46 protein-coding genes and 1 pseudogene (2 of these 47 only partly in view) are annotated in these 57,671 nt (G+C 71.6%); 26 read left to right on the top strand and 21 right to left on the bottom strand.

Annotation, left to right across the window (positions count from 1 at the left end; genetic code table 11):
* A protein-coding gene (locus tag AC0AIB_RS01900; protein ID WP_465095866.1) for a UvrD-helicase domain-containing protein crosses the window boundary here: on the top strand, positions 1-1,452 show its end. Its footprint begins 1,743 nt before the window's first position; only the last 1,452 of its 3,195 coding nucleotides appear in the window; its start codon lies off the left edge, out of view; its stop codon occupies positions 1,450-1,452.
* 17 nt (positions 1,453-1,469) lie between these two features.
* On the opposite strand, the gene AC0AIB_RS01895 is transcribed toward AC0AIB_RS01900, so the two are convergent.
* Both AC0AIB_RS01895 and AC0AIB_RS01890 read right to left on the bottom strand, forming a co-directional pair.
* Positions 1,470-2,117, bottom strand: coding sequence for a prepilin peptidase (locus AC0AIB_RS01895; RefSeq protein ID WP_465095865.1), 648 nt, complete (start codon positions 2,115-2,117; stop codon positions 1,470-1,472).
* 2 nt (positions 2,118-2,119) lie between these two features.
* Positions 2,120-3,061, bottom strand: a complete 942-nt coding sequence (locus tag AC0AIB_RS01890; protein WP_328341784.1) for an EamA family transporter — start codon at positions 3,059-3,061, stop codon at positions 2,120-2,122.
* Between the two features lie 309 nt (positions 3,062-3,370).
* Here AC0AIB_RS01890 and AC0AIB_RS01885 point away from each other — a divergent pair, with 309 nt between their 5' ends.
* The 3 genes from AC0AIB_RS01885 (at position 3,371) to AC0AIB_RS01875 (ending at position 6,781) form a co-directional block, all read left to right on the top strand.
* Positions 3,371-3,844, top strand: a complete 474-nt coding sequence (locus AC0AIB_RS01885) for an LppU/SCO3897 family protein (RefSeq protein WP_328341782.1) — start codon at positions 3,371-3,373, stop codon at positions 3,842-3,844.
* A gap of 1,100 nt (positions 3,845-4,944) precedes the next feature.
* Entirely contained in the window at positions 4,945-5,388 is a 444-nt protein-coding gene (locus tag AC0AIB_RS01880; RefSeq protein WP_465095916.1) for an LppU/SCO3897 family protein, read from the top strand.
* Between the two features lie 148 nt (positions 5,389-5,536).
* Positions 5,537-6,781 carry an ATP-binding protein gene (locus AC0AIB_RS01875; protein WP_328341778.1) on the top strand — a complete coding sequence of 415 codons (1,245 nt, stop codon included), beginning with the start codon at positions 5,537-5,539 and terminating at the stop codon, positions 6,779-6,781.
* Between the two features lie 77 nt (positions 6,782-6,858).
* Here AC0AIB_RS01875 and AC0AIB_RS01870 read toward each other — a convergent pair whose 3' ends face one another.
* Complete coding sequence (locus tag AC0AIB_RS01870; RefSeq protein WP_328341776.1) at positions 6,859-7,404, bottom strand: GNAT family N-acetyltransferase; 546 nt, start codon at positions 7,402-7,404, stop codon at positions 6,859-6,861.
* A gap of 252 nt (positions 7,405-7,656) precedes the next feature.
* Here AC0AIB_RS01870 and AC0AIB_RS01865 point away from each other — a divergent pair, with 252 nt between their 5' ends.
* Positions 7,657-8,202, top strand: coding sequence for a DoxX family protein (locus AC0AIB_RS01865; protein ID WP_328341774.1), 546 nt, complete (start codon positions 7,657-7,659; stop codon positions 8,200-8,202).
* Between the two features lie 204 nt (positions 8,203-8,406).
* Positions 8,407-9,849: a glycosyltransferase 87 family protein gene (locus AC0AIB_RS01860; RefSeq protein ID WP_328341772.1), complete on the top strand. Its 1,443-nt coding sequence runs from the start codon at positions 8,407-8,409 to the stop codon at positions 9,847-9,849.
* Here the strand turns inward: AC0AIB_RS01860 and AC0AIB_RS01855 are convergent.
* From AC0AIB_RS01855 to moaC, 4 genes are all read right to left on the bottom strand, one after another.
* The gene (locus AC0AIB_RS01855; RefSeq protein WP_328348992.1) at positions 9,836-10,267 is read right to left on the bottom strand and encodes a molybdenum cofactor biosynthesis protein MoaE; all 432 of its coding nucleotides are present in this window, start codon (positions 10,265-10,267) and stop codon (positions 9,836-9,838) included. The genes AC0AIB_RS01860 and AC0AIB_RS01855 overlap by 14 nt on opposite strands.
* Positions 10,264-11,520, bottom strand: a complete 1,257-nt coding sequence (locus AC0AIB_RS01850; protein WP_328341770.1) for a molybdopterin molybdotransferase MoeA — start codon at positions 11,518-11,520, stop codon at positions 10,264-10,266. Before AC0AIB_RS01850 ends, AC0AIB_RS01855 begins: the two co-directional genes overlap by 4 nt.
* A gap of 79 nt (positions 11,521-11,599) precedes the next feature.
* On the bottom strand, positions 11,600-12,070 hold the full coding sequence (locus AC0AIB_RS01845) for a MogA/MoaB family molybdenum cofactor biosynthesis protein (protein ID WP_328341768.1): 471 nt from the start codon (positions 12,068-12,070) through the stop codon (positions 11,600-11,602).
* Positions 12,067-12,558 (bottom strand): cyclic pyranopterin monophosphate synthase MoaC, encoded by a 492-nt coding sequence (gene moaC, locus AC0AIB_RS01840; protein WP_328341765.1) that lies wholly within the window; start codon positions 12,556-12,558, stop codon positions 12,067-12,069. The genes AC0AIB_RS01845 and moaC overlap by 4 nt, the downstream gene beginning before the upstream one ends.
* 710 nt (positions 12,559-13,268) lie before the next feature.
* On the opposite strand from moaC, the gene AC0AIB_RS01835 reads away from it, so the two are divergent.
* The 4 genes and pseudogenes from AC0AIB_RS01835 (at position 13,269) to AC0AIB_RS01820 (ending at position 18,195) form a co-directional block, all read left to right on the top strand.
* Entirely contained in the window at positions 13,269-15,797 is a 2,529-nt protein-coding gene (locus tag AC0AIB_RS01835; RefSeq protein ID WP_328341763.1) for a putative bifunctional diguanylate cyclase/phosphodiesterase, read from the top strand.
* A pseudogene (locus tag AC0AIB_RS01830) lies at positions 15,794-17,041 on the top strand (glycosyltransferase 87 family protein); the annotation flags it as partial. The gene AC0AIB_RS01835 and the pseudogene AC0AIB_RS01830, both read left to right, overlap by 4 nt.
* 66 nt (positions 17,042-17,107) lie before the next feature.
* The gene (locus AC0AIB_RS01825) at positions 17,108-17,740 is read left to right on the top strand and encodes a phosphoribosyltransferase (protein WP_328348991.1); all 633 of its coding nucleotides are present in this window, start codon (positions 17,108-17,110) and stop codon (positions 17,738-17,740) included.
* Between the two features lie 29 nt (positions 17,741-17,769).
* Positions 17,770-18,195: a TFIIB-type zinc ribbon-containing protein gene (locus AC0AIB_RS01820; protein WP_465095864.1), complete on the top strand. Its 426-nt coding sequence runs from the start codon at positions 17,770-17,772 to the stop codon at positions 18,193-18,195.
* A 150-nt stretch (positions 18,196-18,345) separates the two neighbouring features.
* On the opposite strand, the gene dnaB is transcribed toward AC0AIB_RS01820, so the two are convergent.
* The gene (gene dnaB / locus AC0AIB_RS01815) at positions 18,346-20,694 is read right to left on the bottom strand and encodes a replicative DNA helicase (RefSeq protein ID WP_465095863.1); all 2,349 of its coding nucleotides are present in this window, start codon (positions 20,692-20,694) and stop codon (positions 18,346-18,348) included.
* Positions 20,695-21,093: 399 nt separating this feature from the next.
* Between dnaB and AC0AIB_RS01810 the strand changes: the two genes are divergently transcribed.
* On the top strand, positions 21,094-22,758 hold the full coding sequence (locus tag AC0AIB_RS01810) for a hypothetical protein (protein WP_465095862.1): 1,665 nt from the start codon (positions 21,094-21,096) through the stop codon (positions 22,756-22,758).
* Positions 22,759-22,963: 205 nt separating this feature from the next.
* On the opposite strand, the gene rplI is transcribed toward AC0AIB_RS01810, so the two are convergent.
* From rplI to rpsF, 4 genes are all read right to left on the bottom strand, one after another.
* Positions 22,964-23,410: a 50S ribosomal protein L9 gene (gene rplI / locus AC0AIB_RS01805; protein ID WP_328341757.1), complete on the bottom strand. Its 447-nt coding sequence runs from the start codon at positions 23,408-23,410 to the stop codon at positions 22,964-22,966.
* Positions 23,411-23,424: 14 nt separating this feature from the next.
* Positions 23,425-23,706 carry a 30S ribosomal protein S18 gene (gene rpsR, locus AC0AIB_RS01800; protein ID WP_328341755.1) on the bottom strand — a complete coding sequence of 94 codons (282 nt, stop codon included), beginning with the start codon at positions 23,704-23,706 and terminating at the stop codon, positions 23,425-23,427.
* Positions 23,706-24,242 (bottom strand): single-stranded DNA-binding protein, encoded by a 537-nt coding sequence (locus tag AC0AIB_RS01795; RefSeq protein ID WP_176739072.1) that lies wholly within the window; start codon positions 24,240-24,242, stop codon positions 23,706-23,708. The genes rpsR and AC0AIB_RS01795 overlap by 1 nt, the downstream gene beginning before the upstream one ends.
* A gap of 79 nt (positions 24,243-24,321) precedes the next feature.
* The gene (gene rpsF, locus AC0AIB_RS01790) at positions 24,322-24,612 is read right to left on the bottom strand and encodes a 30S ribosomal protein S6 (protein ID WP_067301247.1); all 291 of its coding nucleotides are present in this window, start codon (positions 24,610-24,612) and stop codon (positions 24,322-24,324) included.
* A 629-nt stretch (positions 24,613-25,241) separates the two neighbouring features.
* Between rpsF and AC0AIB_RS01785 the strand changes: the two genes are divergently transcribed.
* On the top strand, positions 25,242-26,024 hold the full coding sequence (locus AC0AIB_RS01785) for a deoxyribonuclease IV (RefSeq protein ID WP_465095861.1): 783 nt from the start codon (positions 25,242-25,244) through the stop codon (positions 26,022-26,024).
* 6 nt (positions 26,025-26,030) lie between these two features.
* On the top strand, positions 26,031-28,271 hold the full coding sequence (locus AC0AIB_RS01780) for an ICP22 family protein (protein WP_465095860.1): 2,241 nt from the start codon (positions 26,031-26,033) through the stop codon (positions 28,269-28,271).
* 196 nt (positions 28,272-28,467) lie between these two features.
* Here AC0AIB_RS01780 and AC0AIB_RS01775 read toward each other — a convergent pair whose 3' ends face one another.
* From AC0AIB_RS01775 to AC0AIB_RS01765, 3 genes are all read right to left on the bottom strand, one after another.
* Complete coding sequence (locus tag AC0AIB_RS01775; RefSeq protein WP_328341744.1) at positions 28,468-29,976, bottom strand: glycosyltransferase family 87 protein; 1,509 nt, start codon at positions 29,974-29,976, stop codon at positions 28,468-28,470.
* 178 nt (positions 29,977-30,154) lie between these two features.
* Positions 30,155-33,109, bottom strand: coding sequence for a transglycosylase domain-containing protein (locus AC0AIB_RS01770; protein WP_328341742.1), 2,955 nt, complete (start codon positions 33,107-33,109; stop codon positions 30,155-30,157).
* Between the two features lie 197 nt (positions 33,110-33,306).
* Positions 33,307-33,753, bottom strand: coding sequence for a DUF5318 domain-containing protein (locus AC0AIB_RS01765; protein ID WP_328341740.1), 447 nt, complete (start codon positions 33,751-33,753; stop codon positions 33,307-33,309).
* Positions 33,754-33,928: 175 nt separating this feature from the next.
* Between AC0AIB_RS01765 and AC0AIB_RS01760 the strand changes: the two genes are divergently transcribed.
* Entirely contained in the window at positions 33,929-34,567 is a 639-nt protein-coding gene (locus tag AC0AIB_RS01760) for a PadR family transcriptional regulator (RefSeq protein ID WP_328341738.1), read from the top strand.
* A gap of 23 nt (positions 34,568-34,590) precedes the next feature.
* The gene (locus AC0AIB_RS01755; RefSeq protein ID WP_465095859.1) at positions 34,591-35,670 is read left to right on the top strand and encodes an inositol-3-phosphate synthase; all 1,080 of its coding nucleotides are present in this window, start codon (positions 34,591-34,593) and stop codon (positions 35,668-35,670) included.
* A gap of 532 nt (positions 35,671-36,202) precedes the next feature.
* Here the strand turns inward: AC0AIB_RS01755 and AC0AIB_RS01750 are convergent.
* Positions 36,203-36,682: a methylated-DNA--[protein]-cysteine S-methyltransferase gene (locus AC0AIB_RS01750; RefSeq protein WP_328341734.1), complete on the bottom strand. Its 480-nt coding sequence runs from the start codon at positions 36,680-36,682 to the stop codon at positions 36,203-36,205.
* Positions 36,683-36,914: 232 nt separating this feature from the next.
* On the opposite strand from AC0AIB_RS01750, the gene AC0AIB_RS01745 reads away from it, so the two are divergent.
* Together AC0AIB_RS01745 and AC0AIB_RS01740 are read left to right on the top strand one after the other, a co-directional pair.
* The gene (locus AC0AIB_RS01745) at positions 36,915-37,436 is read left to right on the top strand and encodes a hypothetical protein (protein ID WP_328341732.1); all 522 of its coding nucleotides are present in this window, start codon (positions 36,915-36,917) and stop codon (positions 37,434-37,436) included.
* Positions 37,437-37,463: 27 nt separating this feature from the next.
* A complete protein-coding gene (locus tag AC0AIB_RS01740; RefSeq protein WP_328341730.1) occupies positions 37,464-38,984 on the top strand; it encodes a flotillin family protein in 1,521 nt (506 codons plus the stop codon).
* Between the two features lie 49 nt (positions 38,985-39,033).
* Here the strand turns inward: AC0AIB_RS01740 and AC0AIB_RS01735 are convergent, their stop codons facing one another.
* Positions 39,034-40,491 (bottom strand): CCA tRNA nucleotidyltransferase, encoded by a 1,458-nt coding sequence (locus AC0AIB_RS01735; RefSeq protein WP_328341728.1) that lies wholly within the window; start codon positions 40,489-40,491, stop codon positions 39,034-39,036.
* Positions 40,492-40,618: 127 nt separating this feature from the next.
* On the opposite strand from AC0AIB_RS01735, the gene murJ reads away from it, so the two are divergent.
* The 7 genes from murJ (at position 40,619) to AC0AIB_RS01700 (ending at position 49,119) form a co-directional block, all read left to right on the top strand.
* On the top strand, positions 40,619-42,370 hold the full coding sequence (murJ, locus tag AC0AIB_RS01730; protein WP_328348989.1) for a murein biosynthesis integral membrane protein MurJ: 1,752 nt from the start codon (positions 40,619-40,621) through the stop codon (positions 42,368-42,370).
* 449 nt (positions 42,371-42,819) lie between these two features.
* Complete coding sequence (locus AC0AIB_RS01725; protein WP_328341726.1) at positions 42,820-44,415, top strand: protein kinase family protein; 1,596 nt, start codon at positions 42,820-42,822, stop codon at positions 44,413-44,415.
* Between the two features lie 43 nt (positions 44,416-44,458).
* Positions 44,459-45,262, top strand: coding sequence for an RNA polymerase sigma factor SigM (gene sigM, locus AC0AIB_RS01720; protein ID WP_465095915.1), 804 nt, complete (start codon positions 44,459-44,461; stop codon positions 45,260-45,262).
* Positions 45,259-46,284 carry a hypothetical protein gene (locus tag AC0AIB_RS01715; protein WP_465095858.1) on the top strand — a complete coding sequence of 342 codons (1,026 nt, stop codon included), beginning with the start codon at positions 45,259-45,261 and terminating at the stop codon, positions 46,282-46,284. The genes sigM and AC0AIB_RS01715 overlap by 4 nt, the downstream gene beginning before the upstream one ends.
* Before the next feature lie 177 nt (positions 46,285-46,461).
* Complete coding sequence (gene trxB / locus AC0AIB_RS01710; RefSeq protein ID WP_328341721.1) at positions 46,462-47,412, top strand: thioredoxin-disulfide reductase; 951 nt, start codon at positions 46,462-46,464, stop codon at positions 47,410-47,412.
* Positions 47,413-47,449: 37 nt separating this feature from the next.
* Entirely contained in the window at positions 47,450-47,773 is a 324-nt protein-coding gene (gene trxA, locus AC0AIB_RS01705; protein WP_088643651.1) for a thioredoxin, read from the top strand.
* A 188-nt stretch (positions 47,774-47,961) separates the two neighbouring features.
* Positions 47,962-49,119 carry an N-acetylmuramoyl-L-alanine amidase gene (locus AC0AIB_RS01700; RefSeq protein ID WP_328341718.1) on the top strand — a complete coding sequence of 386 codons (1,158 nt, stop codon included), beginning with the start codon at positions 47,962-47,964 and terminating at the stop codon, positions 49,117-49,119.
* Between the two features lie 95 nt (positions 49,120-49,214).
* Here AC0AIB_RS01700 and AC0AIB_RS01695 read toward each other — a convergent pair whose 3' ends face one another.
* Complete coding sequence (locus AC0AIB_RS01695; protein ID WP_328341716.1) at positions 49,215-49,883, bottom strand: GNAT family N-acetyltransferase; 669 nt, start codon at positions 49,881-49,883, stop codon at positions 49,215-49,217.
* Between the two features lie 319 nt (positions 49,884-50,202).
* Here AC0AIB_RS01695 and AC0AIB_RS01690 point away from each other — a divergent pair, with 319 nt between their 5' ends.
* Together AC0AIB_RS01690 and AC0AIB_RS01685 are read left to right on the top strand one after the other, a co-directional pair.
* Positions 50,203-51,510: an aminotransferase-like domain-containing protein gene (locus AC0AIB_RS01690; protein WP_465095857.1), complete on the top strand. Its 1,308-nt coding sequence runs from the start codon at positions 50,203-50,205 to the stop codon at positions 51,508-51,510.
* Positions 51,511-51,517: 7 nt separating this feature from the next.
* Complete coding sequence (locus AC0AIB_RS01685; protein WP_328341712.1) at positions 51,518-52,513, top strand: D-alanine--D-alanine ligase family protein; 996 nt, start codon at positions 51,518-51,520, stop codon at positions 52,511-52,513.
* A gap of 52 nt (positions 52,514-52,565) precedes the next feature.
* Here AC0AIB_RS01685 and AC0AIB_RS01680 read toward each other — a convergent pair whose 3' ends face one another.
* The 3 genes from AC0AIB_RS01680 to AC0AIB_RS01670 all read right to left on the bottom strand — a co-directional run.
* Positions 52,566-53,690 (bottom strand): hypothetical protein, encoded by a 1,125-nt coding sequence (locus AC0AIB_RS01680; protein ID WP_442930595.1) that lies wholly within the window; start codon positions 53,688-53,690, stop codon positions 52,566-52,568.
* Positions 53,691-55,711: 2,021 nt separating this feature from the next.
* Positions 55,712-56,776, bottom strand: coding sequence for a ParB/RepB/Spo0J family partition protein (locus AC0AIB_RS01675; RefSeq protein ID WP_328341710.1), 1,065 nt, complete (start codon positions 56,774-56,776; stop codon positions 55,712-55,714).
* A gap of 27 nt (positions 56,777-56,803) precedes the next feature.
* A protein-coding gene (locus AC0AIB_RS01670; RefSeq protein ID WP_442930855.1) for a ParA family protein crosses the window boundary here: on the bottom strand, positions 56,804-57,671 show its 3' portion. The gene runs 320 nt beyond the window's last position; only the last 868 of its 1,188 coding nucleotides appear in the window; its start codon lies off the right edge, out of view — the gene reads right to left on this strand; the stop codon is at positions 56,804-56,806.

The raw sequence follows: 57,671 nt of genomic DNA, 5'->3' as shown, positions 1-57,671 counted from the left end.
CTGCTCGGCCCGGTCGCCGAGGACGTCACCGTCGGCACCTTCCACTCGCTGGGGCTGAGCATCCTGCGGGAGAACGCCGGCGCGGCCGGGCTACCCGAGGGCTTCCGGATCGCCGACGACACCGAGCGGGCCACGGCGCGGGCGGAGGCCGGCGACGATCCGGCCCGCTACACCGCGCTGCTGCGCAAGCAGGACCTGGTCGACCTGGACGAGCTGCTGACCCTGCCGGTCGCGCTGCTCAAGGGCGACAAGAAGCTGGTCCGGGAGTACCGGGAACGTTGGCGGTGGATCTTCGTCGACGAGTACCAGGACGTCGACCCGGTGCAGTACGACCTGCTGCGGCTGCTCAGCCCCGCCGACGGCAACCTCTGCGCGATCGGCGACCCGGACCAGGCGATCTACTCGTTCCGGGGCGCGGACGTCGGCTACTTCCTGCGCTTCTCCGAGGACTTCACCGACGCCCGGCTGGTCCGGCTCAACCGCAACTACCGCTCGTCCGCGCCGATCCTGGCCGCCGCCGTCCAGGCCATCGCGCCGTCGTCGCTGGTCCGGGGCCGCCGGCTCGACCCGGCCCGGCTCGACCCGGAGGCCCCGCTGGTCGGCCGCTACCCGGCGGCGTCCGTCGCCGACGAGGCCGACTTCGTGGTACGCACCGTCGACGACCTGGTCGGCGGCCTCTCCCACCGGTCGCTGGACTCCGGCCGCATCGACGGTCGGGCCACCAGCCTGTCCTTCTCCGACATCGCGGTGCTCTACCGCACCGACGCGCAGGCCGCCCCGATCGTGGACGCCCTGGCCAGGGCCAACATCCCGGTGCAGAAGCGGTCCCACGACCGGCTCCGGGACCGGCCCGGTGTGCTCGCGATCGCCCGCGAACTGCGGCACGCCGACGGTCTCACCGGTGGGCTACCCGACCGGGTCCGGGCCGTCGGCCAGGTGCTCGCCGAGCGGTTCGCCGCCCCCACCCTGGACGCCGCCGGCACGGTACGCCCCGAAGACGTCCGCACGGCGGTCGACCTGCTCACCCCGCTGGCCCGACGCTGCGGCGACGACCTGGAACTCTTCCTCTCCCAACTCGCCACCGGGGCCGAGGTGGACGCGTTGGACCCGCGCGCCGAGGCGGTCACCCTGCTCACCCTGCACGCGGCGAAGGGGCTGGAGTTCCCGGTGGTCTTCCTGGTCGGCGTCGAGGACGGCCTGCTGCCGCTGCGCTGGCCCGGCTCGACGCCGGACGACGACGCGATCGCCGAGGAGCGCCGGCTCTTCTTCGTCGGGCTCACCCGCGCCCAGGACCGCCTCTACGTCAGCCACGCCGCCCGCCGGGTGCGGCACGGCTCGGAACGCGACTGTCGACCGTCGCCGTTCCTGGACGTCGTCGACCCGGGACTGTTCGAACGGTTCGGCGAGGCAGAGCCGCGCCGCCCCAAGGATCGCCAACTCCGCCTGATCTGACGGTCGGGCTGGCCCGATCAGGCGAGCAGGGTGGCCAGCCAGGTGCCGGTGAGCAGGGCGGGGCCGAAGGGCAGGGCGGTGTCCCGGCGTACCCGCCCGGCGGTCAGCAGCGCCAGCACCAGCACCCCGTTGAGCAGGTGCGGCAGGAACAGGCCGAGCCAGAGGGTGGGCCAGCCCAGCCAGCCCAGCGGCAGGCCGAGCGCCGCCGCCAGCTTCACGTCGCCGAAGCCGAGCCGGGACCGGGGCAGCAGCGCCAGCACCACGTACAGGAGGAAGGAGAGCGCGGAACCGGCCAGCGCGAGGGGCAGGCGGCCCGGAGTGCCGGCGGCGACGGCCGCACCGGTCAGGGCGGTGCCGCCGCCGAGGGCCGCCGCGCCGACCAGCGGGTCGGGCAGCCGCAGGCTGGTCAGGTCCACCACCACCAGCACCAGCCCCACGGCCGCCACCAGGAGCAACGCGGGTAACGCCGGATCCGGCCCCCGCGCGGCGGCCAACCCGCCGAAGACCACCGCCCCCACCACCGCGACCCCGACCGGCCCGGCGGAGAGCGGTGCACCGGTGGCAGGTGGGGTGGTAGGCGGGAAGGCGCGGGCGACCCGGGGCGCGGCGAGGCCGACCAGGGCACCGAGCACCGCCGCCGCAGTCACCAGACCGACGGGCGTCACGGCTACGGTCCCCGCCGGGGCCGCTCGGTGGTCACCACCAACGCCACGCCGGCCACGATCACCGCACCACCGAGCAGCACCTGGCCGGTGATCGGTTCGGCGACCAGCAGCGCGCCGAGGGCCACCGCCACCACCGGGTTGACATAGGCGTAGGTGGAGGCCAGCGAGATGGGAGCGTGGGCCAGCAGCCAGACGTACGCGGTGAAGGCGACAAGCGACCCGGCCACCATGAGATAGGTCAGGGCGAGCCAGGAACGGGTCGTCACCTGTGCCAAGGTGAACCCGCGCAGCTCGCCCCGGGCCAGGGACAGCACGACGAGCGCCGCAGCCCCGGCGACCATCTCGTAGACGGTGGCGACGAACGGGTCGGCGGGCATCCGCAGCCGGTTGGACAGGAACGACCCCACCGACCAGCAGGTGGCCGCCGCGACCACGGTGAGCGCCCCGACCAACGGCACCACCCCGGACCCGCCCCGGGGGAGCACCAGCAGCACCAGCCCGAGAAAGCCCACGGTCACCCCGGCGAACGTCCACCCCGGCGGCCGGTCCCCGGTGACCGTACGGAGCAGCACCACCAGCAGCGGGACGGTGGCCACCAGCAGCGCGGCGATCCCCGACGGCACCGCCACACCGGACGGGCCGGACTCGGCGAGCACCACCAGACCGTTGCCGCCGGCGAGCAGCAGCACCCCGACCAGCGCGGCCGAGCCGAGCTGCCGCCGATCGACCCGCAGCGCGCCCGCACCCCGCCGCAGCCGCAGGACGGCCGCGAGCACCAGCGCCGCGCCACCGAAGCGGACGGCCGCCGAGCCGAGCGGCGGCATCGACTCCACCACGACCCGGATACCGAGGTACGTGGAGCCCCACAGCACGTAGACCAGGATCAGCGCGGTCCAGATCAGGGCTGGGCGGGCGGGTGTCGCGGCCGAGGAAGGTGAGGTCATCGCAGGACCACGCTACGGTGACCACGTCGGTGGTGTCCTTCCCGGACGACCGGCATCTCGGCACGCGGGAGGACGGGCATGGCGAACTACGGACCACCGGGCGGTTCCCCGGAACCGTGGGGTGGGCGACGCCCGGACGACCGCTGGGGCCAGCCCGCCCCGGACCAGCCCCGATCCCCGACCGTGCCGGCTCAGCCAGCGGGTGGGCAGCCCCACCACCCGTCGTACGACCAGCTCCCGCCGGAGCCCCACGGGCCGACGGAGCGGTATCCGGTATCCGGGTCCGCAACGTCCCTGCCGGGGGCGTACGTGGGTAACCCGACGTCGGGGCGCGGTCGTGGTCCGCTGATCGCGGTGCTGGTCGTGCTCGCGGTGCTGGTCGTCGGCGGTGGCACCCTGTGGTACCTGCTGGGCGACGACGACGCAACACCGACCAGGACCGGTGCCGCGCTGCCGACGGCACCGGTCGAGCCGGACGCGGCCACTGCCGACCCGGCCGGGCCGACAGCCACCACCCCCGCTCCCGCCTCGTCAGCCGACCCTCGCTTCGTCAAGGCGGGGCAGTGCGTCCGCAACGAGGGCCCGGCCGGCGGCAAGCCCAAGCTGCTGGTCACCGCCTGCGCCCCGAGGACGTACGAGGTGCTACGTCGTTTCGACGGGGCGACCAGTGGTGAAAGTGACGCCGAGGCGAAGTGCGGCAAGGTGGAGGGCTACACCAACTGGTACTTCTTCGACAGCGAGCTGGACACCCTCGACTTCGTCCTCTGCCTGAAGCAGCGCTGAGCCCACCCCTGGGGGAGAGATTGTCAACCTTCGGCCCACCCGACTCCGGCCGCCCCGACGAGGAACACCGGCCCCCGAACCCCGACCCCGAGCCACCCACGGCACCCCTCGGGCGCCCCGACCCGGAGCCGGCGACGAAGCCCATCGTCCGCGCCGAGCCGGAGCCACCCACCGTGGGAATCCCGTCCGACGCGGAACCACCGACGGCACAGCTCCCGCGCGGGTCGGACGACCAACCGACCGCCCCCATCTCCGCCCGGCCGGCCGAACCAGCCACCGAACCCATCCGGTCGGAAGAGGCCGAGCCAGCGACCGCACCGATCAGGTCGGAGGAGTTCGAGCCACCGACCGCACCGCTCTCGGCAGCACCGCCGGAACCACCGACCGCACCGATCCGGGCGGTCCCGGCCGAACCACCGACCGCACCGATCCGGGCGGCCCCGACCGAACCGCCGACGGCACCGATCCGGGCCGCCCCGACCGAACCACCGACGGCACCCTTCGCAGCCGGCGCACCGACCGCCCCGATCTCCACGCCACCGGAGCCTCCGACCACCCGGCTGCCGGTGTCGGGAGCCGGGCAGCCAGCCACCACCCAGCTGCCCGCGTCGGGAGGCGGCTACTCCCCGACCACCCAGATGCCCGCGACGGGGGCCGACCACCTCCCACCGTCCTCGGGGGCGGGCTATCCGCCGCCGTCGTCCGGAGCGGGTTATCCACCGCCGGACACCTACCTCCCGCCGACCGGCCAGCCGGTGTCGTCCTCGGGGGCCGGCTACCCACCGCCGGGTCCCTTCCCGCCCGCCGGGCCGACCGCCGCACCGGCAGCCGGCGCGTTCGGCGCACCTGCGTCACCGCCACCGACCGGCTACCCCGGCCAGTCCACGCCGCCCCCGGCAGCCGGCTACCTGGGCCAGGCGGCACCGTCGTCCGGCTTCCCGGGGCAGCCTGCGCCGCCACCCGGCTATCCGGGCCAGGCCGCACCCTCGGCCGGCTTCCCGGGGCAGCCCGCGCCGCCGCCGGGATATCCAGGGCAGCCCACGCCGGGTTTCCCGCCCCCGGGAGCGCCACCGGCAAAGGGCCGGGGTGGCCGGATCGCGCTGATCCTCGGACTGGTGGTGATCCTGCTGCTCTGCTCATGCCTCGGGGTGGCCGGCTGGTTCGTCCTGGCATCGGATGACGGCGACGACCCGGCACCCGTGACCAGCGTGTCCGCCACGCCGACCGAGAACGGGCCGACCGAGAACGGGCCGACTGAGAACGAGCCGACCGTCGAGCCGACGACGGCCGAGCCGACCTCGACGCCGACCCGGGGGGAGCAGATCGTCAAGGGTGACTGCGTGGTCAACGACGGCACGGCCAGCGATGCCGACCTGCGCAAGGTGCCGTGCGGTCCGAACACCTACGAGGTGCTGTTGCGGATTCCGGCCTCCACCAACGGGGACCGGTGCAAGTCGTTGGCACCGCAGTCGAACGCCAACTACGTGCACGACAACTCGGTGGACCTCTTCGACTACGTGCTCTGCCTGCGTAAACGCAGCTGAACAGGCAAATATGGGGCTGTCTAGCGTGGATGCTAGACAGCCCCATACTCGCATCGAGAGCCGCAGCCGGGTCGGGCCGGCAACACGCCGGTAGCCCCGTCTACGCATCTCTAGTCCGCAGGCTAGAGCGCCCGATATTGTGCGAGGCGTGGATCCGGTCCGCAACCCGTACGCCCCGGGCGCCGGTCAGCGCCCGCCCGAACTCGCCGGGCGGGGGCGGGAGCTGGACGTCTTCGACGTGGTGCTGGAACGGATCGCCCGGGGCCGCCCGGAACGCAGCCTGATGCTCACCGGATTGCGTGGCGTCGGCAAGACCGTCCTGTTGAACACGCTGCGCTCACAGGCGATCAACCAACTCTGGGGCACCGGCAAGATCGAGGCCCGGCCGGACCAGTCGCTGCGCCGACCGATCGCCGCCGCGCTGCACATGGCGGTCCGCGAGCTGGCCCCCCGGCACCGCGCCCCGGACCGGATCGACGCCTTCCTCGGCGTACTCAAGGCGTTCGCGCAGCGCAGTGCGCCGACGACCGGGCGGGCCGGTGCGGCCCCCCGGCTGCGCGACCGCTGGCAGCCCGGCATCGACGTGCCGGCCAGCAGCGGCCGGGCCGACTCCGGTGACATCGAGATCGACCTGGTGGAGTTGCTCACCGATGCCGCGGCGATCGCCGGGGACGTGGGCACCGGCATCGCCGTCTTCATCGACGAGATGCAGGATCTCGGCGCGGAGGACGTCTCGGCGCTCTGCGCCGCCTGCCACGAGCTGTCCCAGTTGGGGGCACCGCTGATCGTGGTCGGCGCGGGTCTGCCGCACCTGCCGGCGGTGCTCAGCGCCGCCAAGTCGTACTCCGAGCGGCTGTTCCGTTATCTGCGGATCGACCGGCTGGACCGGATCGCCGCCGACCGGGCACTGTGCGCGCCGGCCGAGCGGGAGCAGGTCGAGTACGAGCAGAAGGCCCTCGACCTGCTCTACGAGGCCTCCGGCGGCTATCCGTACTTCGTCCAGGCGTACGGGAAGGCGACCTGGGACCATGCTCCCCGGTCACCTGTCACCGACGCGGACGTCCGGGTCGCCGCGCCCGAGGCGGAGGCGGAACTGGCGGTCGGCTTCTTCGGTTCCCGGTTCGAACGGGCCACTCCGGCCGAACGCGAGTACATGCGGGCGATGGCGACCCTCTCCCAGGTGGCGGGGGAGGCCGACGGCGGTGGTCGGGACGACATGGACGCCGCGGTGCCGACCGCTGAGATCGCCCGCGCGCTGGGGCGCAAGCCGGCGAGCCTCTCCCCGGCCCGGGACGCGCTTATCAAGAAGGGGCTGATCTACTCCGGGGAACGCGGCACGGTCGCCTTCACCGTCCCGCACTTCGGCCGCTATCTGCGCACCCAGCCAGCCTGACCGCCCAGGGTGGGCTGACGCCGGTCGGGTGGGCTGACGCCGGTCGACCGCCGGTCCGAACCACCGGTCAGGTCGGGTCAGACCCGGGACCAGGGTGGAGGGAAGACCACCTCGCCGCGCGGGGGCGGTGGCGCGTCGCTGGTCTCCGGCGGCAGGACCAGCGCCTGCCACGGCTCCCCCAACCCGGACCAGGGGCTGACCAACCCCATCCGGTCCGCCCGGGCAAAGCCGAAACGCCTGTAGTACGCCGGGTCGCCGAGCACCACCACCAGCCGTTCGCCCAGCTCGGTGGCAGCTTCCAGGGCGGCCTGCACCACCGCCGTGCCGTGTCCGACCCGCTGCCGGTGCGGGGCCACCGCCACCGGGCCGAGCACCAACGCCGGAACGCGGGCCCGGTCGGCCTCGACCCGGACCCGGGTGAGCAGCGCGTAGCCGACCACCTCGCCGCCGTACTCGGCGACCATCGCCAGCTCCGGCAGCCAGGCAGGGCCGCCGCGCAGCTCGTCCACGAGTGCGACCTCACCGGGGGTGGTGCGGTCGGGACGGGCGAAGGCGGCAGCCAGCACCCGACGCACCTGACCGGCGTCGGCCGGGCCCTCGGGACGCAACCGCAGGGTCGTCATCCGCGCGACGTTACCGGTCGTGACCGGTCCATCCGCGACTGTCGCTCCGTTCGGCGTGGCGTGGCGCGACGCCCACGTCCGCCGCTCCGCGCCGGAGGGGCGGCCGGCTCGGGGCCGGGCGACACGGACCGGACCCGGCGACGCGGGCCGGTAGGACCATCGACACGCCGACCGGCCGGACATCGACACGCGGGCCGGGCCGGATCGGCCGTTGCCCGGATAGTGGCGCATCAAACGGGGTATGACTGATCCATGAAACCCGTGCGCTCCCTCGCCCGTGTCATGTTGAGCGGCATCTTCGTGGTCAGCGGCGCCCGCAACTTCCAACACCCCGAGCGGCTCGTGCCGGCGGCCAAGCCGGTCACCGACCGGGTCGCCCCGCTGATCCAGCGGGCCGCGCCGCAGCTTCCGACCGACACCGAGACGCTGATCCGGGCCAACGCCGCCGTGCAGCTCGCCGCCGGCCTGATGCTGGCCACCGGAAAGTTCACCCGGCCGGCCGCGTTGGTCCTCGCCGGCACGCTGGTGCCCACCACCGCCGCCGGCCACTCGTTCTGGGACGACGACGACCCGGCGACGCGGAACAACAACCAGGTCCACTTCCTGAAGAACCTCGGGCTCTTCGGTGGCCTGTTGCTCGCCGCCGCCGACACCGAGGGGAAGCCGGGCCTGCGGTGGCGGACCGGTCACCGGATCGGCCACTCACGACGCTCGGTCGGTCGTGCGGTGCGTACCGCCCGGCGGGAGGCCCGGATCGCCGTCCGGTCCGCCGCCGCAGCCCGCCGACTTCCTGGCTGACCTGCATCGATTCGGCCACCACCCCCCGTAAGGCCGCGAATTACCTGAACCACCCGACACCCGTTAACGCGGTGGAAATGTCAAAAACTGGTGTGGGATCGGACACGGTCGGATAACGCGGGAGGCAGCAACGTGAGGCGCCGTTCTAGGCTCCCTACCGGACCTGGACGGGTAGGACGACCTTGGTATGGGGGTGGCCACGCCATGCCGACGACCGTCGGTAGACGTGCGGACCGCCTCGCCCCAGTCCGTCGCGCAACGCGTGGGATCGATCGTAGGACAGTCGTACGGACCGGCATCGTGGCCGCCGTCGCCTATGCCGCATGGCTCGCCATCGGTGCTTTCGGGCGGCCGTACAACTTCTTCGACATGAAGATCTACCACGGCGCGGTGGTGTGGTGGGCGAGCGGGCACGAGTTGTACGAGTTCATCGCGCCCACCACCACGCTGGGCTTCACCTACCCGCCCTTCGCCGCGCTGGCCATGCTGCCGATGGCCCGCCTGCCGATCGAGGCGGCCGGGTGGATCAACGCGGCCGGCAGCATCGCCGCCCTGGCCGTGATCCTGGCCGCGTTGCTACGACCGATCGTCGACCGGCTCCGCTGGCCCCTGTGGTACACGGTCGCCATCGCCACGCCGATGGCCGCGGCCATCGAGCCGGTCCGGGAAACCCTGGGGTACGGGCAGGTCAACCTGCTCCTGTTCGCATTGATCATGGCCGACCTGGTGGGTCTGCGCTGGCGCTCCCGGCGGGGCACCCACGGGCGAGCCAGCGACGGCCCGTTCCTGCGACTGCTCTACAGCGGGTCCTGGGCGGGCGTGGGCATCGGCCTGGCCACCGCCGTCAAGCTCACCCCGGCGCTGTTCATCGCCTACCTGCTGATCACCCGGCAGTGGCGGGTCGCCGCCACCGCCGTCGGCACCACCATCGGCGTCACCCTGGGCAGCTTCGCCCTGGTCGGCACCGAGTCGCGGGCCTACTTCGGCGGGGTGCTGTGGCAGACCGAGCGGGTCGGGGCCGCCGACATGACGCCCAACCAGTCTTTGGCCGGCCTGCTGGCCCGGCTCTACGACTCGATCGAGACGCCCGGCCTGCTCTGGCTGGCGTTCTCGGTGCTGATCCTGGCCCTCGGGCTGTCCCGGGCCGCCAACGCCCGCGCCGACGGCGACGAGTTGACCGCGTTCACCCTGGTCGGGCTGACCGCCAACGTGATCAGCCCGATCTCCTGGTCGCACCACCTGGTCTGGGTCATCCCGGCGATCATCGTGCTCGCCGACGCCGCCGTACGCCGCCGCGAGGCGAGCCGGGGGCTGTCGGTGCGTACCGGCCAGCAGACGTTCGGCGGGCCGCCCGGGGTGAGTGGGCTGCGCCCGCCGATCTGGTACCCGACGCTGACCGGGTTCCGGCACGGGGTCGCGGCGCTCGGGTTGTACCTGCTCTTCCTCATCTCGCCGATCTGGCCGTACGAGCACAAGCTCCCCGAGGTGTCCCACTACCAGGACGGCCTCTTCGGCGCCCTGATGGAGAACTCGCTCGCGCTGGCGCTGATCGTGCTGGTCGCCGCCCTGCCGTGGCGGCCCGGCGCCGAGCCCGCCTTCTATTCCGACCGGCTGACCCGCGCCACCGCCTCGGTCAGGGGCAGTTGACCCACTCCTCGGTGCCGTCGGCGAAGACCTGCCGCTTCCAGATCGGCAGTCGGGCCTTCACCTCGTCGACCAGCCGGGCGCAGGCCGCGAACGCCGCCGCCCGGTGCGCCGTGCTGACCGCCGCCACCAGCGCCACGTCACCGATGTCGAGCCGGCCGACCCGGTGCGACACGGCCACCGCGTAGACGTCCGGGTCGGCGGCGATCTCTGCGGCCACCGCGCGCAGCGTCTCGACGGCGCTCGGGTGCCCCTCGTACTCCAGCAGGACGACCGGTCTGCCGTGATCGTGGTCGCGCACCACGCCCTGGAAGGAGACCACCGCACCGGCCCGCCGGTCGGCGACCGCCGCCTCGTGCGCGGCCAGGTCCAGCGGCTGGTCGGTGACGGTGAGCAACGCCGTCGTCGGGCCGGCCGTCACCACGTACGTTCCCCGGGCAGCAACGGCAGCGGCACCACCGGCACCCGGGCTCCGACCTCGCCGGAGGTGCCGGGCCGGATCACCGCGAACCCGTCCGCGCCAGCCAGCCCGCGCAGCATCGCCGACCCGACGTGCCGGACCGGGTGGGCGGTCCCGGCGGCCCGGTCCAGCCGGACCAGGGCCAGATGGGTGTGGTCGCCCCGGCCGGGTACCGGCTCGGCGAGGGTGGCCTGCGGCAGCGCCGGCAGCGCCCGGCCCTGCAGGCCGGCGAGCAGCGGCGCGACGAGCGACACCAGCGCGACGATCGCGGACTGCGGGTTGCCGGGCAGCCCGGCGACGAAACGCACCCGCCCGTCGGCGTCGACCAGCCGGGCCAGCAGCATCGGAAAGCCGGGTCGGACGGCGACCGTGTTGACCACGTGGTCGGCGCCGAGCGCCTCCAACGCGGGGTGCAGGTGGTCGACCGGGCCGTGCATGGTGCCGCCCGTGGTGCAGACCAGGTCGGCCCCGGCCAGCGCCCCGCGCAGAGCGGCCACGTGGGCGGGCAGGGTGTCCGCCACCGGGCCGACCACGTCGGAGGGGCGCACCTGGCAGCCGTAACGGCGCAGCCAGGACGGCACGGCGGGACCGAGCGCGTCGCGGACCCGGCCCGACCCGGGCGGGCCGGCGGTGAGCAACTCGTCGCCGAAGACCAGGAGCGCGGCCCGGGGCTGGCGGCGTACCCGCAGGTGGTCTTGCCCGCAGGAGGCGGCCAGCCCGAGCAACGCCGGATCGACAGGGGTGCCGGCCGGCAGCAGCTCCTCACCGGCCACCGCCTCCTCACCCGGCTCGCGCCACTCCGGGTGGGGGCGGGGGGTACCCGTCACCCGTCCGTCCGGGGTACGGCTCGAATCCTCGATCCGCAGGATGGCGGTCGCCCCGGCAGGCACCATGGCCCCGGTGGCGATCTCGACGGTGGTGCCGTCGGCGGTCAACGCGCCCGGGACGTGCCCCGCCAGCACCCGCCCCACGACGTCCCACGGGCCGGCCCCACGCACCGCCCAACCGTCGACGCTGGAGGTGGGGAAGGCGGGCAGGTCGGTCCGGGTGGTCAACGGCTCGGCCAGGGTGTGCCCGTCGGCGTCGGCCAGTGCCCGGTTGACAGTGGGCAGGGCGGCGGCCAGGCCGACCGCGTACACCCGGGAGCGGGCCTCTTCCCAGCCGGCCGGCGGTGGCGTGGCGACCTGCGCCGCGGCGGCGGTTTCCGTGCTCACCGGTCGGCCTCCGTTCGGACGGGACGCGGGGGTACGCGTCCACCGCTGCGAGCCTATCGCCGCCGCGATGGCCACGCGGTCAGTGGTCGCCGCCGCGCAACTGGTCGACGGCGTGGACGAGGATCGGCCCGAGCACGGCCAGCCCGTCCTTCGCGCCGCCCCGCGAGCCGGGCAGGTTGACCACCAGCATCCGGCCCAGCACGCCGGCCAGCCCCCGGGACAGCGCCGACGTGGGCACCCGGTCCCGGCTGTAGGCGCGGATCGCCTCGGCGATGCCGGGAATCTCGTGGTCGAGCAGCGCCCGGGTCACCTCCGGCGTCCGGTCGGTGGGGGTGATGCCGGTGCCGCCGCTGGTCAGCACCACGTCGACCCGGTCGGCGTGGGCGGCGCGCAGCGCCTCGGCGACCGGCTCGCCGTCGGGCACCACCACCGGTTCGTCTACCTGACAGCCCAGCTCGCGCAGGCCGGCGACGAGCAGCGGGCCGCTGGTGTCGGCGTACACCCCGGCGGCGGCCCGGTTGGAGGCCACGACCACCCGGGCCCGGATCACGGCCGGTCCTGCGGGCGGACCCACTCACCGGTCTTGCCACCGGACTTACGCAGCACCCGGACCGCGTCCACGGCGGCGGCCGGGTCGACCGCCTTCACCATGTCGACCAGGGCCAGCCCGGCGACGGCCACCGCGGTCAGCGCCTCCATCTCCACCCCGGTCCGGTCGGCGGTGCGTGCGGTGGCGGTGATCTCGACGGTGTCCTCGGTGAGTCGCAGGTCGACGGTGACGCCGTGCAGCGCGATCGGGTGGCAGAGCGGGATCAGGTCCGGGGTGCGTTTGGCGCCCATGATGCCGGCGAGCCGGCCGACGGCCAACGCGTCGCCCTTGGGCAGCCCGTCGCGGCGCAGCAGCTCCACCACCTCGGCGGTGGTGCGCAGGCGACCGGCGGCCACGGCGGCCCGGCCGGACACCGGTTTGGCGGAGACGTCGACCATGCGGGCCGCACCCGCGGCATCGACGTGGCTGAGCTGCACGGGATCGATCACTTCACGAGCCTAACGGCCAGAGCCGGCCCGGGGCGTACGTCCGGTTCGGGAGGATCGCACCGGCCGATGGGGAACAAGTGCCTCGACGTCGTGCGGGATGATTCGTGATCGATAGTTCATCGTCGATTTGATCGGCCGCCACTAATAGGTTCTCCGACCGCCGGGAGAGCGGGAAACACGCCATCGCATCCGCGACCCGACACGGGAACGTCACCACGGGGAAACCCTACGTCGCACCGCGACCGCGAATCGCTACCGGGGCCACTTCGACAACGGTGGCACCACCGCGCCGACACGACTACGCTGCGTTCCGCAATCGGGTGATCCGTCGCACTCGCGCGCCGTCCAACTCGGAGGAACCGCAACCGGCACCCCTCACCCGATGCCGCAAACCAGGTCGCTGCACCATTATCTAGCGTTAACCAGAACCGGCGGGGGCACTCAGCACTCCGTTTCCCCGTGGAAACGGAAAGTCACCAACCTCCGCCCAATTCTCATCTATCGCTCATAGTTACATTTATACCTCCAAAATCGGCCTAACCGCCCTTAGGCTGTCCCCTGTCAGATCCCGACCGGAAGGTCGGCGCACCGAGCAGGGGAGGGCGAACGCGATGTCCGCACACGAGTGGCTGTAGACGATTGTGGTGGCGGCGTGACCCCACGTAGCCTTGGCCTCTGCTCAGCGACACGGAGTGGTTGTCGAGGACACGATGGCACGACCGGACGAAGGCAAGACGGAGGCCGAGCGGCAGCTGACGCTGCACGTCGGCCTCGTCTGCGTGGTGGCCCTCGCAGCAGCGGTCGTCGCCCTCTACCAACTGGTCCGCCTCGACCTCACCGGCGACGACCTCACCCGGTCCGTCGCGCTGGCCTTCATGGCCGCACTCGGCGTCCGGATCAACTGGCAGATCCGCATCCGGGCAACGGTCCACGCGGTCTCCTGGAGCGAGACGGCGATCGTCCTCGGCCTGGCCGTCGCCCCGGCGCCCCTGGTCGTCCTGACCACCGGCACCGGCGTCGCGATCGCCCTGCTGTCCCTGAAACGGTCGCCCCTGAAAACCGCCTTCGGCATCGCCAAGAGCATGTTGCTGGCCGCCGCCGGCGGTGTCGCCCTGCACGGCCTCGGCTGGTCACCACAGGACACCGACCTCGGAAACGCCATCGGCATGATCGGGATCGCCTACGTCGTCGCGGTGGTCCTCGACGAGCTACTCACCCTGCCGGTCATCGCCATGGCCACCGGCACCCCCCTGCCCCGGCTCTTCGCCGACGACCTCGGCCTCCGGCTGACCAGCGCGCTGGCCCGGTTCGTCCTCATCGCCGTCACCCTGGCCATCCTCCAGGCCGACCCACGGCTGCTGCTGGCCGTGCCACCCCTGGTGCTCAGCCTCCACCTGCTCTACTCCAACCAGGTCAAGTCCCGGACCGAGCAGCAGGCCTGGCAGCGCCTCGCCCGCACCACCGACGCGCTCAACGTGGTCGACCTGGACGAGGTCCTCACCACCGCCGTCACCCGGGCCACCGAACTCTTCTCCGCCGACGAGGTCGAGATCGAGCTGCGCGACGCCTGTCGCACCGTACGGGGCACCAGCGGCACCATCACCTACGACGGCCCTTCCGGCACACCGAGCGACATCGAGGGCACCGTCCTGCCCGCCCGCCTCGAAGGCCACGACCGGACGGCCGACGTCGGAATGCTGCGGTTACGGTTCCGCGGCCCGGTCCGACTCAACGAACGCGAGCAGTACACCCTGCGCACCTTCGCCTCCGCCCTGTGCACCGCCGTCCGCAACGCCCAGGCCTACGCCGAACTGGCCCGGGCGGCCAAGGAACACGCCCACGCCGCCAGCCACGACGCACTCACCGGCCTGGCCAACCGCCGACAACTGCTCGACCGGGGCACCGAGCAGCTCAACGCCCGGCACGCCGAGGGGGTGACCGCGCTCGTCCTGATCGACCTCAACCACTTCAAGGAGGTCAACGACACCCTCGGCCACGCCGCCGGCGACCAGGTGCTCATCCAGGTCGCCGACCGACTGCGCGCCGCCGCCCGCGACGAGGACCTGGTCGCCCGCCTCGGCGGCGACGAGTTCGCCGTGCTGATGCGCGCGCTGCCCGCCCCCGCCATCGCCGCCCACCGGGCCGAGACCCTGCTCGGCGCGCTGCACGAGCCGCTCGACGTGGACGGCATGCGGATCAGCGTGGAGGCCAGCGGCGGCATCGCGGCGGCCCCCGCCAGCGGCGGCGTACCGGAGCTGCTGCGCCGCGCCGACGTCGCCATGTACCAGGCCAAACGGGCAGGTCAGCGGATCGCCACCTACGCGCCGGCCCGGGACACCGCCGACCTGCGCCGGCTCACCCTCGGCGGGGAACTGCCCCGCGCGGTCGCCGACCACGAGTTCACCGTCAACTTCCAGCCGATCGTCGACCTCGGCAGCGGCGCGGTGACCGGCGCCGAGGCGCTGGCCCGCTGGCACCACCCCCGGCACGGGGTGATCGACCCGCTGCGCTTCATCGAGGCGGTGGAACGCTCCGGCATGCTCCCCGCGTTCGCCGAGGCGATCCTCGACCAGGCACTCGTCGCCGCCGTCACCTGGCGGACCGCCGGCTTCGACCTGCCGGTCTCGGTCAACGTCTCCCCCCGCAGCCTGCTCGACGCCCGGTTCCCCGGCGCGGTGCTGGCCCGCCTCCAGGCCCACGACTTCCCCCCCGACCGGCTGGTCCTGGAACTCACCGAGACGCTCACCCTCAGCCAGCTCGACGTGGTCGACCGGGTGCTCAGCCGACTGCGCGACTCCGGCATCCGGCTCGCCCTGGACGACTTCGGCACCGGTTACTCCTCGCTCTCCCTGCTCTCCCGCATCCCGGTCCACGAGCTGAAGATCGACCGCAGCTTCGTCACCGCGATGGAGAGCTCCGCGGAGGCGGCGGCCGTCATCCGCTCCACCCTCGACCTCGGCCGCAGCCTCGACCTGAAGGTCGTCGCCGAAGGCGTGGAGAGCGAACCCCAACGACGGGCCCTGTGGTCCCTGGGCTGCGCCGCCGGCCAGGGACACCTCTTCGCCCGCCCACTGCCGGCCGGCGCGCTCCTCGCCGCCCTCCAGCGCGGATCCGGCGGCCGACCCGGCACCCTCGCCACCCCACTGCACGACACCGGCGCGGTCATCCGACTCAGCACCCCCGGTCGCCGGCAGCCCGCCCGGAACCGTCCGACGGGTCTGCCACACTTGCCGGCGTGACCGCTGCCGACCGAGCCGCCCGCAGCTGGCGGGCCGTCGACACGGCCGCCGGTGGGCTCGCCCTCGACCTCGGCCTCTACGCGGTCTCCGCCGCCTTCGCCGCCGTCACCGCAGCCACCTCCACCCTGGCACCGCACCGGGCCTGGGGGGACGTCGCCGCCGTCGGCTACCTCGCCGCGACCCTCCTGGTCGCCGCCCAACTCCTCACCCGACGCCGGCACCCGGGGCTGGCCGGCACCACCGCCCGCGCGATGGTCACCGGCCTCACCTGGGTCACCACCGCCCTGCTTCCCCTGATCCTCCAGGCCGGGCAGCGGGCAGCCGGGCGCACCGACCGGGCCCAGGAGGAGGTGGTGGTGGTCGAACACGCCGGCAGCCGGCTCGCCGAGCACGGCACCCCCTACCTCGGCCCGGACGCCATCGCCGCGCTGCCTGCCGACGAACGGCTGCTCGGCTACACCCCCTACCAGCCGGGGATGGCGTTGTTCGGGCTGCCCCGGGCCGTCGTCGACACCTGGTGGACCGACTCCCGTATCTGGTTCGCCCTGGTCACCGCAGTGGCCCTCACGCTCGCCGTGGGTGCGCTACGCCGCCGCACCCGCCCGACCGGCCGGTGGGCCGAGGCCCCGGCGGTGCTGCGCGGCGTACAGGCGGCGACCGTCCTGCCGATCTGCGCGCTCACCCTCGCCACCGGCGGCGACGACCTGCCCGTACTCGCGCTCTGCCTGTTGGCGTTGGCCCTCGCCGCCGGCGGCCGACCCGGCCCGGCCGGGGTCGCGGTCGGGTTGGCCGGCGCCTTGAAGCTCTTCGCCTGGCCGGTCGCGCTGGTCCTGATCTTCTGGGGGACGACCCGGCGGGCGGGGCTGCGGGTCGCCGCCGGCGCGCTCGGCCTACCCGCGCTCGCCCTGCTCCCCGCCCTGCTGGTCGACCGGGACGCGCTGGTGGAGAACGTGCTCCGCTTCCCGCTCGGCCACGGCCAGGTCACCAGCCCCGCCCAGTCACCGTTCCCCGGCCACCTGATCGCCACCGCCCTGCCCGGTGGCCGGTTCGTCGCCGCCGCACTGCTCGTCGCCGTCGGTGCCGCGATCGCCGTCCGGCTCGTCCGCCGCCCGCCGCACAGCGCCACCACCACCGCACTGATCTGCGGGTACGGCCTGCTCGCCGCGATCGGGTTGATGCCCACCACCCGCTTCGGTTACCTGCTCTATCCGCTCGCCCTGCTGGTCTGGGCCCCCGCCCTGGCCGCCTCTGCGGCACCGGTTCCGCCGAGTCCCCGGCGCGCCCCGCCCGCAGGGCGTAGACCTGAGAGCATGAGCAGCTACCGCGATCGCGCCGACGCCGGCCGGCAACTCGCCGCCCGACTCACCGCGCTGGTCGGCCAACCCGACGTCGTCGTGCTGGGCCTGGTACGCGGCGGCGTCCCGGTGGCCCGGGTGGTCGCCGACCGGCTCGGCGCACCGCTCGACGTGCTGGTGGTCCGCAAGCTCGGCCTGCCCTGGGCCCCCGAGGTGGCCTTCGGCGCCCTCGGCCCCGGGGGCGTCCGGGTCCTCAACGACCAGGTCACCGCCCGACTCGACCCGGCCGACGGCATCGACGTGCAACGCCGCGAGCAGGCCGAACTGGACCGCCGGGAGGCTCGCTACCGCACCGGTCGCCCCCCGCTCGACCTGACCGGACGGACCGCCCTGATCGTCGACGACGGCCTGGCCACCGGCGCCACCGCCCGCGCCGCCGTACAGGTGGCCCGCCAGCTCGGTGCCCGACGGGTCGTCGTCGCGGTGCCGGTCGGCGCGCAGGATGCCTACGAGATGCTGGCCGCCGAGGCGGACGAGGTGGTCTGCGCCCAGCACCCCGCCGACTTCGGGGCGGTCAGCGCCTACTACGACGACTTCCACGAGGTCGACGACGACGAAGTGACCGAGGCGCTGATCGCCACCGCCTGAATGCTGCGCCGACCGGGTACCGTCGAACGATGCAGCTCACCTGTCCCAAGTGTCGTGGAGATATGCGCCAGTACGAGCGCAGCGGAGTCGTCATCGACCAGTGCGGCGAGTGCCGGGGGATCTTCCTGGACCGCGGCGAACTCGAGAAGCTGTTCGAGGCCGAGGCGAACTGGAACCAGCAGCGCGGCGCACCCGCACCCGGTCAACCGGGGTCCGTCCCTGGTCAGCAGCACGTCCAGACGCCTGGCGGCTACCCGCCGCCTCCGCCGCCGCCCGCCCCGAGTCACCAGCCGGGCTACGGTGCCGTACCGCCGCCCCCGCCCCCGCCGGGTTACCCGCAGCAGCCCGCGTACGGCACCCACGGTGGGTACGGGCATCCGCAGCAGCACCACGGCTACCACGGCCACTACAAGCGCAAGAAGCACAAGGGCTTCCTCGACGAGATGTTCGGCTGAGCGAACCCGTCGGTGATCGGGTCGGGCGTTTCCTCGCCCGACCCGATCCGACGTCGTCCGATCCGCCCAGTGAGTACCGCCCGGTCCATCTGCGCAGGCGTGATCGTCAGTCGCTCCGCCGCTCAGTGGTTAATCGCGTCTCAAGCCCGCTCACCCGATGGCCATATCTACGAACCGAGAGAGATGGAGCTGCGCTGCGACCGTTATGCTATCGGTCGGGCCATTCCTGTGCTTGGCAATTATGAAATCCGCCTCCCCGGCGCGCGGCGATTCCTTGTCATAGTAATCGTCGCGATGCAAAAGTATAACAACATCGGCATCTTGCTCAATAGACCCGGATTCGCGCAGATCGGACAATTGCGGGCGCTTGTCGGTGCGTTGCTCGGGGCCACGGTTCAGCTGACTGACCGCGATCACCGGGCACTCGACCTCCTTGGCCAGCAGCTTCAGCCCACGGGACAGGTCCGCGACCTCCTGCTGACGGCTCTCGGTACGCTTCGGCGAGGTCATCAGCTGGAGGTAGTCGACCACGATCATCTTCAGGTCGTGCTTCTGCTTGAGCCGGCGGGCCTTCGCCCGGATCTCCATCAGGTTCATGCTCGGGGTGTCGTCCACGAAGAGGGGTGCCTCGCTGATCTCCCCCATGCAGCGGGCCAACTTGGTCCAGTCGTCGTCGGAGAGCTGGCCGCTGCGCAGCACGTGCAGTGGGACCCGCGCCTCGGCCGAGAGGAGCCGCATGACGATCTCGACCTTGCTCATCTCCAGCGAGAAGATGGCGGCGGCCTGATTGGCGCGGATTGCGGCATTGCGGGCGAAGTCCATGCTGGCCGTGCTGTTGTGGGTCGGGATCATCGACCGACCGGCCAGGTAGAGGTGCTCCGGATTGTCCACTGTCACACAGCGGACCGGCACGCTGGCCACCGGCCGGACATCCACCACGTACCTGACGCCTGGCCGTCCGTCCGTACCGGTCCGTCGGCGGGCAGCGTGCGCGGACGCCTTGCGCTCCTGCCGGAACAAGACGTCCGGAGCGGAGAAGCTGATCGTGTACGCCACGGACGACCCCTTGGTACGACCGGGTAGCGCCCGCTCGCTGAGCGTGCAGCGGTAGCCGAGACTCACCACGAGTTCCCGGACGTCCTCGGCCAGCCGACCCGAGGTCGAGGTGTACCGGAGGTCGCCGGTGGGGCCGACTGTGCCAGCGGCGTCCAGCAGCCCGGCGAGAAGCGCCCGACGCTGTGCCTCGGAGGCACGCAGGTATTCCCGGGGGATGTGCTTGACCGGAGAGACCCCGAGGTGGCGGAGGGCCGCGAGGAGGGACCCGGTGAGAGGGCCCGCGTCGGGCTGGCCGTCGCCGAGCCAGCCACCCAGGCCGTACGGCGGAATCGGCAACTCCCGCTCGGGTAGTTGCAGGGGGGCACAGTTGACGACGGCATGGTGCGGGCCGGTACGCAGCGTCGCCGCGATCTGCGCGGTGGTGACCACGCCGTCGTGTCGCGCGCCGGCGGGGATCCGACCCGTTCCGCCGGCTTCCGCGCCGGCCGGTTCGAGGGTCCGCGCCCGGGTGGTGGTCTGCCACAGGTGCTCGGCGTCGGCGACGATCACGCTGCCGTCCGAGAACTCGACCTCGTAGCAGGGCCGGCCGTTCAGCACGTCGAAGGCGGCGGTGATCGTGGTCGGCGTACCGTCCGCGGCGAGCAACCGGTCGCCGACCTCTACCTCACCCATGGTGGTCCAGCCGTGCGGGGTGGGCAGCGGCGTGTCCAGCGCGAGCGCCTTGCCGAGACCGGGCCGGCCGGCCACGATGATGAGCTGCCCGGGGTGCAGGCCGTTGAGCAGCCGGTCCAGGTCGGTGAAGCCGGTCGGCACGCCGGTCATCACGCCGCCCTGCGCGCCGACCGCCTCGATCTCGTCCAGGGTGGGCTGGAGCATGTCGGCGAGCACCGCGAAGTCCTCGCTGACCCGCCGTTCGGTGATCTCGTAGACCGCCTGCTGGGCCAGGTCGACGACGTCGTCGACGTCCCGGCTGCCGCCGGCGGCGGTGCCGTAGCCGAGCTGGACGATCCGGGTGCCCGCCTCGACCAGCCGGCGCAGCACCGCGCGTTCGCCCACGATGCGGGCGTAGTAGGAGGCGTTCGCCGCCGTCGGCACGGCCGCCATGCAGGTGTGCAGGTAGGGGGCGCCGCCGACCCGGGCGAGGTCACCGGAGTCGGCCAGGGCCGCCGCGACCGTGATCCCGTCGGCCGGTTCGCCCCGACCGTAGATGTCGAGGATGGCGTCGAAGATGGTGGCGTGGACAGGCCGGTAGAAGTCGGTGGACTTGAGGATCTCGACGACGTCGGCGATGGCGTCCTTGGAGAGCAGCATGCCGCCGAGGACGCACTGCTCGGCGGCGACGTCCTGGGGTGGGGTCTTGTCGAACTGACCGTCGCGGGGCGGCGGGGCGGACGACTGCCCCGCGACCCGGGGCTCCGCCCGCATGTCGTCGGTGACCGACACGGTTCCCCCTCCACGACGTCTGAGCTGGTTACGGCAGTACGGCGGCGGTGCGACACCTCCCGACCTGACCGGCCGGGTCGATCGGGGGCCATCGCGCGACCGGTCGGTGCCCCACGATACGGACCCCGAGCTCAGCCCCTCAACCGACGCGGTGGACGAGCCTCGGGACAACCTGTGGATGCGGGTGGACAACCATGTGCGCAGCGTGTGCACAGCCTGTGGAAAACTGTGGAGGTTTTTTGGGTCACAGGCATCTGACCTGGTGTTTCACTATCCACACCCTGTGGACAAAAAATTTCCGGTAAGGCTCTTGGGTCGGTCGTCCCGTACTATCTCTGCGAAACGGCTACACCTGGACAGCGGATTGCACTTTCGGTTGAGAAGGGTCACGCTCCGGCCGTGAGTTACCGGGACTGGGAGCGCGGGGAGGGCAGCCCGCGCGAGCGTCAGCCGACCGCCCCGTGGGACGACCTCGGCGACCCGGTCCCGTCAGCTTCGTACTCCTCGACGGACCGCTACCGCACGCCGAGTCGCCGCCGGGCGGTCGAGCGTGGCCAGCAGGAGCCCGTCGACGCCTACCTGCCCCGCTGGGCGGTCGAGTCGGGGATCGCGCATGCCGACGGCCGGGGTCGGCACGCCGCCCCGGACGATGAGGACGACGACGCCCGCCCGGTCTCCGGGGTGGGCCGGCGTGCGGCCAGACGGCGGCGGGAGAGTGAGCGTCGGGAAACCCGGGCGATCGGGGCTGCCCCCGAGTCCGACCACACCCGGGAGTGGACCTTCGATCGCCCCCAGGATCAGGGGTACGTCGGCAGCCGGCGGGCGGACTCCGACGAGGGTGAGCCGGTCTCCGGGGCCGCCCCGACGGCCCGCCCGCGCCGGTCCCCGTCCCGTCGTCCGGAGGTGATCTGGTCCGGCGGTGACGACTCCGACCTGCCCGTGGAGGCGGTGCCCGAGCAGCCGCCCCGCCGTCGGCGACGTAACACCGACGAGTCGTGGGCCCGTCCGCTGACCGGCCCGGAGAGTCGTCCGGCGACCGACCCGTGGAGCCGTCTCGCCGAGCCGGAGCCGGAGTACCGGCCTGCGGTGGACCCGTGGGACGCCTCCGGCCTGCACACCTGGCAGAGCCCGACCGCCGGCGAACGGTGGGACCATCCCAGCGGGGCGTCCCGGTGGGAGCAGAGCGACGACACCGGCCAGTGGGACCGGTTCACCGACACCGGGCAGTGGGACCGGACGGACGTCGGCCGGTGGGGCCCGGTGACCGCGGATCGCGACGAGGTGGGCCGCCGGGATACCGGCGGCGTGGACCGCCTGACCCAGGACGACATCGGCCCGTGGGACCGGGGCGGCTTCGACCGCCGGGACCGCAGCGAGAAGGACCGTGGCGAGGGCGGCCGATGGGAGCGGTCGGTACCGCCCCGGTCGGCGCAGCCGATGACGGGCGAGGGCTGGCCGTGGGGTGAGCAGCCGGAGGGGTTCTGGTCCGGCACCCGGTTGGCCGGTGACGATCCCCGCTGGATGGACCCGCCGACCTCGGCGCCCCGCTCCCCGGTGGTGGGTTACACGGCGCCGAGGCCACGGGCCGCTCCCCGGCGTCGGGCCGAGCCGGTATCCGGCCGGGCGGTGGCGGCGTCTTCGCTGCGGGACCGCATCGGGTCGGTGGGCGGCGGGTCGTGGAACCGTCGCCTGGAGGACGACCTGCTCGACCCGGACCCGGGTGGTCCACTGCGCCCGTTGGTCTACACCGCCGCGTGTTACCTGGTGCCGGCGGTGCTGGTGTTTCTCTGGCTGTTGACCCTTGACGGTCAGCCACCGGCCGGCTGTGTCACCGACATCAGCGGGGGCGGGTGCGAACCGCCCCGGGCGCATGCCTTCGGTTCCCTGGTCGCGGGCGCGCCCCGGTTCGGTCTGGCGTTGCTGAGCAGCCTGGTGGTGGCGGTGCTGCTGCGCCGGGTCGGGACGACCTGGCGGTCGGCGACGGTGGCGGTGGCGGCGGCGGTGGTCGGTGGTGGCCTGTCCACCGTGATGATCAGTGCGGTCACCGGTCAGCCGATCGGCTGACCGGTCCGCGGTGCCCCTCCCGGTGCCGGCCGCGTGGCGCAGGGGCACCCGTGCACGATGCCACCCCGACGGCCAATGCGCTGACGGCCTGCACGTGACGGCTGCACGGTGACGGCCGCAGCGCTCGACGGCTCCGGTGGCCAGCGCGAAACGGCCCGCACCGGGTGCCGGTACGGGCCGTTTCGGGTGTTGCTGTGCTGCGGTGTCAGCCCTGGACGACGTTGAGGTCGAACTTGGCGGCCACCTCGGGGTGCAGCTTGACCCGCACCGGGTAGGAGCCGGTCGACTTGATGTGACCGGGCAGTTCCAGCCGACGACGGTCGAGGGTCGGGCCGCCGGCCGCCTTGACGGCGTCGACGACCTCGGCCGGGGTGACCGAGCCGAAGAGCCGACCACCGTCGCCGGCGCGGACCTTCAGGCTGACCTTCAGACCCTCGAGCTGGTCCTTGACCTCGGTGGCGTGGCCCAGGTCGCGGATCTCACGGGCCGAACGGGCCCGCTTGATGACCGTGACCTGCTTCTCCGCACCCTTGGTCCAGCTGATCGCGAAGCCCTGCGGCAGCAGGTAGTTACGGCCGTAGCCGTTCTTGACCTCGACGATGTCGCCGGGGGCACCGAGACCGGAAACTTCCTGGGTCAGGATGATCTTCATGTCGGTGCCTCCTCTCAGCGGGCCGTGGCGGTGTACGGCAGAAGCGCCATCTCACGGGCGTTCTTGACCGCACGGGCGATCTGCCGCTGCTGCTGCGAGGTGACCCCGGTCACCCGCCGAGCGCGGATCTTGCCGCGGTCGGAGATGAACTTACGCAGCAGTGCGGTGTCCTTGTAATCGATATAGGTGATCCCGTCCTTGTCGAGCGGGTTCACCTTCTTCTTGGGCTTGCGCAGTGCCGCAGCCTTGGCCGTTGCACGTGCTCCTGGTTTGCGATCGCGGGCGCTCGGCGCCATTAGAACGGTGGCTCCTCATCAAAATTGGCGCCCGAACCACCGCGCGAAGAGGGGGCCGGAGCAGCAGAGGCCCAGGGGTCGTCGAAGTTGCCTCCGCCGCCACCCTGATTGCCACCGCCACCGGAACCGAAGCCACCGCCGCCGCCACCGGAACGCGACATCTTCTGCACCTTCGCCGTGGCGTAGCGCAGAGACGGGCCGATCTCGTCGACCTCGAGCTCGATGACTGTGCGCTTCTCACCCTCGCGGGTCTCGTACGACCGCTGACGCAGCCGGCCCGAGACGATCACGCGGGCGCCCCGCTGGAGCGACTCGGCGACGTGCTCCGCCGCCTGCCGCCACACCGTGCAGGCCAGGAAGAGCGGCTCGCCGTCCTTCCATTCATTGGTGGTCTTGTCCATGAACCGGGGCGTCGAAGCGACCCGGAACTTGGCGACCGCCGCACCCGACGGGGTGAACCGCAACTCGGGGTCATCGGTCAGATTGCCGATGACCGTGATGGTGGTGTCTCCTGCCATGACCATCTCCTCGCGCACTCATCGTTGCGTCGTACAGGCTCTCAGAACCCTCCGACATCACCGATGAGGCTGATCCGGGCGAACCGGGGTTGAATGCTTAGCGCATCTCCGGCCGGATGACCTTGGTGCGCAGCACGGACTCGTTGAGCCGCAGCTGGCGGTCGAGTTCGGCCACCGCCTCCGGCGTCGCCTGAAGGTCGATGACGGCGTAGATGCCCTCGGCCTTCTTGTTGATCTCGTACGCGAGGCGCCGGCGGCCCCACACGTCGGTCTTCTCGACCGAGCCACCCGCGGTCCGGATCACGTTCAGGTACGTGTCGAGCGAGGGTGCGACGGTGCGTTCCTCGAGGCTGGAGTCGAGGATCACCATTACTTCGTAATGACGCAAGACGTGCTCACCTCCTGTGGGCTAGGCGGCCACGGTCCTTCCGTGGCAGGAGGTCGTGCGTCGTGCCCGCCCGGTGTCGGGGGAACCCGACCGGACGCGGACAACCGGACCAGGATACCCGGTCACGACGATCATGCCCGCGCAGGTCGACCCGGCAGGCCGGGAACGGGTGACAGGGCCCGCCGCGACACCCGAAGGCCGGCGGCGGACCCTGTCCACGAGGCCGCGGGGCGTCCCGTCCGCATTCCTTGGGTGGGACCTGGGGAGGAACGACCACACCGATGAGGTTGGATCGAGGACACCCCGCGGAGCTTCATCATGTTGTTGTCCGACCGTACAACGGCGATCGTCACGGTATAGCCGGATTCAAACTATTAGTCCGGGATTCACTGCTTGGCGACACGACCCGTGCGGCAACTCCACAGAGGGCCCGGTGCTACCGCGCGGAATGTTCCGGGGCGCTGCCGGCCATCCGTAACGCTCGTCGTGCCGCGAAGCCGACCTGCTGTTCCACTGCGTTCAACGACCGCCGGGGCCGGCGGGTGACGCGGGCGTGCGGGCGCGGACGGCGCGACTTGCCCGCGACCGGCACCCCGCCGTCGTCGGAGGCGGGACGTAGGCTCGCCTGCATGCGTATCGGAGCCCACGTCGACCAGGCCGACCCGCTGGCGGAGGCGGCCGACCGCGCCGCCGAGGCGGTGCAGTTCTTCCTCTCCGACCCGCAGGGCTGGAAGGCCCCGAAACCCCGGGAGGACGCCGACCGGCTGCGCGCCGCCGACGTGGACCTCTACGTCCACGCCCCGTACGTGATCAACGTGGCCACCCTGAACAACCGGATCCGCATCCCCAGCCGCAAGCTGCTGCTCGGCCACGCCACCGCGGCCGCGCAGCTCGACGCCCGAGGGCTGATCGTGCACGGCGGGCACGTCAACGCCGGCGACGACCTCGCGGTCGGGTTCGACAACTGGCGCAAGACCTTCGCGTACGCGGCCGACTCCGGTGGCTTTCCCGTCCCGGTCCTGATCGAGAACACCGCCGGCGGCGACAACGCGTGTGCCCGACGGCTCGACGCGCTGGCCCGGCTCTGGGACGCCCTCGGTGACTACGAGGTGGGCTTCTGCCTCGACACCTGTCACGCCTACGCCGGCGGCGAGGAGTTGCTCGACCTGGTCGACCGGGTCAAGGCGATCACCGGGCGGATCGACCTGGTGCACGCCAACAACTCCAAGGGCGGGTTCAACTCCGGGCAGGACCGGCACGACAACCTCGACGGCGGCGTCATCGACCCGGAACTGCTGGTGGCGGTGATCCGGGCGGCCGACGCCCCGGTCATCGTGGAGACCCCCGGCGGCGTGACCGGTCAGGGCACGGACATCGCGTTCCTCCGCGAACAGCTCGGCACCGGGGCCTGAGCGCCGATGACCACCAACGCGACCGGCGGCGGCAGCCAGCCGCCGCCGCAGACCGGCGGGACGGACGTCACCCCCGAGGGTGGGGCGGAGCCGCCGAAGGACGACCGGCTCGTACCGGATGCGGCGGACAGGACGGAGACCGCCCGGCCCGCACCGGCCGAGCCCGCCCAGAAACCGAAGCCCGACCAGAACGGCACCGAACCCGACAAGGCCAGCGTCGGGGCCGACAAGGCTGGAACCGGGACCGACAAGGCTGCTGGAACCGGGGCCGACAAGGTCACAGCCGGGACAGACAGGCCCGGGGCGAAGCCTGACAAGGCCGGGAGCGAGCCCGACGAGGGCGGAGCGGAACCCGGCAAGGCCACGGCCGAGGTCGGCAAGGACGAGCCAGCGCCCGGCACGGGCAAGGCAGAGCCCGGCACGGCGGATACGGCCGGGGACGGCGCGGACAGGGCGGACCGGAAGGACCCGCCCGCCGAGGCCGACCCGTGGACCTCGTTCGCGCCCGAACCGGAGCCGGTGCCCGGTCGCCCCCGGCGGGCGGCCCACGCCACCGGCCGGTTCCTGGTGCACGAGTGGACGCTCGCCGTCCTCGCCTCGCTCGCCCTCGCCGTGGGGATGACCTGGCCGACCCTGCGTTACCCGCTCTACACGTTGCCGCAGGACTACTGGGACCCGAGCCTCCAGGCCTGGCAGATGGCCTGGTCGGGGCACGCACTGCGGACGGACCCGGGGCAGTTGTTCCAGTCCAACACGTTCTTCCCGGAGCCGTGGAGCTTCGCCTTCTCCGACATGCTGCTCGGATACGCCCCGGCCGGCCTGCTCGGCACCGGCCCGGACGCCGCCGTGCTCCGCTACAACATCATGTTCGTGCTCGCCCACGCGATGGCCACGTTCGGGGCGTACGTGCTGGCCCGGCAGATGGGCGCGGGCCGGATCGGTTCGGCGGTCGCCGGGGTCGCCTACACCTACGCACCCTGGCTGCTCGCCCAGGCCGGCCACCTGCACATCGTCTCCAACGGTGGCATTCCGCTCGCGCTGGCCATGCTCGCCCGGGGGCACGGTTGGTCACTACGGCACGGTTACCGCCCCGAACGCCGCCGGGTCGGTTGGGCGTACGCCGGGTGGGTGGTGGCCGCCTGGCAGCTCAGCCTGGGCTTCGGCATCGGCCTGGTGTTCGCCTACGTCCTCGCGGTGACCCTGCTGGTCTCGGCGGCAGTGTGGTTCTGGCGACGGCGGCGTGTGCGCCGGCCCTTCGGTCGCCGGCTGTTCGTCGCCGACCTGGTCGGTGGGCTGCTCTTCGCCGCCATCGGCGCGCTGCTGGCGGTGCCGTACTTCAAGGTGGCCGAGCTGCACCCGAACGCGGAACGGACGCTCGGCGACGTCGGCGTCTACTCGCCGCCGGCGAGCGGCTTCTTCACCGCACCCGCCGAGTCGTGGATCTGGGGCGGGCTGCACGAGGGGGCGCGGGCGGCGCTGCCCTGGCACCCGGAGATGACCCTGCTGCCCGGCTTCGTGCTGTACGCGCTGGCGGCCGGCGGGCTGTTCTTCTCGGTGTGGCGGTTGCGGCACCGGCTGCTGCTGCTCGCCGGGGTGCTGGTCACCATGGTGCTGGCGATGGGCACCCGGTTCTTCGACGGCACCTTCACCTATGCACCACTCTTCGAACACCTGCCGGGCTTCAACGGGCTGCGCACGCCGGGCCGGATGATGCTCTGGACGACGCTGCTGCTCTGCCTGCTGGCGGCCGGCGCGGTGAGCGCCTTCGCCGAACGGGTACGCGAACTCAGCGCCGGGCGGGTGCCCTCCCGGCCGTCGCCGTGGCTGCGGGCGGCCACCCTGCTACCGCTGCTGCTGGTGACCGTGGAGGGGCTGAACAGCACGCCGCACCCGGTGGTGCCGGAGCAACCGGCGGCGATGCGCACTGTGGACGGTCCGCTGCTGGTGCTGCCCAGCGGCCAGAACCAGGACCAGCCGGTGATGCTCTGGTCGACCAGCCGCTTCCAGCAGGTGGTCAACGGTGGCAGCGGGTTCACCCCGAAACAGCTCGACGACGTACGCCGGGTGACTGCCGCCTTCCCCGACCAGACAAGCGTCGACTACCTGCGCACCCTCGGCGTCCGCGACGTGGTGGTGCTGCGGGACCAGATCGTCGGTACGCCGTGGGAGGTGACAGTGGACGCCCCGGTCGACCAGTTGGGCATCACCCGCCAGCAGGTCGGCAACGCCGTGGTGTTTCGTCTCTGAGCTGGGTTGCGGGTGTTCGTCGCTGAGATGGGTTGCGGTGGGGTCTGCGGGGAGCCCAGCCGGCTCCGGGCGGTCAGGCTTGATCCCTGCGCCGGCTGGGCTCCCCGCAGACCTGACGGGCGCACGGCCGTCTTGGACTTGCGCGTCTGACTGACGGGCGCTTGCCGTCTTGGAATTGCGCGTCTGGGGTGGGGTGTCAGGCGGGGGTGGGGGCTGGTGCTGGTTCGGGGGTGGGGGTTTTGCGGCGCAGTTTGGTGAGCCAGGGAGTGTCGGGGGCGCCGTCGAGGACGCCGCCGTCGGGGTCGTCGGGATAGGTCCGGCGGACGGCGTCGCGCTCCGGGTGCAGGATGTCCTTGACGATCAGGACGCACAGCACGACCACCGTGCCGAGCCGCAGCGACGAGGCGAGCACGAAGACTCCCTCGGGGAAGATCGGGCGGCTGGTGGCCGAGCCGAGCAGTTCGCCGTAGAAGGCGGCGAAGTAGCACACCTCGGCGAGTTGCCAGGCGAGGAAGGCCCCCCAGCGCGGTCGGGCGAGCACCGCGAGCGGCAGCAGCCAGAGCACGAACTGCTGGGACCAGACCTTGCTGAAGATCAGGAAGGCGGCCACCACCAGGAAGGCGAGCTGGGCCAGCCGGGGCCGGCGGGGTGCCCGCAGGGTCAGCACGGCCACCCCGATGCAGGCCAGCCCGAACAGGGCGTACGACAGGTTGTTGAGGGTCGGGATGTTGGCGTTCAGCCACTGGAACGGACCCTGGTCCCCCGGGTTGCCGGCGTTCACCTTGCCGTCCAGGTACCGCCCGATATACCAGAGCGTGCCCCAGTCGATGGGCCGGGTGGTGTTCAGCTCGAAGAACCGACCCCAGTTGTCCGGGTGCCGGATCGCCGTGGGCAGGTTCACCGCGACCAGCGCGACCAGGCCGGTGGCGACGGCGGTGAGCGCGGGCCGCAGCCGACCCGCACGCAGGGCGAGGATCAGGATCGGGCCGAACAGGAACAGCGGCCACATCTTCGCCGCGCCACCCAGGCCGAGCAGCACGCCGGCCAGGACGGGTTGTCGTCTCGCCCAGGCGGCCAGCCCGAGCGCGGCCAGCCCGATGGCGAGGAAGTCCCAGTTGACGGTGGCGGTGAGGAACAGCGCCGGGGCCAGGGCGAAGAGTGCCGCGTCCCAGGGTCGTCGGCGGCGTAGGGAGAGGATCACCGCGGCGGTGGCGACGGCGAGCGCGCTGAGGGCCAACGCGTTGGCGTTGTAGAACCACCGCCCCTGGTTGATCGTCGGGTCGTCGACGCCGAGGGCGTGCACCGGCAGGCCGAGCGCGCCCATCATGTAGCCGGTGAGCACCGGATACTCGACCGGGTGGTCGCGGTACGGGACCTTGCCCTCGTTCAGGCCCTCGGCGTAATAGAGGGCCAGCACGTCGGTGTAGCACATCCGGGTGTACTGGATGTTGTTCTGCCAGGCGCCATTCTGGCAGGGCGCCTTCTGCACCCAGTGCAGGGCGAGGGTCAGGCAGGCCAGGGCCAGCACGATCCGGGCCGCCGTCCAGAACCGACTCTCCCGGCCGGCGGGCCGGTCGAGGGCGACGGCGTGGTCGCCGAGCGGCCCGCCGATCGCCTCGGCGGCGCCCCGGACGAAGCCGTCCGAGCGGGACGGGTGGTCGCTGGTCCCGGCGTCGTCGATGCCGGCCGTCGGCTGGTTGCTCATGAGAAAGCATCCTGCCCTATGAATGGCTTGCGGACGAGGAGCAGGTTCCGGTCGGGTGCCCCGTTCGCCGGCAACGACCGTCCGGAGCCGCCGGACTGGCCGGGAACGCCGCCGCCGGCGACCGCAGGTTCGCGGGTCGCCGGCAGCAGCATCGATGGTCGTCGGTACGAAGTTCCGGTCAGTCCCGGGTGCGCGGGGTCGGCAGGATGCCGCCGCCGTTTCCGCCACCGTTGTTCGGACCACCGGGCAGGTTCGGGTTGGGCGGGTTCAGCGGATTGCCACCCGGATTGCCGCCCTGGTTCCCGCCTTGGTTCCCGCCTTGGTTCCCACCCTGATTGCCACCTTGGTTGCCGCCCTGGTTGCCGCCCTGGTTGCCGCCGCCGAGCTGGCAGAGCAGGTCGCCGGGGTTACAGTTCGGCGTGTTCGGCGCCGTGGGCGGCGGCGGAGGCGGCGGAGGCGGGGTTCCGTTGCCGGACTCCGGGTCGCCGACGTTCGCGGCCGGCGGGAAGTCCAGCTTGTCCTCGCCCTTGAGCGCGCCGTTCATGACCCGTTCCCAGATCTCGCCGGGCATGGTCGCACCGCTGATCTTGGTGCCGTCGTTCAGCTTGATCGCTTCCCGCTTGCCCTTGTTGCCCACCCAGACGGCGGTGGCGAGCTGCGGGGTGTACCCGATGGTCCAGGCGTCACCGTTCTGGTCGGTGCCCTCCTTGAGCTCCCAGGTACCGGTCTTGGCGGTCGCCTTCCGGCCGTCCGCAAGGGTGTGGTTGATCCGGCCCGGGTAGTCCTTCAGCACGTCGGTCACGTCGGCGACCACGTCCGGGTTGATCCGCTTCTGCGGCTTGAGCTGCTCGCCGCCGAGCTTCTCCCACTTGCCGGTCTCCTTGTTCTGCTTCTCGGCGGAGATCAGGAAGTGGGCCTTGTTGTAGATGCCCTTGTTGGCGAAGGTGGCGATGCCGTTGGCGTGGTCGAGCACGGTGATCGGGTACTGGCCGTAGGCGACCACGTGGTAGAAGGGGTCGGGCGCCAGGTCGGTGGCCTTCTCCTTGGTCAGGTCGTGCCCCTTGGGCGGGCTCACGTTGGTCTGCCACATCATGCCGACCCCGGCCTTGGCCGCCATGTCGACGATCTTGTCGGGCCCGATGTCCAGGCTGACGTGGTAGAAGGGCACGTTCAGCGACTTCAACGTCGACTCCCGCAGCGTGCACGAGTCACCGCAAGTGGGATTGTCGGTACCGGCATTGCTGACCCGGAACTTCACGCCCTCCGGGGTGAACGCCCGGCCCTTCCAACGCGACTCGACCGACTTGCCGGCCTCCAGCGCCGCCGCCAGGGTGTAGATCTTGAAACTGGAGCCGGGCGAGTGGCCGCCTGTGATGTTGCCGTTGGTGTCGGTGTTCGTGCCGGCATAGTCGGTGCCGGTGCCGTCGTCGCCACCGTAGTAGCCGAGCACCCGGCCGTTGCGCGGGTCGATGGAGACCACCGCGGCCATCAGGTTCTTCCGGGAGCCGTCCAACTCGGAACCCTTGGTGCTGCGCTGGGCGGCGCCGGTGACGGCCTTCTGCACCTTGTTGTCGATGGTGGTCCGGATCCGGTAACCACCCTCGCGGAGCATCGCCGAGCAGCGCGGCTTACGCTCGGTCGCCTCGGCGTCGTTGTCGGTGCAGAGTTTCTTCTCCCGCATCTCCGCCGAGACGTAGTTGATCACGTTGCCGATCGGGGTGTTGACCCCGAACTTGACGCCGGACCGGGACTCCTTCGGGGTCTGCAACGTCTTGGTCGGGTACTCCGTCGGATGGGCCGGCCGGTTCGGTGCGTCGACCCAGTGCATCTCGATCATGTTCTTGACGACGTAGTCCCACCGCTCCTTGGCCTCGGCGGGGTTGAGCGCCGGGTCGTAACCCTTGTGGGTGGCGCTCGGCTCCGGCTGCTTGATCAGGGCGGCGAGCACGGCGGCCTCGGCCACGTCGATCTTCGAGACCGACTTGCCGAAGTACGTCTGCGCCGCCGCCTCGATGCCGTACGCGTTGCGACCGAAGTAGATGGTGTTGAGGTAGTGCTCCATGATCTGTTCCTTGGTGAACTGATCGTTGAGCTTGGAGGCCACGATCGCCTCCTTCACCTTCCGCGCGTACGAGTCGTCCTGGAGGTTCTCGTAGGCGTTGCGGGCGTACTGCTGGGTGATCGTCGAGGCACCCTGCTTGTCGCCGTTGGAGAGGTTGTTCCAGGCGGCACGGGCGATGCCCTTGTAGTCGACGCCGGCGTGCTCGTAGAAGTTCTTGTCCTCCGCCGCCGCGACCGCGTCCCGCATGTGCTGCGGGATCTGGTTGATCGAGACGAAGGTGCGGTTCTGCTCGCCCACCTTGGCGATGACCGTCTTGTTGTCGCTGGCGTAGATGGTGGTGGCGAGCGGCAGCTTGATCTGGTTCGGCAGCACCACGGTGGTGGAGTAGTAGGTGAACCCGACCACGCCGAGCCCGGCGAGCATGACGAAGACCGCGAAGCCGGCGATCAGCAGGTTGATCCGCTTGCGCCGCTTGGCCCGCGCCATCGCGTCCGGGTCACCCGGTCCGCGTCCGCGTCCACCGCCGGTACCTCCGCCGTAACCACGACCCGGCCCGTTGGGGCCACCCGGGCCGCCCGGCCCGCCGCCGACCTGCGCGACGCCGGCCCGCGCCACCGAGGCCCGCCCGGCGGAGCCGACCGAGGCCGCACCGACGCTGGCCCGGCCGGCGGAAGCCGTCCCGACGCTGGCCCGGCCGGCCGGGCCGCCCGCCGGGGAGACCGGCACCGAGGCACGACCCGGGCCCCCCCACCCCGACGCCGCCGGGGAGACCGGCACGGAGGCACGCCCCGGCCCGGCCGGGGAGACCGGCACCGAGGCACGACCCGGGCCGGCCCGGCCGACCGAGGCAGAGCCGGCCGCACCGCCCGTTCCGCGCGGCGGGGGTACCGCCGCCGAGGCCCGTCCGGTGGGCGCGGCACCGCCTACCGAGGCGCGGCCGGTCGAGGCTGCGCCCCGGGCGTCACCGCCCCGTCGGGGGTACGCGTCGTCCGGCCCCGGGCCGGGGCCGCCGTTCGAACCCGGTACCTGGGCCCGCGCACGCGGGGAACTGGGATCGCCGTACGAGTTCATTCCTCACACCCTGCCGGTCGCGGTGGGACGCGGGGGCGCCACCACCGGGTTGCCGTGAGTTGACACACGCGCCATGAGGCCGGGGAGGGGCCGGGGACGCGCTGCAATTTCCACATCAATCGGGCCATTCAGGCCGATGGGCTGCCGGTCGCGGTGTCTGTGTCGTACGACACCGGAGTCGACCGGATCAGCAGGCTTCACCGTTGCGCCTCTCGCCTTCGCCCCTGGGTCGCAGCGGTGGCGACCTCCGCCGCGCCCTGCTCCGAACCGTCCTCGGCCAACCCGTCCCGGCCGAGCAGGAACTGCTCGACGAGGTGGTTCCAGTCACAGCCGGGGCACACCTCCACCACGAAGACCTGGAACTCACCCAACGTCATCGCCAGCACGGGCAGCTCGGCCAATGTGCGTGCCTGGCCGGCGGACTGCCGGAGCTCGTCCCCGTAAATGTAGTGGACGTGGATCAGGTTCTCGCTCCGGCAGATCGGACACCGCTGGTCTGTCGGTTCCCCGTGGAAGCGGGCCGCGTTCTTCAGGTAGGGCGAGGCGTCGCAGACGTCGTAGGTGCCGACCCGCCCGGCGAGCAGCTCACGCAGCACTGCTCGCTTCTGCAGCGAGTAGTCGACCACCTGACGAGACGTACGCATGCGGCAAAGGGTACGCGTTCCGACCGGGCGGGGCGACCACCGTCACGATGCGTGAACAGGTTGGCGCGCAGCGGGGGTTTGCCCGGACGGCAGTTGAGGTACTAACGTGCGATGTATCGGTCCGATACATCGAGGCGGTTAACGCTCCGTCCCGAGGGTAAGGAAAGGGTGGCCCGTGCTCGAACTCGCCATCCTCGGCCTCCTCCAGGAGGCCCCGATGCACGGCTACGAACTCCGCAAGGAGCTCGCCGCCAAGCTCGGCGCCATCCGGGCGGCGATCAGCTACGGCTCGCTCTACCCGACCCTGCGCAGGTTGCAGGCGGCGGGCTGGATCACCGAAGCCGCCGACGCACCGGCCACCGCCGAGGAGGTTCCCGCGCTGACCAGCCGACGGGGTCGGGTGGTCTACAAGATCACTGCGGAGGGCAAGGAACGCTTCGCCCAACTGATCGCGCAGGCCGGGCCCGAGACGTACGACGACACGGGCTTCGGCGTGCACTTCGCGTTCTTCGCCCGCACCGACCAGGCGACCCGCCTGCGCATCCTGGAGGGTCGCCGCCGCACGATCGAGGAACGTCGCGAAGGCCTTCGTGACGTGCTGGGCCGGGCAGCCGAGCGCCTCGACGCGTACACCCTGGAACTGCAACGCCACGGGCTCGACGCCTGCGAGCGTGAGGTCCGCTGGCTGGAGGAGCTCATCGCCAACGAGCGCTCCGGCCGTACCCCGACCGTCCCGCGACCCGGGGCGGCCGGCAATCGACGAGACAACGACAGCCCGCCTCCACCTGGCGAGTCCAGGGAAGAGCGGCCGTGATGAAGAAGAAGGAGGCAGACGCTATGGGCTCCGTCCGCGTCGCCATCGTCGGTGTGGGTAACTGCGCCTCGTCCCTCGTACAGGGCGTGGAGTACTACCGCAACGCCGACCCGAACGACCGCGTCCCGGGTCTCATGCACGTCACCTTCGGCGACTACCACGTATCGGACGTGGACTTTGTCGCGGCGTTCGACGTGGACGCCAAGAAGGTCGGCATGGACCTCGCGGAGGCGATCGTCGCCAGCGAGAACAACACCATCAAGCTCTGCGACGTGGCACCCACCGGCATCAGCGTCCAGCGCGGCCCGACCTTCGACGGCCTGGGCCAGTACTACCGCGAGATCATCGAGGAGTCCGACGCCGAGCCGGTCGACGTGGTCAAGGCGCTGCGCGACGCCCAGGTCGACGTGGTCGTCTGCTACCTGCCTGTCGGTTCCGAGCAGGCGGCGAAGCACTACGCCCAGGCCGCGATCGACGCCGGCTGCGCCTTCGTCAACGCGCTGCCGGTCTTCATCGCCTCCGACCCCCAGTGGGCGCAGAAGTTCACCGACGCCGGTCTGCCGATCGTCGGTGACGACATCAAGAGCCAGGTCGGCGCCACCATCGTGCACCGCGCGCTGGCGAAGCTGTTCGAGGACCGCGGGGTCGAGCTGCTGCGCACGTACCAGCTCAACTTCGGCGGCAACATGGACTTCATGAACATGCTGGAGCGCAACCGGCTGGTCTCGAAGAAGATCTCGAAGACCCAGTCGGTGACGTCCCAGATCCCGCACGAGATGGTCAAGAGCGACGTGCACATCGGCCCGTCGGACCACGTGCCGTGGCTGGACGACCGCAAGTGGGCGTACATCCGCCTGGAGGGCCGGTCCTTCGGTGACACCCCGCTCAACGCCGAGCTGAAGCTCGAGGTGTGGGACTCGCCGAACTCCGCAGGCGTCATCATCGACGCAGTCCGGGCCGCCAAGATCGCCCTGGACCGCAAGATCGGCGGCCCGATCCTCTCGGCCTCGTCCTACTTCATGAAGTCCCCGCCGGTGCAGTACGCCGACCACGACGCGCACGCCGCCGTCGAGAACTTCATCACCGGCGACATCGAGCGCTGACGCTCCACCGCCACCGCGCGGTCGAGCACCAGAACCAGACGTCGAGGGCCAGGTCCGTACGGACCTGGCCCTCGACGTTCACCCCGAACGCTCCTCCAGGTACGACGCCAGCCGACGGCAGAGATCCTCCTCGGCAAAATCGCGCTGGTTCCAGGATGTAGTGGCCTTCCGGCGACCACCAGACCACTACATCCTGGTCAACACCGTTGCGTTAACGCCGTGGACGGCTGGTCAACCCGGGACAGGAAGTGCCCGATCGGGGAGCGAGGTGGGCCCGCTTGGCGATCATGGAGTGGTGGTGCCGACTTTGGGGGTTCCACGGGTGTTCTGTCACCCACCACAACTCCATGATCGGCGAGGCAGCGGTGGTCGACGAACAGCCGTTCCACCTAACGCAACGGTGTTGACATCCTGGTTCGAGCGTGATATCGGCCTCGGGCCGCCCGGGTCCCGCGCGATCTCGGCCCCGGGCGGAAGTGACCCCGGGCGTCGGTGCCCCGAGCGCGGCTCCGGGCTGCCTGACGGCTGGTTGTCACGACCAGGCGCGGCGCAGGGCGACACCTGCTTCCAACTCCAGCAACGTGACCTTGCGGGGCAGCCCGCCACCGAAGCCGACCAGCTTCCCGCCCGCGCCCACGATCCGGTGACAGGGGACGATCACCGGGACCGGGTTGCGGTTGCAGGCCACCCCGACCGCCCGCGCCGCGCCCGGGTCGCCGACCCGCCGGGCCACCTCGCCGTAGGTGAGTGTCTCCCCGTACGGGATGCGGGTCATCTCACGCCACACGGCACGCTCGAACTCGGAGCCGCGCGGCATCACCACCGGCACGGAGAACCCGGTCAGCTCACCGGCGAAGTACGCCCGCAGCTCCGTGACCGCCTGACCAGCCAGCGTGTCGCCGGGCTCGTCGTCGGCCGAGGTGACCCGGCCGAAGTGCGTGCCACAGACCGCCGTCCCGTCGGTGGCCACGGAGAAGTCCCCGATCGGCGAGTCCAGCACGGTCCAACGCATGCCGGCCATTCTTCCCGCCCCACCGGGCCACCTGGCCACCGCCCGGCCCTCAGCTCCCGTACGAGATGCTCCACTGTCTGCCGTCGAAGACGGCCTTCGCGCTGTTCATGCCGTCGGGATACGTCACCTGCGCCGGTGTGGTGGGTTCGGAGACGTCGATCACTTCGCTGACCGAACGGACGGCGCTGTCACCCCGAAATGATCACGCGGGACGTTGCGTCGGGTCGCTACCGTGCAGGTCGTGGCCACGGGGACGCTCATCTTTCTGATCATCGGTGGGGCGGGCGTCGGCGTGCTGGCGCTGGCCCTGCTCGGCGGCGAAATCCTCCATTTCGGTCATCCCGACGTCGACGGTCCGGTCTCCGTCGAGGCGGTCGCCGGCTTCCTCGGCGCGTTCGGCTTCGGCGCGGCCATCGTCAACGAACTGCTCGGCGGGCGTACCCCGGGGATGATCGCGGCGGCGGTCGGCGGGGGCGTGCTCGCCGCCGTGCCCACCGCGTGGCTGGCGGGCCGACTGACCCGGGCGGCGCGCAACATGCGCACCGACGCCACCCCCACCCGGGACGACCTGGTCGGCGCGCTCGGCCTGGTGGTCACCCCGATCCCGACCGGCGGCTACGGCGAGGTGCGGGTACGCGTCGCCGGCCAGCCGGTGAAACTCAACGCCCGTGCCGACGAGCCCATCCCGCTCGGTGCGCAGATCTTCGTGGTGCAGACGCTGAGCGAGACCAGCGTGCACGTCGAGACCTACTGACCCTCTTCTCGCAGAGACGGAACCACCATGCCTCTCCTCATCGCCATCGGCGGCGCGGTCGTCCTCGCCCTCGTCCTCGTGATGTTCGTGCTCTCCCGGATCAAGGTGGCCGGCCCGAACGAGGCGTTCATCGTCACCGGCCGCAAGGGCCGGACCACGCAGACCGCCGACGGCGGTCGGTCCACCGACAACTCCGGCCAGAAGGTCGTCCTCGGCGCGTCGGTCTTCGTGCTGCCGGTGGTGCAGAAGCTCCAGTCGCTCGACCTGTCCAGCCGCCGCATCGACGTCGGCATCCGGGGCGCGGTCAGCAAGCAGGGCATCCGGGCCGACCTGCACGGCGTCGCCATCGTCAAGGTCGGCGGCACCGAGGACGCGATCCGCGCCGCCGCCCAGCGGTTCCTGCACCAGCAGGACGAGATCGACAACTTCACCCGGGAGGTGCTGGCCGGCGCGCTGCGCTCGATCGTCGGCAGGCTCACCGTCGAGGAGGTCATCCGGGACCGGGCCGCGTTCGCCAACGCGGTCGCCGAGGAGGCCGAGCACTCGATGACCAACCAGGGGCTGGTGCTCGACACCTTCCAGCTCCAGGACATCCTCGCCGAGGGGTCGTACCTGCAGGACCTGGGTCGGCCGGAGGCGGCCCGGGTGCTCAAGGACGCGGCCATCGCCGAGGCCCGCGCCCGGCAGCAGGCCGAGCAGGAGCGGCTGCTGGCCGAGGAGGCGATCGCCGAGGCGAACCGGAACCTGTCGCTGAAGCAGGCGGGCATCCAGGCCGAGATCGACGCGGCGAAGGCGAAGTCGGCGGCGGCCGGGCCGCTCGCCCAGGCCGAGCGGGACCAGGCGATCCTCTCCGAGCAGCAGAAGGTGGCCGAGCGTAACGCCGAGCTCAAGCAGCGTCAGCTCGACACCGAGGTCCGCAAGCCGGCCGACGCGGCCCGGTACAAGGTGGAGCAGGAGGCCGAGGCGTCCCGCAACGCGGCGGTGCTGAGCGCGGACGCGCAGCGGCAGGCCACCATCGCCGCCGCCCAGGCCTCCGCCGAGCAGGCCCGGCTCACCGGTGAGGGTGAGCGGGCCCGCCGGGCGGCGCTGGCCGAGGCGAACGCGATCGAGGGTGCCAAGGAGGGCGAGGCCGAGCAGCGTCGACGGTCCGCGATCGCCGAGGCGGTCGAGCGGGAGGGTCAGGCCGAGGCCACCGCCATTCTGGCCCGGGGCCAGGCCGAGGCCGACGCGATGGCCCGCAAGGCCGAGGCGTTCGCCGCGTACGGCGAGGCGGCCGTGCTGGACCTGCTGGTCCGGGTGCTGCCGCAGGTGGTCGAGGCGGCCAGCGCCCCGATCGGCGCTATCGACAAGCTGACGGTGATCTCCACCGACGGGGCGTCCTCGCTTACCAAGTCGGTCGCCGGGAACGTGGCCCAGGGCCTCCAGCTCGGCTCCGACCTCACCGGCATCGACCTGCCGGCCCTGCTCGCCAAACTGGGCTCGGCGTCGACCGGGTCCCCGGCCAACGGCAGGCCGCCGGTCGACGGCAGCGCGGTCGAGACCCGCTGACCCACGCCGAAGGGGCCGTCCGGATTCCGGGCGGCCCCTTTCGCGTACGTCAGCGCAGGCCCTGGTCGTGGGCCCAGCGGAGCAGTTCCGCCTCGGCCTCGTCGCGGTCGAGCGGGCCGCGTTCCAGGCGCAGCTCCTTGAGGTGCTGCCAGGCCCGGCCGACAAGCGGACCCGGCGGTACGCCGAGCAGCTCCATGATCGCGTTGCCGTCCAGGTCGGGCCGGACCCGGGCCAGGTCCTCCTCGGCGGCGATCCGGGTGATCCGCTCCTCCAGCGCGTCGTAGTCGGCGGCGAGCTGGGCGGCCTTGCGCCGGTTACGGGTGGTGCAGTCCGAGCGGGTCAGCTTGTGCAGCCGGGTCACCAGGTCACCGGCGTCGGTGACATACCGGCGGACGGCCGAGTCGGTCCACTCGCCCCGGCCGTAGCCGTAGAACCGCAGGTGCAGGCCGACCAGCTTGGTGACCTGGGCGGTGACGTCCTTCGGGTAGCGCAGGGCCTTCATCCGGGCCTTGGTCAACCGGGCGCCGACCACCTCGTGGTGGTGGAAGCTGACCCGGCCGTCCGACCCGACCGCCTTGGTGGCCGGCTTGCCCACGTCGTGCATGAGCGCGGCCATCCGGAGCACGAAGTCACAGCCGTCCGTCTCGTACGACACCGCGTTGCTGACCACGGTCAACGTGTGCTCGTAGACGTCCTTGTGCTGGGCGTGCTCGTCGATGGTCAGCTTGAGACCGGTCAGCTCGGGCAGGAACCGGTCGGCCAGCCCGGTGTCGACGAGCAGCCGCAGCCCGGTGATCGGGTCGACGCCGCAGAGCAGCTTGGTGAACTCGTCGCGGATCCGCTCGGCGGTGATCCGGTCCAGGTCGGCGGACATCGCGGTCATCGCGGTACGCACGTCGGGGTGGACGGCGAAGCAGAGCTGGGCGGCGAACCGGGCGGCCCGCAGCATCCGCAGCGGGTCGTCGCCGAACGACTCGGCCGGTGTGCCAGGGGTACGGATGATCCTGGCGGCCAGGTCGTCCAGCCCGCCGTACGGGTCGGTGAACCGGTGCTCGGGGAGGCTGACCGCCATCGCGTTGACGGTGAAGTCACGCCGCTTCAGGTCGTCGGTGAGGTTGGTGCCGTACTCGACGACCGGGTTGCGGCTGACCTGGTCGTACGCCTCGGCGCGGAAGGTGGTGACCTCCAGCCGGAGGCCGTCGCGCTGGCAGCCGATGGTGCCGAACTCCCGACCGGTCTCCCAGATCGCCTCGGCCCAGCCCTTGATGATCCCCAGCGTCTGGTCGGGGTGGGCGTCGGTGCAGAAGTCCAGGTCGTCGCCGAGCCGACCGAGCAGGGCGTCGCGCACCGACCCACCCACCAGGTGCAGCTCGTGACCGGCGCGGGCGAACCGGCGGCCCAGCTCGTCGGCGACCGGGGAGACGCGGAGCAGTTCGGCGACGGCGTTGCGCTGCGCGGCGGTCAACTCACGGCGCTCGGCGGCCTGGGGTGCGGAGGCTTCGGACATGGGATCGCCAGCCTATCGGGCGGGGACGGGGACCGATCCGCCGGGCGCGGGTGTCCGGTCCGGGTTGACTATGGTCATGGACGTGCGGACCGGTTCCGGCTCCGACGTAATTCCCGGGAGGCTGGAGATGAGCGGCGGGCTCTACCGCAGCGCGAACGCCGCGCAGGGTGACGACGGTCTCCGGCCGTACGACGGGGCGACGTTCATCTCCGCCGATCCGCTGAACCAGCCGGGGGTGGAGGCGACCGCGCCGCCGCAGGAGGTGGTCGCCGAGACCAGCGCCGCGGCGAACAGCGCGGTGATGGCGGTGGGCAGCCTGGTCAGCCGGGGTACCGGCTTCGTCCGCAACCTGATGATCGGCGCCGCGCTGGGCAGCGCGGTCGGCGACGCGTTCACCACCGCCCAGTTCCTGCCCAACCAGGTGTACGAGTTCCTGCTCGGCGGCGTGCTGACCAGCGTGCTGATCCCGGTGCTGGTCCGCCGGCGCAAGGCCGACCCGGACCGGGGCGAGGCGTACGCCCAGCGGCTGTTGACCCTCGCGGTGCTGGCCCTCGCGGTCACCGTGGTCCTCGCCCTGCTGCTGGCCTCGACCCTGACCACGCTCTACGCCGGCGGCAAGAACGCGGCCTACACCGGCCTGGTCACCAACCTGTCCTACCTGATGCTGCCGATGTTGTTCTTCACCGGCGTCAGCGCGTTGATCGCCGCGGTGCTGAACACCCGGGGTCACTTCGCCGCCCCGATGTGGGCGCCGATCCTCAACAACCTGGTCGTCATCGGCACCTTCGGCCTCTACATCGCGGTGTACGGCGCGAAGGCGCTGGGTCCGGAGGGCATCGGTTGGGACCGGATCCTGCTGGTCGGCGGGGGCACCCTGCTCGGCGTGGCGGTGCAGGCCGCCGGGCTGCTGCCGGCGCTGCGCAAGGTGGGTTTCCGGTGGAAGCTGCGGTTCGACTTCCGGGAGCTGGGGCTGCGCGAGCTGGCCCGGCTCGGCGGCTGGATGTTCTGCTACGTCGCGGTCAACCAGCTCGGTCTCTTCGTGGTGGTCAACCTGCTCACCAGGGCCGCCGGTGGTGACGAGAACAATGCCGGCCTGCTGATCTACAACAACGTCTTCCTGCTGCTGATGATGGCGCACGGCATCATCGCCGTCTCGATCATCACGGCGCTGATGCCCCGGATGAGCGCCGCCGCCGCCGAGGGCCGGTTCGCCGACGTGACCGCCGACCTGTCCCGGGGCACCCGGATGGTGACGGCGGTGCTCGCCCCGATCGCGGTCTGCTACGCGGTGCTGGCCGGCCCGATCTCGGTGGTGGTCTTCCAGTACGGCGCGTTCACCGGCGACAACGCGCTGGCCACCTCGCTGGTGCTGCTGGTCGCCGCGCTGGGTCTGGTGCCGTTCGCGATCAGCCAGCTGTTCACCTTCGCCTTCTACGCGCTGCCGGACACCCGGACCCCGGCCCTGGTCAACATCCCGGTGGTGATCCTGCGGGTGGCGGTCCAGATCGGGGTCTTCGTCGCTTTCTCGGCCACCTTCGCGGCGGCGGGCATGATGCTCGGCAACGCCGTCTCGTACGTGGCGGCGGCGGTGATCTCGGCGATGCTGCTCCGGCCCCGGGTGGGCCGGATCGGGCTGGGCCGGATCATGCGGACCATGGGCAAGGTGGTGGTGGCGGCGCTGGGCGCGGCGCTGGTCGGCCTGCTGGTGGTCAACCTGCTCCCCGGCGATCCGGGCAACCTGAGTTGGACGGCGGCGGCGCTGCGGCTGGTCCTCGGCGGCGCGGTGATCGGCGGGACGTACCTCGGCCTGGCCATGGTGCTGCGGATCGGCGAGATCACCGAGGTGGTCGGGATGGTCCGCCGACGACTCGGCCGCTGATCCGCTGGCCGCGGGCGCGACGCCGGGCAGAGGACACGCAGGGTGAACGAGGATCACCAGCCTGGGGACACGCCTGTGGATAACTCGGTGATCCCCGGGTCAGCCACCGTAAGGGCCTGTGGATAACCAGCCGTACGGTTGAGCATGTGCGGCCGTTCGGGGGGAACCTGACCGACCGCCACCGGGTTGTCACGGGCGGGTCGGCCCGGAGGTCGGCGACTTGCGACAGGCGTCTAGATTGGCCAGTACATGTGCCGGCAACGCGGACGAGAGTGACCGTAAACGGACGTAATCCGCCATATACGACAGCTCGTCGCGCGCGGCGGGAAGATGACATGTCGGGATGACGGGCGGTCCGGGTAAGGTCGCTGTCGACGGACACGGTAGGTGGCCGACGCCTCGCGTCGACGCCGCCGGTCGGTTCCATCGACGGCGGAGCGGGAAGCCACATGCCCAGCAGCGCGGGTCCATCGATCGACACGATCACCGAGGGAGGACGGGTGACCCAGGTCGGCGAGGGTCAGGAGGCGGAGGAAACTGCTCCTCCCATCATGACCTTCGGTGCTCCCACAGCCGGTGAGATCCTCGCCGAGCGGTACGAGCTGGTCGAGCACATCAACAACGACAGTGCCGGGCGCCTGGTCTGGCGGGGGGTCGACGTCATCCTGCGCCGACCCGTGGCGGTCGTGCTCCGCTACCCGGGTGGTGAGTCCGCCACCGAGATGCTCCAGGCGGCGGTGGCCGCCAGCCGGGTCATCCACCCCAACCTGGTCGGCGTCTACGACGCCATCGACGAGGACGTCCGGGCGTACGTCGTCCGGGAGTGGGTCGACGGCAGATCACTGCGTGAACTGGTCGCCGACGGGCCGTTGGACCCGGCCCGCGCCACCGCCATCGGCAACGCCGTCGCCAGCGCCATCGCCGCCGTGCACGCCACCGGGATGGTCCACGGCAACGTGCACCCGGGCACCGTGATGATCAGCGACGACGGCCGGGTGGTGCTGGCCGACGCCCGCACCGACGGCGAGGACAGCCAGGAAGCCGACATCCGCGCGGTGGGCGGCATCCTCTACTTCGCCCTCACCGGGCACTGGCCGCACGCCGAGGCCCCGCTACGCGGCGCGACCGCCGGCCACGGCCGGGCTGGCATCCCGGACGCCGTCCGCGACGCCAGCGGAGCAATCGCCGCCCCCCGGCAGGTCCGGGCCGGTGTGCCGGCGTACCTCGACGACCTGACCATGGACCTGCTCGACGCCGAGATCGCCCCGCCGTCGTCGGACGTGCTCTCCGCCGAGCTGAGCCGGCTCGACATCCCCGCCGAGGACCACTTCCTCGACCAGACCGGCACCATCCGGTTCACCGCGGACGGGGTGGAGGACCGCTCGCCGCTCGCCGCCGCGGGCGGCCGGAAGGTCGCGATCGGCATCGCCGGTCTGCTGGCGGTCGCCCTGGTCGGCCTGCTCATCGGCATCGCCACCCTGGGCCGCGACGACAGCCCGGAGACCGAGCCGGTGGCCCGTCCCTCCACCAGCGCCCCGGCCGGCGACGCCACCCCGGCCCCCGTCGTACGCAAGCTGGCCATCCAGGACATCCGGATCATCGACCCGGACAGTCGGCAGCGCAACGAGCTGGGTGACGCCGAGAAGATGATGGACGGCGACGAGAACAAGGGTTGGGAGACCGACACCTACTACTCGGCCAACTTCAGCAACTACAAGAAGGGCATGGGGGTCTGGATCGACCTCGGTGCCCAGCACACGGTCAAGTCACTCACCGCCACCCTGTCGGATTCCGGTGTCTCTGCCGCGTTGTTCACCGGCACCGGTGACTTCCCGTCCAGCTCGCAGGGCGACAAGGACCTGGTCAAGGGCTTCAAGACGCGGATCGGCCAGCCGTTCGAGCAGCACGACGGCACCAAGATGGCCTTCGACGGCTTCGACCCCGAGCAGAAATACCAGTACCTGCTTTTCTGGATCACCGAGCTGCCCTCCACCGAGCGGGGCTTCAAGCTGGGCGTCCAGGAGATCTCGGTCCAGGGATCGTGATCCGCCGGCCGCGACCCCGTCACCGCCCCTGCCGGACGTGGTGATGGTCGGTCGCGGCGGGCACCCGGCCGACCCGCCGCACGGCGGGTCGGCGGTCGTGGTGCCGCACGCCGACACCACCGACCTGGACCTGCTCCGTGCCCACGTGGCCGGTGACCGGGACGCCTTCACCGAACTGTTCCACAGGCACCGCGACCGGCTCTGGGCGGTGGCCCTGCGGACCGTGGGCGACCGGGAGGAGGCGGCGGACGCCCTCCAGGACGCGCTGCTCTCCGCCCACCGCGCCGCCGGCCGGTTCCGGGGAGATTCCGCCGTCACCACCTGGCTGCACCGGATCGTGGTCAACGCCTGCCTGGACCGGATCCGCCGCCGGCAGGCGCACCCCACCGTCCCGCTGCCCGACGGCAACCGCACCGACGAGCCCGGTCGGACCGGTGGCGTCGAACCGGCCGCCCCGACCACCGACCACGACACCGCCCTGGTGGTACGCCAGGCGCTGGCCGGGCTGCCGGTCGAGCAACGGGCCGCGCTGATCCTGGTCGACGTGCAGGGCTACCCGGTGGCCGAGGTCGCCCGGATCCTCGGCGTGGCCGAGGGCACGGTGAAGAGTCGCTGCGCCCGGGGCCGGGCCCGGCTGGCCCTGGTGCTCGGGCACCTGCGCACCGGCGGCGACGGGCCGACGTCCCGCCCTGCCGGTACCGGTCCGGCAGGGGTGTCCGCACCCGGCGACTCCCTCCGGACGGGTCGGGACGTTTCCGACGTCACACCCGGGAACCGGCAGCCGGCCGACGGCGTCCGATCGGGGTCGGGGCAGGCCCGGCGGGGCGCCATCCAGGAGGAGACGTGACGGGCCGCAGGTTCAGTGAGGTCGACCACGACCTGCTCGCCGACTATCTGGGCGGGGCACTGGACGGCACCCCGGAGCAGACAGTCGTCGCCCGCCTGGTGGCCGAGGACGCCACCTGGGCCGACGCGTACGCCGTGCTCGCCCCCGCCGTGGCCCGGGTGCACGACGAGTTGACAGGTTGGGGTGCCACCGCGCCGGAGATGCCTCCGGCCGTGGTGGAGCGGCTCACCGCCGTACTCGCCGGTGCCGGCCCGGCCACCGCCGTGCCCACCGACACCGACACCGAGGTAGCCGACCAGCCCGGGCGACCGGCCAGGGTCGGTGCTCCGGTGCCGGCGCAGCCGGGCGGTCGGCGTACCCCGGGCAACCGGATCGGTGACGGACGGGCCGATCCGTCCGGCCCCGGCCGTCGGCGGCGCTGGGTGCGGCTCGCCGGGCCGGTCAGCCTCGCCACGGCGGCGCTGGTCACGGTGGGAATCGGCGTGGCCAATCTGCTCGACGGCTCTGCCGGCCAGGACTCGCCCGCCTCGACGATGGCCGGGCCGGCGCAGGACGGCGCGGAGAGCGCGGGACGCGGGTTCCGGTTCACCGGCGAACCCCGACGCAGCGGTGTCGACTGGTCCCCGGCGACGCTGAGCGGTGCCACGGACGTGCCGCTGCCCCGGCTCGGCACTCCCTCGGGTTTCCAGTCCGGAGACGGCCCCGGCGTCACCACCCAGATCAGTCCCACCGCCCCGGAGAGCCCCGAGAGCCTGGAGAACAAGCGCCGGTTGACCCCGGGTGGGCTGGACCGACTGACCGCACGGGCGGCACTCGACGCCTGCCTCGCCGAGATCTCGACCGAGCACGGCCGCGGGACGGTCACCGTCGAGGTGGTCGACTACGCCACGTTCCACGGTGAGCCGGCGCTGGTGGTCCGGTTCGCCGATCCCGACGGCGACCGGTGGGCGTGGGTGAGCGGCGCGGAGTGCGGGGTGCCGGGATCCGGCGCGGACACCCGCTACCAGGCGCGGGTAGGGTGAGAGCGCGGTCACCGCTCGTCCCGCATCGCGTGACGTGACCCACCGGACGACCGGTCCGGGAATCCCCGGTTCGTACGATGACGTTCTGCAAGTCAGCCGCCGACGTCGCTGAACCGTCGGCGCTCGGATCGACGTCGGTACGCCGCCGATGTCGTACACACACATCGGGAGACGGCAGTGGACGAGGTCCGCAACCTGATCATCATCGGCTCCGGGCCGGCCGGGTACACGGCGGCGGTCTACGCCGCGCGTGCCAACCTCAAGCCACTCGTGATCGAGGGTGTGCAGTCCGGCGGTGCGTTGATGACCACGACCGAGGTGGAGAACTTCCCCGGTTTCGCCGACGGCATCCTCGGCCCCGAGCTGATGGACAACATGCGCAAGCAGGCCGAGCGGTTCGGTGCGGAGTTCCTCACCGACGACGTCACCCGGGTCGAGCTGAAGGACACCGGCGACACCGGTTCCGGCGCGGTGAGCACCGTGTGGGTCGGGCAGACCGCCTACCGGGCGAAGGCCGTCATCCTCTCCACCGGCTCGGCCTGGCGTCCGCTGGGCGTGCCGGGTGAGCAGGAGTACCTGGGGCACGGCGTGTCGTCCTGCGCCACCTGTGACGGGTTCTTCTTCCGCAACCAGCACATCGTGGTGGTCGGCGGCGGTGACTCCGCGATGGAGGAGGCCAGCTTCCTCACCCGGTTCGCCGAGTCGGTCACCATCATCCACCGGCGCGACTCGTTCCGGGCCAGCAAGATCATGGCCGACCGCGCACTGAGCAACGACAAGATCAAGGTGGAGTGGAACAGCACCGTCGAGGAGGTGCTCGGCGACGACGGCAAGGTCACCGGCGTCCGGATCCGCAACGTGCACACCGGCGACGTCAAGGTCCTCGACGTGACGGGCGTCTTCGTGGCGATCGGCCACGACCCGCGCAGTGAACTCTTCCGCGACCAGGTCGAGCTGGACGACGAGGGTTACGTGAAGGTGCAGGCACCGAGCACCCGGACCAGCGTGCCGGGTGTCTTCGCCGCCGGTGACGTGGTCGACCACACCTACCGGCAGGCGATCACCGCCGCCGGTACGGGCTGCGCCGCCGCGCTCGACGCCGAACGGTTCATCGCCACCCTGAGCTGAACGACCGCAACGCCAACAACCGAGCAGGAGAGTCATTGTGGGAGCAACGAAGGTCGTCACGGACGCCAGCTTCACCGCCGACGTGCTGAAGTCCGACAAGCCGGTCCTGGTGGACTTCTGGGCCGAGTGGTGCGGGCCGTGCCGCAAGGTCTCGCCGCTGCTTGAGGAGATCGCGGGCGAGATGGCCGGCCAGGTCACCATCGTCAAGCTCAACATCGACGAGAACCCGGAGACCGCCCGCGCCTACCGGGTGATGTCGGTGCCGACCCTGACCATCTTCAAGAACGGCGAGCCGGTGCAGTCGATCGCCGGGGCCAAGCCGAAGGGCGAACTGGTCCGGCTGATCGAGTCGGCGCTCTGACGTCGGCGTACCACCCGGAACCCCGTGCCCCACTCGGGTGCGGGGTTCCGTCGTCACTGCGCTGACCTGCGTGAACATCGACCCGGTGCGGCCCGGTCACGGTACGCTCCGTAAGCGCTGGTCCTACCGGACGCGCAGCGTGGCGTCAGCGAAGGTGCCCGGCAGCCCAGCCTCCGAGGGGGTCAGACGTGCGTCCGATCCGACCCGGTGACCGCGGACCGGCCGTAACCGAGATCCGCGCGGTCCTGACCGGCCTGGACCTCCTTCCGGCCACCCCCGGCGACGAGTTCGACAGCGCCACCGAACGTGCCGTCCGGGCCTTCCAGCAGTCCCGTGGGCTCAGCGCCGACGGCCGGGTGGGTGCGGAGACCTGGCGGGCCCTGGACGCCGCCCGCTGGCGGCTCGGCGCCCGCACCCTCTACCACGCGGTGCCCGAACCCCTCACCGGCGAGGACGTCCGCTCGTTGCAGGAGCGACTGCTGGAGATGGGGTACGACGCAGGCCGCGCCGACGCCGTCTACGGGGTACGCACCTCACGGGCGGTGGCGCAGTTCCAACGCGAGGTCGGGTTGAAGCCGGACGGCTCCTGTGGCCCGTACACGATGGATGCGCTGCGCCGGCTCGGCCGCAAGGTGGTCGGCGGACGCCCCCAGTGGCTCCGCGAATCCGACGCGATCCGGCAGTCCGGCCCGACGCTTGTCGGGCGGACCGTCGTCATCGACCCGGGGCACGGCGGCACCGACCCCGGGGTGGTGGTGCCCGACGGCAACCTGCGCTGGACCGAGGCGGACCTGGTGCACGACCTGGCCAGCCGGCTGGAGGGCCGGCTCGCCGCAGCCGGGGTACGGGTGCAGCTGACCCGTGGCCCGGCGCCCCGGGCCTGCCTGCCGGACACCGACCGGGCGGAGCTGGCCAACTCGCTCGGCGCGGACGTGTTCATCTCGCTGCACACCGACGGCCATGCCAACCCGGCCGCCGACGGGGTGGCCACCTACCACTACGGCACCGACAACGGGGTCACCTCGGCCACCGGGGAACGACTGGCCGGGCTGGTGCAGCGGGAGATCGTCGCGCGGACCGGGCTGCGGGACTGTCGTACCCACGCCAAGGCGTGGGATCTGCTGCGGTTGACCAGGATGCCCGCCGTGCGGGTCGAGGTGGGCTACCTGACCTCCCCGCAGGACCGGTCCCGGCTGGTCGATCCCCGGTTCCGGGACCGGCTCGTCGAGGCGATCGTGGCCGCCGTACAGCGGATGTTCTTCCCCGTCGAGCGGGACGTGCCGACCGGCTCGATCGACGTGAGCGCACTGCGGGCGGTGGTGGCCGCCGGCGCGGTCCGCGACTGAGCGGCCGACGGGCAAGGGCGACGCGGCGGCCTGCTCCGCGCGACTGGCTCGGCGCCCGGCTCGGTGCGGGCGAGGCTCGGTGCGGTGCGGGCGGCTCAGCTGGCGCTGGAACGGGTGGCCGGGGCGGGGCGGACCGGGCGGAGCAGGCTTTCCGGGCTCATCGAGCCGAGTAGCTTCTCCAACGCGTACTCGACGTCGGACTTCCAGCTCAGCGCGGTGCGCAGCTCCAGCCGCAGACGTGGGTAGCGCGGATGCGGGCGGACCGTCTTGAAGCCCACCGAGAGGAAGAAGTCGGTCGGGGCGACGCAGGCCCGGACGGAGTCGTCCGGCTCGTCACCGAACTTCGCGTCGCCGAACGCCTCGATCGCCTTGATGCCCCGCTTGGTCAGATCCCGGGCGACACCCTGCACCAGCATCCGGCCCAGCCCGCCGCCGGCGAAGGCCGGCACCACACTGGCGGTCATCAGCAGCGCCGCGTCCGCCGAGACCGGCGAGGTCGGAAAGGCCATCGACCGGGGTACGTAGGCCGGCGGCGCGTACATCACGAAACCGGCGGGCATCCCGTCGACGTACGCCAGCTTGCCGCAGGAACCCCACTCCAGCAGCGTCTGGGAGACCCAGGCCTCCTTCTCCAGCCCCGGGTCACCACCGGCGCAGGCCCGCTCCGCGGAGACCGGGTCCAGCTCCCAGTAGACGCACTGCCGGCACGGGCGAGGCAGGTCTTCCAGGGTGTCGAGGGTCAGACTGACCAGGCGTCGCGACATCAGAGCATCCCCACACTTAGGCTCGGAGGCGAGATCAGCCCGCTGCGTCCCCGAGTCGCCCGCTGCGGCCCGCCGAGCGATCGTAGCCCCCGCCGAGCGATCGTACGCCGCCCGGCGACCGTACGGGAGTGGACGCGCGAATGCCCACCCGAGCCGGGGACGGCCGTCCGGGATGTGGACGGGAGCCAGATCGGGAGCGGCGACCGGCCCCGTCGGGGACTACGATCGACCGGCCGGTGCATCCGCGCCGCCATGGTCGCCGGCACCGCGGGTACCCCAGCGGGCGGGAGCCCGACCGACACCCGATCGAGGTGATGTCATGACCGGAACGACGCTCGACGACTACACCGACCGGTACGCCCGGCGGGTCCGGGGCATGACCGCCTCGGAGATCCGGGCCCTCTTCGCGGTGGCCAGCCGGCCGGAGGTCGTCTCGCTCGCCGGTGGCGCACCCTACATCGCCGCGTTGCCGCTCGACGCGGTCGGCGAAATGCTCGGCAAGCTCGGCTCCGAGCACGGCGTCACCACCCTCCAGTACGGCATCGGCCAGGGCACCCTGGAGCTGCGTGAGCGGATCTGCGAGGTGATGGCGCTCTCCGGCATCGACGCGTCCTGCGGCGCCTCCCCGGACGACGTGGTGGTCACCGTCGGCGGGCAGCAGGCGCTCGACCTGGTGGCCCGGCTCTTCCTCGACCCGGGTGACGTGGTGCTCGCCGAGGGCCCGACCTACGTCGGCGCACTCGGGGTGTTCCAGGCCGCCCAGGCACAGGTCGTGCACGTGCCGATGGACGACGACGGGCTCATCCCGGAGGCCCTGGAGGTGGCGATCGCCGACCAGGCCCGCGCCGGCCGGCGGGTGAAGTTCCTCTACACCATCCCCACCTACCAGAACCCGGCCGGCGTGACGCTGAGCGAGGAGCGGCGGGAACGGGTGCTCGACTTCTGCGAGCGGGCCGGCCTGCTGGTGATCGAGGACGACCCGTACGGTCAGCTGGGTTTCGAGGGTGAGGCGCCCGCGCCGCTGCGGGCCCGCCGCCGCGACGGGGTGTTCTACCTGAGCACCTTCTCCAAGACCTTCGCCCCCGGGCTGCGGGTGGGCTGGATCCTGGCTCCGCACGCGGTACGCGACAAGCTGGTCATCGCCAGCGAGGCGCAGATCCTCTGCCCCAGCGGCTTCGCGCAGGCCGCCGTCTCGACGTACCTGTCGACTATGCCGTGGCGCGAGCAGCTCAAGGTCTACCGGGAGATCTACCGGGAGCGGCGGGACGCGCTGCTCGGCGCGCTGCACGACCTGATGCCCGAGGGCACCACCTGGACCAGGCCCACCGGTGGTCTGTTCGTCTGGGCCAGCCTGCCCGACGGGCTGGACGCCAAGGCGATGATGCCGCGCGCCATCGCCGCCCGGGTCGCCTACGTGCCGGGCACCGGTTTCTACGCCGACGGCACCGGCACCGGGAACATGCGGCTCAACTTCTCCTTCCCCACCCCCGAGCGGATCCGCGAGGGGGTACGCCGGCTGGCCCGGGTCATGGAGCAGGACCTCGCCATGCGGCAGGTCTTCGGCGCGGTCACCCCGACCGGGAGCCGGCGGGGTGGCCCGGACGCCCCCGGCCCCGACTTGGCATGATTCCCGCATGGCTGCCACTCCCGTCGAGCACTCCCTCGTGACCGATTCCGCCGCTGCCGATCCGCGCGTGCTGGTGCTCGCGGGTGGCCTGTCGTACGAGCGGGACGTCTCGCTACGGTCCGGCCGGCGGGTGCTCGACGCGCTGCGCAGCGCCGGGGTCGAGGCCGAGCTGCGGGACGCCGACGTGGCGCTGCTGCCCGCGCTGGCCGCCGACCCGCCGGACGCCGTGGTGATCGCCCTGCACGGCGCCACCGGCGAGGACGGCTCGCTGCGCGGGGTGCTCGACCTCTGCGACGTCCCCTACGTCGGCTGCGACGCGCGGGCCGCCCGGCTCGCCTGGGACAAGCCGTCGGCCAAGGCCGTGCTGCGGGAGAACGGCATCCCCACCCCCGACTGGGTGGCCCTGCCGCACGACCGCTTCTCCGAGCTGGGTGCGGTGGCGGTGCTCGACCGGATCGTGCAGCGGTTGGGGCTGCCGTTGATGGTCAAGCCGACGCAGGGCGGCTCGGGCCTGGGTGCCGCCGTGGTCAAGGACGCCGCAGCACTCCCGGCCGCGATGGTCGGTTGCTTCGCGTACGACTCGACGGCGCTGGTCGAGCAGTACGTGGCCGGCATGGACGTGGCGGTCTCCGTGGTCGACCTGGGCGACGGGCCGCAGGCGCTGCCGCCGGTCGAGATCGTGCCCCGCAACGGCGTGTACGACTACGCGGCCCGCTACACCGCCGGCCGGACCACGTGGCACGCACCGGCCCGCCTCGATCCGACAGTGGCCGGTACGGTGGCCGAGGTGGCACTGGCCGCGCACGCCGCACTCGGACTGCGTGACCTCTCCCGCGTCGACCTGATCGTCGACGGCGACGGTCGGCCCCATGTGCTGGAGGTCAACGTGTCGCCCGGCATGACGGAGACGTCGCTGCTGCCGTTGGCGATCCAGGCGGCCGGGCTGGACTTCGGTCAGGTCCTCGGCACACTGGTCCGCCGCGCCGCAGCCCGCCGCTCCTGATCCTTCGCGCCGCGTCTCCCGGTCGGGTCGTCCGCCTCGCCACCAGAGATCGTCAGCGCCGCTCGGGGTCCGATCCGACGGTTCGCTCTTCGTCGTCCTCGGCTCCGGTCTCGCTGTCGAGCCGGTGGTCGGTTCCGATGCCGGCCGGGCCTTCGACCCCGATGTCGCCTGTCCCCGCCCCAGTTCGACTGTCGCCGTCCTCCGCCCCGGCGCCCGTCCGGTCGATCCGGTCGCCGTCCGGGTCAGCTGTGACCGCCGCGTCGGTCCTCCCGGCTGCGGCTCCCGGATCGGTCCCGTCGGCGGTGTCGGTCTGGTGGGTGGCGGCCACGGTCGGCTCGCCGACGATGTCGTGGTCGTCGGTCTCAAGGGGGTCACCCTCGCCGGTCCCGGTGTGCTGAGCGCCACCGGCCCCGGGGGTGACAGTTGCGCTGCGCTGCGCAGCTGTCGAAGTCTCCTCCGGCACAATGTCGGCCGAGCTCTCCTCCGGCCCGGGGAGGGGAGTCTCTTCCGCCGACTCGATCACCGATACCGCTTCGCCGGCGGCAGCCGCAGCGGCCTCGGCCGACGACTGCGCAGCGATGCTGGACGGTGTCTGCCACTGGATTCGGGGCGGCTCGGCGAGGGGACGTCCACCGAACTCGGCCAGCCAGGCCGCGACGTGCGCCAGGTTTTCCCGCCACTGGGATTCGGAGATGGGTGGCAGGATCGAGTCCCAGAGCGACAGGAAAGTGCCGCGTAGCTGTAGCCGGCCGTACGGCCGCGCCAGGAACCACATGTGCAGGTGAGCGGAGCCGTCGCCCCACCGGTTGACGTGCACCCGGGCGACGCCGTCCAGCGAGCGGATCGCGCGCTCCAGACGCACGGTCATCACCCCGAGTTCGGCAGCCAGCAGGTTGGGCAGGTCGCCCAGGTCGAGGTGCGATCGCGACTCAAGGATCAGCACCATCGGCAGCCCGGTGGGACGGTCCATGGCTCGGACCCGCCAACGCTCACCGACCCAGATGTACGCGTCGTCCGGCGCGTTGCAGGCGACGCACTCCCGGAGTCCTTCCCCCTTGCGGGGAGGTTCGACAGGGACCGGTTCGTCGAGGTGCTTGACCCGCAGGTCGCCTTCGAACGGGAACGACGGCCACTGGGTAAAGTCCGGGACCGAGGAGGGAGGGGTGGTCTCGTGCACGACGCTGACCCTAACCGAGTCCGGGACCGCTGTCCCTACCCCGAACGCCGCTGATCATGAAGGGATTTCGGTCGAGAATGACGACCGTCGCGCTGCGTCGAAGGGGGAGCCGGAGTGGTTGTCCACAGGCTGATGAGATCACCACCACACCCCGTCATCCACAGGCTGGCGAGGTCCCTGACGCGCTGTTTCACGTGAAACGGGTGCCGCCTGTGGAAAACTCCTGTGGATAACTTTGGCCGTCATCCACAGCCTTGTTCACAGGGTTCATGGGTCCGATCTGAACAACGATCGAGGGGCCGCTCGGGCTGCTGGATGGCGGGAGTTTTCGTCTGCCTCTCGGGCGGTGGATGATCCGGCGTAGCTCACCGTCGACTCGTCCTTGTGGAGGGGGCGATGCAGGAGCGAGCGAGCGGCCTGCTGGCGGCGAGGCCTGTCGGCGACGCCGGGGGCACGCTTGGCCGTAGGAAGCTAGCGCTTCCATTCCGCACCGAGCCTCTCGGTTTCACGTGGAACCGTGGCCCTGGTGGGGACTGAGCCTGCTCAGGCTCCTGCCCCTTCCTGACCTCTCCCTGCTCGGCCTGCTCGGCAGATGCCGGGGAGAGTTGTTCCAGAAAGATCGAGTGCAGTCGGACGGTTTCACGTGAAACGGGTGACGCGGTCCAGAGGCCAGCGTGCCCGAGGGAAGGCCGACGAGCGGTTGTGCGCCGATGAAGCATCGATGGGTCGACGGTAGGCAGGGCGCGTGTGAACGAGGACGTGTCAACGGTCAGGCGGCAAGCGTGGGTGCCAAGAGGTGCCAGCAGACGAGCGGTTCGGTAGGTGCGCGATGAAGGGTTCAGCGGCCGGGTGGTGCGTGAGGAGGGTGGGCGAGACGGTCCTGCGGGCTCACAGGGTCCTGCGCCGCTGCGGGCATCGAAGCAGGCTTGTCAGGCAGTGGCTCGACCCGGTTCATTGCGCCGGTAGGTGCTTTTGCTCGTCGGGCCTGACCCAGGCCGGACGCGCTCTCCCTCACCTGGCCTCCTCAGAAATCGCGCGAGTTCCCGCAAAGTCGCGTTGGGCCCTACCCCGCAGCTGACCACCCGTCGGCCGTTTGGCATGCCGCAGACCGCTACGGAAGACGGTCCTGCTTGTGGATTAGTGACGACCGTTCCACGTGAAACATGGCGACTGCGTGCCTCCGATCGCCTTCCTTCGGACGGCACCGGATCCGCCGTGAGGTAGCACTGTCGACGACCTCGGCACCGGATCGGCCGGGAAGATCCGTTCCACGTGAAACATGGCTCCGTACCGCGACTCACACGTGCATCGCCGCCCCCGGGATGCCCCACAAACGCATCGCGCTCCGAACACACCGCCGCCCACAAACGCACCACCGCTCCCAATGCCCTCAGATCAGCCCAGGAGACAACTACAACCTCCGGGCTACCCAGGGGCTGCGTGAAATCGCTGAGATGCTCCAGGACGATCTGAGCGCGGCCCGGATCGGACGACGACGAGACGGGCCGCATCGCCAGGCCCGCCACCTAACTCCCGAGTCCGCTGGCTGCCGGGCCCGGTTCAGTCTCGACGTGGTGTGAATGGGCGTGGAACTCGGCGACGCCACGCCGACCGGCTCGCGGCGCACCGAGCGGAGCGGGGGGCCGCAAGGACATACCCGGGGTCCACACCTGCCGGGGCGATCCGTCCCCCTCTCCCCGGGCGGATCGATCTCACCCCCGCCTCTCCCCGTTAACCCCGAATGCGCCGCACAGGATCGCGCTACTTCCAGGTCGTAGTGGCATCCATGACCGGGAGGCCACTACGACCCGGCGTGAGCATGAGCTTGAAGCAGACCCTCACCCTGCCGATCGGAACACCCGAGGGCGGTATGGCCGCGGACGACACGTACCGGCAAGGGGCGAGAGTCGGCAGCGATGACGGAGGTGTCGACGTCGCCGGCGTTTCCGCAGCGGCATCGAACCCAACGAAACGGCCGCGTACCCGACTGGGGTACACGGCCGCGACGAATGGTCCGGTGATCAGTCCTCGGGCTCCGGTTCGTCTTCCTCACCCACGCCGATGATGCCGACGATCCGTTCCAGATCGTCCACCGTGGCGAACTCGATGGTGATCTTCCCCTTGCTCCGGCCGATGTCCACCTTTACCCGGGTGTCGAAGCGGTCGGAGAGGCGGTCGGCCAGGTCGGTCAACGCGGGCGCGTGCGGCTTCGAACGGCGCTTGGTCGCCGGGGCCTTGGCCGGGCCGTCGCTGAGCGCCAGGGCCACGATCTCCTCGGTCGCCCGGACCGAGAGCCCTTCGGCGACGATGCGGAGCGCCAACTGCTCCTGTGCCTCAGCCTCGTCGAGGCTGAGCAGCGCACGGGCGTGGCCGGCGGACAGCACGCCGGCCGCCACCCGCCGCTGGACCTGTGGGGGCAGGTTCAGCAGCCGGATGGTGTTCGAGATCTGCGGTCGGCTCCGCCCGATCCGGCGGGCAAGTTCCTCGTGGGTCGCGCCGAACTCTTCCAGCAATTGTTGGTAGGCAGCGGCCTCTTCCAGCGGGTTCAGGTTGGCCCGGTGGATGTTCTCCAGGAGGGCGTCCCGGAGCATCGCGTCGTCCTTGGTCTCCCGAACGATCGCGGGGATGGTCTCCCGGCCGACCGCCTGGGCGGCACGCCAGCGCCGCTCGCCCATGACGAGTTCGTACTTCTCGCTGTCCAACTGCCGGACGACGATCGGCTGGAGGAAGCCGACCTCCTGGATGGAGGTCTTCAGCTCCTCCAGTGCCTCCTCGTCGAAGACGTGCCGAGGCTGCTTGGGGTTCGGCACGATCGCGTCGACGGAGATCTCGGCGAAGCGCGCGCCGGGCACCGGATTGAGTTGCAGCTCGTCATGCTGCGGCGGCTCGTGATGCTGCGGCGCGACAACCACCGGCGCGGGCACCGGCGGTACCGCGGCCATCGGATCAGCAGGCGTCTCGATCACCGGGCGCCCCGGGTCGACCTCCACGGGCATGGTTGCCGTGGTCGTGCTCTCCTGGACCGGCCCGGTCGGGATCAGCGCACCGAGCCCTCTACCCAGACCGCCCCGGGGACGGTTCTTCATACGACGCCTCCCAGCGACTCGTCCGCACTACGCATTCCGGCTCACCGGCTCCTTGGCGCCACGCTCGGCGATCTCCTGGGCGGCCTCGAAGTAACTCGTGGCCCCCCGCGATCCGGGATCGTAGGTCATCACGGACTGCCCGTAGCTCGGGGCCTCCGACACACGGACGTTACGGGGAATGACGGCCTGGAGGACCTTGTCGCCGAAGTGGTTCCGGACATCCTGCTCCACCGCGTCGGCCAGCCGGGTACGGCGGTCGTACATGGTGAGCAGGATCGTGGAAACCTCCAGCTTCGGGTTCAGGTGCTGGCGAACAAGGTTGATGTTGTTTATCAACTGGTTCAACCCCTCCAGGGCGTAGTACTCGCACTGGATCGGAATCAGCACCTCCTGGGCGGCCACCAGAGCGTTGACCGTCAACAGACCGAGGGAGGGCGGACAGTCGATGAAGACGTAGTCGAAGTGCCCCGGGTACGCCTCGATGGCCCGGTTGAGTCGGGACTCCCGGGCGACCACCGAGACCAGTTCGATCTCGGCACCGGCCAGGTCGATGGTCGCCGGCACGCACCACAGGTTGGGGATACCCTCGACCTCCTGCGCCACCTCCGCGAGCGGCACACTGTCGATCAGGCAGTCGTAGACGTCCGGAACTCCGGTGTGGTGCGGGACGTTCAACCCGGTGGACGCATTGCCCTGCGGGTCGAGGTCGACCACCAGCACACGGTTGCCGTGCAGGGCCAGCGCCACTGCCAGGTTGACCGTGGTCGTGGTCTTGCCCACGCCGCCCTTCTGATTGGCGACGCACATCACCCGGGTCCGCTCAGGGCGGGGCATGGTCACCTCGCCACTCGGATTAAGGATCTGCACGGCGCGCATCGCCTCCATAGCCAACGGT

It is taken from the genome of Micromonospora sp. DSM 43699 (assembly GCF_055517075.1).
This window is presented reverse-complemented; position numbering and strand designations above follow the sequence as displayed.

Coding starts and splice junctions, on each gene's coding strand:
- AC0AIB_RS01735 (WP_328341728.1), bottom strand. CDS start 40,491: ATGTCCGAAGCCTCCGCACCCCAGGCCGCCGAGCGCCGTGAGTTGACC.
- AC0AIB_RS01765 (WP_328341740.1), bottom strand. CDS start 33,753: ATGCGTACGTCTCGTCAGGTGGTCGACTACTCGCTGCAGAAGCGAGCA.
- rplI (WP_328341757.1), bottom strand. CDS start 23,410: ATGAAGATCATCCTGACCCAGGAAGTTTCCGGTCTCGGTGCCCCCGGC.
- AC0AIB_RS01685 (WP_328341712.1), top strand. CDS start 51,518: ATGGCTGCCACTCCCGTCGAGCACTCCCTCGTGACCGATTCCGCCGCT.
- AC0AIB_RS01860 (WP_328341772.1), top strand. CDS start 8,407: ATGCCGACGACCGTCGGTAGACGTGCGGACCGCCTCGCCCCAGTCCGT.
- AC0AIB_RS01775 (WP_328341744.1), bottom strand. CDS start 29,976: ATGAGCAACCAGCCGACGGCCGGCATCGACGACGCCGGGACCAGCGAC.
- AC0AIB_RS01755 (WP_465095859.1), top strand. CDS start 34,591: ATGGGCTCCGTCCGCGTCGCCATCGTCGGTGTGGGTAACTGCGCCTCG.
- AC0AIB_RS01865 (WP_328341774.1), top strand. CDS start 7,657: ATGAAACCCGTGCGCTCCCTCGCCCGTGTCATGTTGAGCGGCATCTTC.
- AC0AIB_RS01750 (WP_328341734.1), bottom strand. CDS start 36,682: ATGCGTTGGACCGTGCTGGACTCGCCGATCGGGGACTTCTCCGTGGCC.
- AC0AIB_RS01835 (WP_328341763.1), top strand. CDS start 13,269: ATGGCACGACCGGACGAAGGCAAGACGGAGGCCGAGCGGCAGCTGACG.
- AC0AIB_RS01785 (WP_465095861.1), top strand. CDS start 25,242: ATGCGTATCGGAGCCCACGTCGACCAGGCCGACCCGCTGGCGGAGGCG.
- AC0AIB_RS01870 (WP_328341776.1), bottom strand. CDS start 7,404: ATGACGACCCTGCGGTTGCGTCCCGAGGGCCCGGCCGACGCCGGTCAG.
- rpsR (WP_328341755.1), bottom strand. CDS start 23,706: ATGGCGCCGAGCGCCCGCGATCGCAAACCAGGAGCACGTGCAACGGCC.
- AC0AIB_RS01695 (WP_328341716.1), bottom strand. CDS start 49,883: ATGTCGCGACGCCTGGTCAGTCTGACCCTCGACACCCTGGAAGACCTG.
- AC0AIB_RS01890 (WP_328341784.1), bottom strand. CDS start 3,061: ATGACCTCACCTTCCTCGGCCGCGACACCCGCCCGCCCAGCCCTGATC.
- AC0AIB_RS01825 (WP_328348991.1), top strand. CDS start 17,108: ATGAGCAGCTACCGCGATCGCGCCGACGCCGGCCGGCAACTCGCCGCC.
- AC0AIB_RS01725 (WP_328341726.1), top strand. CDS start 42,820: ATGCCCAGCAGCGCGGGTCCATCGATCGACACGATCACCGAGGGAGGA.
- AC0AIB_RS01675 (WP_328341710.1), bottom strand. CDS start 56,776: ATGAAGAACCGTCCCCGGGGCGGTCTGGGTAGAGGGCTCGGTGCGCTG.
- sigM (WP_465095915.1), top strand. CDS start 44,459: ATGGTCGGTCGCGGCGGGCACCCGGCCGACCCGCCGCACGGCGGGTCG.
- AC0AIB_RS01740 (WP_328341730.1), top strand. CDS start 37,464: ATGCCTCTCCTCATCGCCATCGGCGGCGCGGTCGTCCTCGCCCTCGTC.
- AC0AIB_RS01770 (WP_328341742.1), bottom strand. CDS start 33,109: ATGAACTCGTACGGCGATCCCAGTTCCCCGCGTGCGCGGGCCCAGGTA.
- AC0AIB_RS01820 (WP_465095864.1), top strand. CDS start 17,770: ATGCAGCTCACCTGTCCCAAGTGTCGTGGAGATATGCGCCAGTACGAG.
- AC0AIB_RS01780 (WP_465095860.1), top strand. CDS start 26,031: ATGACCACCAACGCGACCGGCGGCGGCAGCCAGCCGCCGCCGCAGACC.
- AC0AIB_RS01690 (WP_465095857.1), top strand. CDS start 50,203: ATGACCGGAACGACGCTCGACGACTACACCGACCGGTACGCCCGGCGG.
- murJ (WP_328348989.1), top strand. CDS start 40,619: ATGAGCGGCGGGCTCTACCGCAGCGCGAACGCCGCGCAGGGTGACGAC.